This window comes from Methylobacterium sp. Leaf91 (genome assembly GCF_001422815.1).
In the GTDB taxonomy this organism is placed as follows: domain Bacteria; phylum Pseudomonadota; class Alphaproteobacteria; order Rhizobiales; family Beijerinckiaceae; genus Methylobacterium.
In genome coordinates this window covers 63,217-118,166 of record NZ_LMMP01000052.1, presented here as the reverse complement: position 1 = coordinate 118,166, position 54,950 = coordinate 63,217, and the positions used below count along the sequence as shown (strand labels likewise).

General features: G+C 65.6%; 61 protein-coding genes (2 of these 61 only partly in view). 33 read left to right on the top strand and 28 right to left on the bottom strand.

Features of this window, described 5'->3' with window-relative positions; all coding sequences use genetic code 11:
* On the bottom strand, positions 1–389 hold the 5' portion of the coding sequence (locus ASF32_RS23700; RefSeq protein ID WP_056434502.1) for a DUF3320 domain-containing protein. 5,374 nt of this gene lie to the left of the window's left edge; only the first 389 of its 5,763 coding nucleotides appear in the window; the start codon lies at positions 387–389; its stop codon lies off the left edge, out of view.
* A 308-nt stretch (positions 390–697) separates the two neighbouring features.
* Between ASF32_RS23700 and ASF32_RS23695 the strand changes: the two genes are divergently transcribed.
* The 4 genes from ASF32_RS23695 to ASF32_RS23680 all read left to right on the top strand — a co-directional run bounded on the left by ASF32_RS23695 (position 698) and on the right by ASF32_RS23680 (position 4,241).
* On the top strand, positions 698–1,021 hold the full coding sequence (locus ASF32_RS23695) for a hypothetical protein (protein ID WP_056434500.1): 324 nt from the start codon (positions 698–700) through the stop codon (positions 1,019–1,021).
* Positions 1,018–2,535 carry a PepSY-associated TM helix domain-containing protein gene (locus ASF32_RS23690; protein WP_056434498.1) on the top strand — a complete coding sequence of 506 codons (1,518 nt, stop codon included), beginning with the start codon at positions 1,018–1,020 and terminating at the stop codon, positions 2,533–2,535. Before ASF32_RS23695 ends, ASF32_RS23690 begins: the two co-directional genes overlap by 4 nt.
* Positions 2,532–2,870 (top strand): DUF3325 domain-containing protein, encoded by a 339-nt coding sequence (locus ASF32_RS23685; protein WP_056434496.1) that lies wholly within the window; start codon positions 2,532–2,534, stop codon positions 2,868–2,870. The genes ASF32_RS23690 and ASF32_RS23685 overlap by 4 nt, the downstream gene beginning before the upstream one ends.
* 75 nt (positions 2,871–2,945) lie before the next feature.
* On the top strand, positions 2,946–4,241 hold the full coding sequence (locus ASF32_RS23680; RefSeq protein WP_056434494.1) for an ArgE/DapE family deacylase: 1,296 nt from the start codon (positions 2,946–2,948) through the stop codon (positions 4,239–4,241).
* 66 nt (positions 4,242–4,307) lie between these two features.
* Here the strand turns inward: ASF32_RS23680 and ASF32_RS23675 are convergent, their stop codons facing one another.
* Positions 4,308–5,054 carry a glucose 1-dehydrogenase gene (locus tag ASF32_RS23675; protein ID WP_056434492.1) on the bottom strand — a complete coding sequence of 249 codons (747 nt, stop codon included), beginning with the start codon at positions 5,052–5,054 and terminating at the stop codon, positions 4,308–4,310.
* 106 nt (positions 5,055–5,160) lie between these two features.
* Between ASF32_RS23675 and ASF32_RS23670 the strand changes: the two genes are divergently transcribed.
* Both ASF32_RS23670 and typA read left to right on the top strand, forming a co-directional pair.
* On the top strand, positions 5,161–5,514 hold the full coding sequence (locus tag ASF32_RS23670) for a helix-turn-helix domain-containing protein (RefSeq protein WP_056434489.1): 354 nt from the start codon (positions 5,161–5,163) through the stop codon (positions 5,512–5,514).
* A 346-nt stretch (positions 5,515–5,860) separates the two neighbouring features.
* The gene (typA, locus tag ASF32_RS23665) at positions 5,861–7,681 is read left to right on the top strand and encodes a translational GTPase TypA (protein ID WP_056434487.1); all 1,821 of its coding nucleotides are present in this window, start codon (positions 5,861–5,863) and stop codon (positions 7,679–7,681) included.
* A 160-nt stretch (positions 7,682–7,841) separates the two neighbouring features.
* Here the strand turns inward: typA and ASF32_RS23660 are convergent, their stop codons facing one another.
* From ASF32_RS23660 to ASF32_RS23635, 6 genes are all read right to left on the bottom strand, one after another.
* A complete protein-coding gene (locus tag ASF32_RS23660; protein WP_056434485.1) occupies positions 7,842–9,494 on the bottom strand; it encodes an acyl-CoA synthetase in 1,653 nt (550 codons plus the stop codon).
* Positions 9,495–9,644: 150 nt separating this feature from the next.
* Positions 9,645–9,824, bottom strand: coding sequence for a hypothetical protein (locus ASF32_RS23655; protein ID WP_056434484.1), 180 nt, complete (start codon positions 9,822–9,824; stop codon positions 9,645–9,647).
* Between the two features lie 25 nt (positions 9,825–9,849).
* A complete protein-coding gene (locus tag ASF32_RS23650) occupies positions 9,850–10,101 on the bottom strand; it encodes a hypothetical protein (RefSeq protein ID WP_056434482.1) in 252 nt (83 codons plus the stop codon).
* Entirely contained in the window at positions 10,098–10,427 is a 330-nt protein-coding gene (locus ASF32_RS23645; RefSeq protein ID WP_056434480.1) for a hypothetical protein, read from the bottom strand. The genes ASF32_RS23650 and ASF32_RS23645 overlap by 4 nt, the downstream gene beginning before the upstream one ends.
* Positions 10,428–10,576: 149 nt before the next feature.
* A complete protein-coding gene (cysK, locus tag ASF32_RS23640; protein WP_056434478.1) occupies positions 10,577–11,551 on the bottom strand; it encodes a cysteine synthase A in 975 nt (324 codons plus the stop codon).
* Positions 11,552–12,532: 981 nt separating this feature from the next.
* A complete protein-coding gene (locus ASF32_RS23635) occupies positions 12,533–13,027 on the bottom strand; it encodes an META domain-containing protein (RefSeq protein ID WP_056434721.1) in 495 nt (164 codons plus the stop codon).
* Between the two features lie 321 nt (positions 13,028–13,348).
* On the opposite strand from ASF32_RS23635, the gene ASF32_RS23630 reads away from it, so the two are divergent.
* The gene (locus ASF32_RS23630) at positions 13,349–13,669 is read left to right on the top strand and encodes an XRE family transcriptional regulator (protein WP_244478154.1); all 321 of its coding nucleotides are present in this window, start codon (positions 13,349–13,351) and stop codon (positions 13,667–13,669) included.
* Between the two features lie 52 nt (positions 13,670–13,721).
* Here the strand turns inward: ASF32_RS23630 and ASF32_RS23625 are convergent, their stop codons facing one another.
* Positions 13,722–14,957 (bottom strand): FAD-dependent oxidoreductase, encoded by a 1,236-nt coding sequence (locus tag ASF32_RS23625; RefSeq protein ID WP_056434476.1) that lies wholly within the window; start codon positions 14,955–14,957, stop codon positions 13,722–13,724.
* Positions 14,954–15,910, bottom strand: coding sequence for a LysR family transcriptional regulator (locus ASF32_RS23620; protein WP_056434475.1), 957 nt, complete (start codon positions 15,908–15,910; stop codon positions 14,954–14,956). The genes ASF32_RS23625 and ASF32_RS23620 overlap by 4 nt, the downstream gene beginning before the upstream one ends.
* A 198-nt stretch (positions 15,911–16,108) precedes the next feature.
* On the opposite strand from ASF32_RS23620, the gene ASF32_RS23615 reads away from it, so the two are divergent.
* From ASF32_RS23615 to ruvC, 6 genes are all read left to right on the top strand, one after another.
* The gene (locus tag ASF32_RS23615) at positions 16,109–17,170 is read left to right on the top strand and encodes a class 1 fructose-bisphosphatase (protein ID WP_056434473.1); all 1,062 of its coding nucleotides are present in this window, start codon (positions 16,109–16,111) and stop codon (positions 17,168–17,170) included.
* 34 nt (positions 17,171–17,204) lie between these two features.
* Positions 17,205–18,065, top strand: a complete 861-nt coding sequence (locus tag ASF32_RS23610) for a phosphoribulokinase (protein WP_056434471.1) — start codon at positions 17,205–17,207, stop codon at positions 18,063–18,065.
* Positions 18,066–18,126: 61 nt separating this feature from the next.
* Complete coding sequence (gene rpe / locus ASF32_RS23605; RefSeq protein WP_056434468.1) at positions 18,127–18,813, top strand: ribulose-phosphate 3-epimerase; 687 nt, start codon at positions 18,127–18,129, stop codon at positions 18,811–18,813.
* Positions 18,807–19,556 (top strand): HAD-IA family hydrolase, encoded by a 750-nt coding sequence (locus tag ASF32_RS23600; protein ID WP_056434466.1) that lies wholly within the window; start codon positions 18,807–18,809, stop codon positions 19,554–19,556. Before rpe ends, ASF32_RS23600 begins: the two co-directional genes overlap by 7 nt.
* 278 nt (positions 19,557–19,834) lie before the next feature.
* Positions 19,835–20,581, top strand: coding sequence for a YebC/PmpR family DNA-binding transcriptional regulator (locus ASF32_RS23595; protein ID WP_056434464.1), 747 nt, complete (start codon positions 19,835–19,837; stop codon positions 20,579–20,581).
* Positions 20,582–21,248: 667 nt separating this feature from the next.
* Complete coding sequence (gene ruvC / locus ASF32_RS23590) at positions 21,249–21,815, top strand: crossover junction endodeoxyribonuclease RuvC (RefSeq protein ID WP_056434462.1); 567 nt, start codon at positions 21,249–21,251, stop codon at positions 21,813–21,815.
* Between the two features lie 57 nt (positions 21,816–21,872).
* Here the strand turns inward: ruvC and ASF32_RS23585 are convergent, their stop codons facing one another.
* Positions 21,873–22,490, bottom strand: a complete 618-nt coding sequence (locus ASF32_RS23585; RefSeq protein WP_056434460.1) for a YceI family protein — start codon at positions 22,488–22,490, stop codon at positions 21,873–21,875.
* Between the two features lie 78 nt (positions 22,491–22,568).
* On the opposite strand from ASF32_RS23585, the gene ruvA reads away from it, so the two are divergent.
* The 4 genes from ruvA (at position 22,569) to bfr (ending at position 25,509) form a co-directional block, all read left to right on the top strand.
* On the top strand, positions 22,569–23,186 hold the full coding sequence (gene ruvA, locus ASF32_RS23580) for a Holliday junction branch migration protein RuvA (protein ID WP_056434458.1): 618 nt from the start codon (positions 22,569–22,571) through the stop codon (positions 23,184–23,186).
* 172 nt (positions 23,187–23,358) lie between these two features.
* Entirely contained in the window at positions 23,359–24,348 is a 990-nt protein-coding gene (locus ASF32_RS23575) for a hypothetical protein (protein WP_200919242.1), read from the top strand.
* 320 nt (positions 24,349–24,668) lie between these two features.
* Positions 24,669–24,950: a (2Fe-2S)-binding protein gene (locus tag ASF32_RS26755; RefSeq protein ID WP_056434454.1), complete on the top strand. Its 282-nt coding sequence runs from the start codon at positions 24,669–24,671 to the stop codon at positions 24,948–24,950.
* Positions 24,951–25,011: 61 nt separating this feature from the next.
* On the top strand, positions 25,012–25,509 hold the full coding sequence (gene bfr, locus ASF32_RS23565; RefSeq protein ID WP_056434452.1) for a bacterioferritin: 498 nt from the start codon (positions 25,012–25,014) through the stop codon (positions 25,507–25,509).
* Between the two features lie 99 nt (positions 25,510–25,608).
* Here the strand turns inward: bfr and ASF32_RS23560 are convergent, their stop codons facing one another.
* Together ASF32_RS23560 and ASF32_RS26950 are read right to left on the bottom strand one after the other, a co-directional pair.
* Positions 25,609–26,466: a manganese catalase family protein gene (locus ASF32_RS23560; RefSeq protein WP_056434450.1), complete on the bottom strand. Its 858-nt coding sequence runs from the start codon at positions 26,464–26,466 to the stop codon at positions 25,609–25,611.
* A gap of 532 nt (positions 26,467–26,998) precedes the next feature.
* Complete coding sequence (locus tag ASF32_RS26950; protein WP_280136578.1) at positions 26,999–27,124, bottom strand: hypothetical protein; 126 nt, start codon at positions 27,122–27,124, stop codon at positions 26,999–27,001.
* A gap of 43 nt (positions 27,125–27,167) precedes the next feature.
* Between ASF32_RS26950 and ruvB the strand changes: the two genes are divergently transcribed.
* The 8 genes from ruvB (at position 27,168) to tolB (ending at position 35,208) form a co-directional block, all read left to right on the top strand.
* Positions 27,168–28,256 carry a Holliday junction branch migration DNA helicase RuvB gene (gene ruvB, locus ASF32_RS23550; protein ID WP_018041980.1) on the top strand — a complete coding sequence of 363 codons (1,089 nt, stop codon included), beginning with the start codon at positions 27,168–27,170 and terminating at the stop codon, positions 28,254–28,256.
* 183 nt (positions 28,257–28,439) lie between these two features.
* A complete protein-coding gene (locus tag ASF32_RS23545; RefSeq protein ID WP_056434446.1) occupies positions 28,440–29,384 on the top strand; it encodes a metallophosphoesterase in 945 nt (314 codons plus the stop codon).
* Complete coding sequence (locus tag ASF32_RS23540) at positions 29,381–30,355, top strand: metallophosphoesterase (RefSeq protein WP_056434444.1); 975 nt, start codon at positions 29,381–29,383, stop codon at positions 30,353–30,355. Before ASF32_RS23545 ends, ASF32_RS23540 begins: the two co-directional genes overlap by 4 nt.
* Positions 30,352–30,765, top strand: coding sequence for a tol-pal system-associated acyl-CoA thioesterase (gene ybgC, locus ASF32_RS23535; protein ID WP_056434442.1), 414 nt, complete (start codon positions 30,352–30,354; stop codon positions 30,763–30,765). Before ASF32_RS23540 ends, ybgC begins: the two co-directional genes overlap by 4 nt.
* A gap of 248 nt (positions 30,766–31,013) precedes the next feature.
* Positions 31,014–31,730: a protein TolQ gene (gene tolQ / locus ASF32_RS23530; RefSeq protein ID WP_056434439.1), complete on the top strand. Its 717-nt coding sequence runs from the start codon at positions 31,014–31,016 to the stop codon at positions 31,728–31,730.
* Between the two features lie 30 nt (positions 31,731–31,760).
* Positions 31,761–32,204 (top strand): biopolymer transporter ExbD, encoded by a 444-nt coding sequence (locus ASF32_RS23525; RefSeq protein WP_056434437.1) that lies wholly within the window; start codon positions 31,761–31,763, stop codon positions 32,202–32,204.
* A gap of 15 nt (positions 32,205–32,219) precedes the next feature.
* Positions 32,220–33,659, top strand: coding sequence for a cell envelope integrity protein TolA (gene tolA, locus ASF32_RS23520; protein ID WP_056434435.1), 1,440 nt, complete (start codon positions 32,220–32,222; stop codon positions 33,657–33,659).
* 217 nt (positions 33,660–33,876) lie between these two features.
* A complete protein-coding gene (tolB, locus tag ASF32_RS23515) occupies positions 33,877–35,208 on the top strand; it encodes a Tol-Pal system beta propeller repeat protein TolB (protein ID WP_056434433.1) in 1,332 nt (443 codons plus the stop codon).
* Positions 35,209–35,365: 157 nt separating this feature from the next.
* Here the strand turns inward: tolB and ASF32_RS23510 are convergent, their stop codons facing one another.
* Positions 35,366–36,598 carry an MFS transporter gene (locus ASF32_RS23510; protein WP_056434432.1) on the bottom strand — a complete coding sequence of 411 codons (1,233 nt, stop codon included), beginning with the start codon at positions 36,596–36,598 and terminating at the stop codon, positions 35,366–35,368.
* Positions 36,599–36,771: 173 nt separating this feature from the next.
* Here ASF32_RS23510 and ASF32_RS23505 point away from each other — a divergent pair, with 173 nt between their 5' ends.
* Entirely contained in the window at positions 36,772–37,941 is a 1,170-nt protein-coding gene (locus tag ASF32_RS23505; protein WP_244478153.1) for a hypothetical protein, read from the top strand.
* A gap of 13 nt (positions 37,942–37,954) precedes the next feature.
* On the opposite strand, the gene ASF32_RS23500 is transcribed toward ASF32_RS23505, so the two are convergent.
* From ASF32_RS23500 to ASF32_RS23480, 5 genes are all read right to left on the bottom strand, one after another.
* Positions 37,955–38,587, bottom strand: a complete 633-nt coding sequence (locus tag ASF32_RS23500; protein WP_056434427.1) for a redoxin domain-containing protein — start codon at positions 38,585–38,587, stop codon at positions 37,955–37,957.
* A gap of 5 nt (positions 38,588–38,592) precedes the next feature.
* Positions 38,593–40,770, bottom strand: coding sequence for a protein-disulfide reductase DsbD domain-containing protein (locus ASF32_RS23495; RefSeq protein ID WP_056434425.1), 2,178 nt, complete (start codon positions 40,768–40,770; stop codon positions 38,593–38,595).
* Between the two features lie 142 nt (positions 40,771–40,912).
* Positions 40,913–42,187, bottom strand: a complete 1,275-nt coding sequence (locus ASF32_RS23490) for an FAD-binding oxidoreductase (RefSeq protein WP_056434423.1) — start codon at positions 42,185–42,187, stop codon at positions 40,913–40,915.
* A gap of 40 nt (positions 42,188–42,227) precedes the next feature.
* A complete protein-coding gene (locus tag ASF32_RS23485; protein ID WP_056434421.1) occupies positions 42,228–44,069 on the bottom strand; it encodes an aminopeptidase P family protein in 1,842 nt (613 codons plus the stop codon).
* Between the two features lie 43 nt (positions 44,070–44,112).
* On the bottom strand, positions 44,113–45,030 hold the full coding sequence (locus ASF32_RS23480; RefSeq protein WP_056434419.1) for a 50S ribosomal protein L11 methyltransferase: 918 nt from the start codon (positions 45,028–45,030) through the stop codon (positions 44,113–44,115).
* 138 nt (positions 45,031–45,168) lie between these two features.
* Here ASF32_RS23480 and ASF32_RS23475 point away from each other — a divergent pair, with 138 nt between their 5' ends.
* The 4 genes from ASF32_RS23475 (at position 45,169) to ASF32_RS23460 (ending at position 47,853) form a co-directional block, all read left to right on the top strand.
* Positions 45,169–45,357, top strand: a complete 189-nt coding sequence (locus tag ASF32_RS23475) for a hypothetical protein (protein WP_056434417.1) — start codon at positions 45,169–45,171, stop codon at positions 45,355–45,357.
* 113 nt (positions 45,358–45,470) lie between these two features.
* Positions 45,471–46,163 carry a molybdate ABC transporter permease subunit gene (gene modB, locus ASF32_RS23470; protein ID WP_056434414.1) on the top strand — a complete coding sequence of 231 codons (693 nt, stop codon included), beginning with the start codon at positions 45,471–45,473 and terminating at the stop codon, positions 46,161–46,163.
* A gap of 8 nt (positions 46,164–46,171) precedes the next feature.
* The gene (modC, locus tag ASF32_RS23465) at positions 46,172–47,287 is read left to right on the top strand and encodes a molybdenum ABC transporter ATP-binding protein (protein WP_056434412.1); all 1,116 of its coding nucleotides are present in this window, start codon (positions 46,172–46,174) and stop codon (positions 47,285–47,287) included.
* A 158-nt stretch (positions 47,288–47,445) separates the two neighbouring features.
* Positions 47,446–47,853, top strand: coding sequence for a hypothetical protein (locus ASF32_RS23460; RefSeq protein ID WP_056434411.1), 408 nt, complete (start codon positions 47,446–47,448; stop codon positions 47,851–47,853).
* 317 nt (positions 47,854–48,170) lie between these two features.
* On the opposite strand, the gene flaF is transcribed toward ASF32_RS23460, so the two are convergent.
* A complete protein-coding gene (gene flaF / locus ASF32_RS23455; RefSeq protein WP_056434719.1) occupies positions 48,171–48,530 on the bottom strand; it encodes a flagellar biosynthesis regulator FlaF in 360 nt (119 codons plus the stop codon).
* Between the two features lie 300 nt (positions 48,531–48,830).
* Between flaF and ASF32_RS23450 the strand changes: the two genes are divergently transcribed.
* On the top strand, positions 48,831–49,085 hold the full coding sequence (locus ASF32_RS23450) for a hypothetical protein (RefSeq protein ID WP_056434409.1): 255 nt from the start codon (positions 48,831–48,833) through the stop codon (positions 49,083–49,085).
* A 13-nt stretch (positions 49,086–49,098) separates the two neighbouring features.
* Here the strand turns inward: ASF32_RS23450 and ASF32_RS26095 are convergent, their stop codons facing one another.
* The 7 genes from ASF32_RS26095 to ASF32_RS23420 all read right to left on the bottom strand — a co-directional run bounded on the left by ASF32_RS26095 (position 49,099) and on the right by ASF32_RS23420 (position 53,280).
* Entirely contained in the window at positions 49,099–49,254 is a 156-nt protein-coding gene (locus ASF32_RS26095; RefSeq protein WP_200919252.1) for a hypothetical protein, read from the bottom strand.
* A 190-nt stretch (positions 49,255–49,444) separates the two neighbouring features.
* A complete protein-coding gene (locus tag ASF32_RS23445) occupies positions 49,445–49,708 on the bottom strand; it encodes a hypothetical protein (protein WP_244478158.1) in 264 nt (87 codons plus the stop codon).
* Between the two features lie 171 nt (positions 49,709–49,879).
* Positions 49,880–50,404, bottom strand: coding sequence for a metallophosphoesterase family protein (locus ASF32_RS23440; RefSeq protein ID WP_056434407.1), 525 nt, complete (start codon positions 50,402–50,404; stop codon positions 49,880–49,882).
* A 13-nt stretch (positions 50,405–50,417) separates the two neighbouring features.
* On the bottom strand, positions 50,418–51,422 hold the full coding sequence (locus ASF32_RS23435; RefSeq protein WP_056434405.1) for an energy transducer TonB: 1,005 nt from the start codon (positions 51,420–51,422) through the stop codon (positions 50,418–50,420).
* 5 nt (positions 51,423–51,427) lie between these two features.
* A complete protein-coding gene (gene tolR / locus ASF32_RS23430) occupies positions 51,428–51,910 on the bottom strand; it encodes a protein TolR (protein ID WP_056434403.1) in 483 nt (160 codons plus the stop codon).
* A 111-nt stretch (positions 51,911–52,021) separates the two neighbouring features.
* Positions 52,022–52,714: a MotA/TolQ/ExbB proton channel family protein gene (locus ASF32_RS23425; protein ID WP_056434401.1), complete on the bottom strand. Its 693-nt coding sequence runs from the start codon at positions 52,712–52,714 to the stop codon at positions 52,022–52,024.
* Between the two features lie 89 nt (positions 52,715–52,803).
* Positions 52,804–53,280: a hypothetical protein gene (locus tag ASF32_RS23420; protein ID WP_056434399.1), complete on the bottom strand. Its 477-nt coding sequence runs from the start codon at positions 53,278–53,280 to the stop codon at positions 52,804–52,806.
* A 614-nt stretch (positions 53,281–53,894) separates the two neighbouring features.
* On the opposite strand from ASF32_RS23420, the gene ASF32_RS23415 reads away from it, so the two are divergent.
* Positions 53,895–54,332: an Hsp20 family protein gene (locus ASF32_RS23415; RefSeq protein ID WP_056434397.1), complete on the top strand. Its 438-nt coding sequence runs from the start codon at positions 53,895–53,897 to the stop codon at positions 54,330–54,332.
* A 79-nt stretch (positions 54,333–54,411) separates the two neighbouring features.
* Entirely contained in the window at positions 54,412–54,696 is a 285-nt protein-coding gene (locus tag ASF32_RS23410; RefSeq protein WP_056434395.1) for a DUF1150 domain-containing protein, read from the top strand.
* A gap of 16 nt (positions 54,697–54,712) precedes the next feature.
* Here the strand turns inward: ASF32_RS23410 and ASF32_RS23405 are convergent, their stop codons facing one another.
* A protein-coding gene (locus ASF32_RS23405; RefSeq protein ID WP_056434394.1) for an alpha/beta hydrolase crosses the window boundary here: on the bottom strand, positions 54,713–54,950 show its 3' portion. 542 nt of this gene lie beyond the right edge of the window; 238 of the gene's 780 nt are visible here — the last part of the coding sequence; its start codon lies beyond the right edge, outside the window — the gene reads right to left on this strand; it ends in the stop codon at positions 54,713–54,715.

The window sequence follows — 54,950 nt, the reverse complement described above, 5'->3', positions numbered from 1 at the left end:
GGCGGCAGGAGCCGCAGGTCGAACTCCTCTCGGGCTAACTCGCTCTCCTCGCCCGAGCTCATTAGTGTCAGCGTCACCGTACAGGACCGGCTTTCCAGTAGTCCGGCCAGGATCGCTCCATCGATCCGCAGACCCGGTGCATCGATGCGCTGCACGCCCCCTGCGGTTATCCGCTGGATCGTCAGGGTGGTAGGTCGGAACAGCGGCGGCGTCGCGCTGATATGGAGGGTGACATCGGCGAGATCGGTATCACCGCCATTGGTCAGAGTGATGTCCCGGATGAGTGGAACCCCATTCTGCCAAAAGGCGACGCTGGCATGATCGACCACCGTGCAGGCGAGAGCACAACGCGTGCGGACCCTATCGGAAGCCTCGAGCGTATCGGTCATCGCGCCCGGTTCTCCGTCACCGCCAGCGTTCTACAAGCGCGCCGCGCGTGCTCGCAAGCGCCGCCTGCCCGTCGCTCGCGTGTCTGCAGGCTCGTCCAGGCATCGTACTTGGAATCATTCCACAACATAGCGATTGCCCGCGGAAGACGAGGCTTTGTATAGCGTTCGGTGTTCGGCGTTTCAGCAAAGATGCCGACTGTCGTGACGCCGAGGCCATCGGTTCTGCTGGCGCTGCGTTGCTGAGCCCATTTGTCATTCGCTCCTCGACCGGGAGCGCCCGCTTCCTCGCAAACCGGGGCCGACCGCCGATGACGGATATGACCAAGCCGAGTATACCGCCATCGCAGGGTCGCTACCGCCTGATAGTGGCCGGCCGGACCCTCCTTGCGATCTTCGGCGGTTATGCCCTGGCGGCCGTTGCCACGGCCTTCTTGTCCCTGACCTTGCCCCTCGACCGTTCGGAGGCCGTTGCCGCCGCCACCCTGGCGAGCTTCGCGATCATGGCGGGTGCGGTGATCTGGGTCTTCTCCGCCCGCACCCTCGCCCGTGCGGCGATAGGGCTGGCGCTTCCGGCTTTGTGCCTGGGCGCCGGTCTCTGGCTCGCCCTCGGCAACGCGGTGCAGCCTGCATGAAGCAGAGTTTTCGCCAATCGATGGCATGGCTGCACACCTGGGCGGGGCTCGTGACCGGCTGGGTGATGTTCGCCGTCTTCGTCACCGGCACTGCCACCTACTACAAGTCCGACATCTCTCTCTGGATGCGGCCCGAATTACGCGCGCAGGCGGAATACGACGTGGTTCGCGCGACCGAACTCGGAGTCGCGTATCTCAAGGTCCATGCCCCAAAGGCGATGGCTTGGTATGTGGGCGTGCCGCAGCCCGACAAGCCGTATATCGGCGCCTATTGGATGGTCACGCCGGACGGCGAGTTTGGAAAGGCTCTCCTCGATCCGGATACCGGCGCGCCGACAGAGGCCCGGGCGACACAGGGCGGTGACTTCTTCTACCGCTTCCATTTCGAATTGCAGATGCTCCCAGCAATCGGCCGCTGGATCGTCGGCATCTGCGCGATGGTCCTGCTCGTCGCCCTCATCAGCGGCATCGTCACCCATCGCCGGATCTTCGCCGATTTCTTCACCTTCCGGCGTTCGAAATCCGCCCAGCGCGGCTGGCTCGACGCGCACAACGTCACCGGTGTTCTGGCGCTGCCGTTCCACCTGATGATCACCTATACGGGCATCGTCTCGCTCGCGCTCATGTACATGCCGTGGGGAATGGTGAGCGCCTACAAGGGCGACGAGCTACGCTTCTACGTCGAGTCCGGTCAGATGCCGGCCTGGCGAGCCGCCGAGGGCAAGCCGGCCGAGCCGGCGCCGCTCGGTCCTCTCATCCGCCGCGCCCAGGCCGAGGTGAGCGAGCCGCTCGAGATGGTCTCGATCAACAATCCCGGTGATGCCAATGCCACCGTGGTGGCGGTGTTCGAGGAGCCCCATGGGCTCGCCCATCGCCATCCGCAGATCGCCTTCCACGCGGTGACCGGAGAGGTGGTCGAACGGACCGGGCCGCTGAAGCCGGCGGCGCATGCCTATACGAGCTTCGTCGGCCTGCACGAGGCGCATTTCGCCGGGCCGGCCCTGCGCATCCTGTTCTTCCTGTCGGGCCTAATGGGCTGTGCCGCCATCGCCACTGGCCTCGTCCTGTGGACCGTGGCGCGGGCGCCGAAGGCGGTCGTGCGGCCCACTCTCGGTTGGCGCATCGTCCATTCCCTCAATATCGGTACGATTCTCGGCCTTCCCATCGGCATGGCGGCGCTCTTCCTCGCCAACCGTCTGATTCCTGCAGGATGGGCCGCTCGTGAATCCTGGGAGGGTGGCGTGTTTTTCGCAGCCTGGTTCCTCGCCGCCCTGGTCTCCCACGCTCGCCCACATCGCCAGGCATGGGGCGAGATGAGCTATGCCGCCGCGCTGCTGTTCCTGGCCGTTCCTCTGGTCGATTGGGCACAGACGGGATGGCGCACAGAGTTCCTGGGCTTCAACGCCGCCATGGTGGCGCTCGCACTGATTTTCCTCTTCGGCGCGCGAAAGCTCGGGTGCCATGAGGGATCGCAGAGAGCGGCCCGTACCACCGGAGATTTCGCCCGCGTATGACGCCACTTGCCGTCTCCCTCACCTCCCTCTTGAGCTTCTCCGGCCTCGCCTGCCTCTGCCTGAGCATGGACCGGCATGGCCGGACCTTGTTCCACGGGCGCCCCTCCCGGCGGCGCGACACAGCGTTCCGTGTGGCGGGCTGGCTTTTCATCGCCCTGGCTTTCGCGGCCGCCGTCGTCACGGCGAACTGGAATTTCGGTCCGGTGCAATGGCTCGGCTCGCTCACCGGGGCCGCGCTCATCGTCGTGGCGCTGATGTCTTATCGTCCGGCCTGGATCCGTCCGGCAGCCATCGCCGCTCTTCCCCTCGCCATGGCCACCGCGTTCTTCGTCTGAACCGGGGCCGATTTTCCGAGCGTCCGGATAGGCCTATGTGAAGGGTTGCCCGACAGGCTTTCACGAGGAGTATCCATGGCGCTCGACCCCGCTCTCGCGGATCGCATCTCCGCCTCGGTCGAACAGGGATTTGCCGATCAGGTCGCCCATATCCAGGACCTCGTTCGGTTCGGGTCGGTGCGCGGCGCCGAGCACGCGATTCAGGACCATGTCTTCCGGTGCCTGGAGCAACGCGGCTATGCGATGGAGCGAATCCGCATGGATTCTACGGCCATCGCCGCGCATCCTGGCGGAGGCAGGATTACACCGGGACATTCGGATGCGCCTATCGTTGTCGGCATCCACCGGCCTCGTCACGAGACGGGACGCTCCCTGATTCTGCAGGCACATGTGGACGTGGTGCCACCGGGCCCACTCGACCTCTGGAGCCAGCCGCCCTTCGATCCGGTGATACGGGGCGACTGGATGTACGGCCGAGGTGCCGCCGACATGAAGGCCGGGCACGCGGCCAACCTGTTCGCGCTCGATGCGCTCAGGCGGATCGGCCTTCAGCCGGCGGCGACGGTCACGATCCAGTCCGTGGTCGAGGAGGAATCCACCGGCAATGGAGCTCTCATGGCACATCTGCACGGTTACCGCGCCGATGCCGTGCTGATCCCCGAGCCGGAGGACGAGAAGCTCGTGCGGGCCAATACCGGCGTGCTGTGGTTCACGGTCGAGGTGCAGGGCACGCCGGTCCATGTTCGCGAGATGGGTGCTGGCGCCAACGCCATCGATGCCACCTATCGGGTGATCGGTGCCTTGCGCGAACTCGAAGAGAAGTGGAATGGCCGCAAGGCAGGCCGCCGCCATTTCGAAGGCGAGGCCCATCCGATCAACCTCAATGTCGGCCGGATCGAGGGCGGAGACTGGGCGTCTTCCGTCCCAGCCTGGTGCCGGATCGATTGCCGTATCGCCATTTATCCCGGTGTGAAGGCGGCGGACGCGGCGGAAGAGATTGAATCTGCGGTGGCGACTTTCGCCCGATCCGATCCGTTCCTGGCAAAGTCGCCACCGGTGGTGGCTTTCAATGGTTTCTTCGCGGAAGGCTACGAGTTGGACGAAGGCTCGGATGCCGAGGCCGTACTCGCCGCCGCTCACAAGCGGGCCGTGGGCGTCGATCTTCAGAGCTTCATGTCACCGAGCTATCTCGATACCCGCGTCCACGCCCTCTACGACCGGATTCCGGCCCTCTGCTATGGGCCGATCAGCGAGAACATCCACGGTTCCGACGAGCGCGTGAGCCTCGCCTCGGTGAAGCGCATCACCAAAGCCATTGCGTTGTTCGTGGCCGAGTGGTGCGGGACCGAACCGCTCGAGCATGTGAGGTAGGCGTCGACATCGCGCTCATCGATCCCGCGCGTACCCGATTGTAAGCGCGCGGGCGTTATGTCGTGCTTACCGAATGCCGCCGCTGGCGGTGATCACCTCGCCGGTCAGCCAGCGGGCATCGTCTGAGGCGAGGAACGCGACCACCCCGGCGATGTCGTCCGGTTGGCCCGCCCTGCCTAGCGGCGTCTGCGCGATGAAGCCGGCCTCCATGTCGGAACCGACGACTCCGGCCGTATGGGTGCCTTCGGTCACTACGAAGCCGGGGCTGACCACATTGACCCGGATCTTGCGTGGCGCGAGCTCGTTGGCCAGTACGCCCGAGATAGCGTTCAATGCCCCCTTGGTTCCGGCATAAACCCCTGCGGCCGGTGTATGGACATGGGTGATGGCCGAAGAAATATTGACGATGCTTCCGTTCTCTCCAAGATGCTTCACTGCCGCTTGGGTCGTGAGCAATACGCCGAGCACATTCACGTCAAAGAGACGGCGATAATGCTCTTCGGTCACGTCCTCGATCGTCGCGAATTCGTAGATGCCGGAATTATTGACCAGCACGTCGAGGCGGCCGAACTGATTTACCGCCGCCTCGATCAGCACCTGTGCCTCTTCCGCTTTGGAGACATCGGCCTTCACCGCGATAGCTTTGCCTCCAGCTGACGTAATGGCCTCGACGACGGCGTCGGCACCCGCCCTACTCGAGGCGTAATTGACCACGATCGCGGCACCGTGCTGTGCGAGATTTTTGGCGATCGCGGCACCGATGCCCTTCGATGCGCCGGTCACTACGGCGACCTTTCCGTCAAGCTTCGACATATGTGCTATCCTTCGACGGGAACTGGTTCGGACTGGTTCGCCTCAGTTCCATAGTTCGGAAATTCGAAACTAATGGAGCGAAGGTCAAGCCCCAAATGGATGAAATATGAGGCCGCTGTTTCACCCGGCGATCGAGGACGTCCAGCCCCAGGCAATCCTGCACGCCTTGTCGGATCCCCGCCGGGCAGCGATCTTCGCCGCAATCGCAACGGCAGGCTGCGTTGAGGCCTGCTCGGCGCTGTCGGGCGTCGGGGAACGGACGATTCCGAAATCGTCGTTGTCCAGCCATTTCAAGGTACTGCGCGAAGCCGGCTTGATCCGGTGCGAGCGTCACGGCGTCGAGATGCGAAACCATTCGCGCTGCGCGGAGGTGAACGCACGTTTCCCTGGCTTACTCGCCGCGATCATGGTCGCTTATGCGTCGGGTGGAGAGCCCGGCGCCCATGGGGCAGATGCGTAGGCGCCAGTCAGAATGCTAGCTTCGCCTCGATGATCCATGACGGAACGTTCCTTCGACCGCCGTCTCATTCCGATGCGAGACGCCAATCCGCGCGATCGTGCGCCGACCCGGATTCATCCTATTCCCATCCGGATAAGTATCCGGTGGGATAAGTGCCGTTCGACGGGTTCCGGGCGATCTTGCGAGGCAGCGGCGCGAGATGACAGGCAGACACGCAGTCACACCCCTTGCCGGAACGCTCTACACCTTATATTGCGACGCGATAGCTCGATCCCGTGACCCGGCGCTGCCGGCCGCATTCCTGCGGCCCGTCGCGTGACGGGCTCTACTCGCTTCCGGATACCTTATGAAGCTTCGCAACATCGCCATCATCGCCCACGTCGACCACGGCAAGACGACACTCGTCGACAAGCTGCTGTCCCAGTCGGGATCGTTCCGAGACAATCAGCGCGTCGAAGAGCGCGCGATGGACTCGAACGACCTCGAGAAGGAGCGTGGCATCACGATCCTGGCCAAGGCGACTTCGGTCGTCTGGAAGGATACCCGCGTCAACGTCGTCGACACCCCCGGCCACGCCGATTTCGGCGGCGAGGTGGAACGTATCCTCTCGATGGTGGACGGCGTGATCGTGCTCGTCGATGCCGCCGAGGGTCCGATGCCCCAGACCAAGTTCGTGGTCGGTAAGGCGCTCAAGATTGGCTTGAAGCCGATCGTGGCGATCAACAAGGTCGACCGCCCGGACGCTCGCATCACGGAAGTCGTCAACGAGGTGTTCGACCTCTTCGCCGCTCTCGATGCAACCGACGACCAGCTCGATTTCCCGATCCTCTACGGTTCGGGCCGCGCAGGCTGGATGGCGACGTCCCCCGATGGTTCTCAGGAAGACGGTCTGGCGCCGCTCTTCGACCTCGTGCTCACGCATGTACCTCAGGCCAAGGTCGAAGAGGGTCCGTTCCGGATGCTCGGCACCCTGCTCGAAGCCAATCCCTTCCTGGGTCGCATCATCACCGGCCGCATCGCGTCCGGCACTGTGAAGCCGAACCAGGCCATCAAGGTCATGGATCGCACGGGCAAGCTGGTTGAAACCGGCCGCGTCTCGAAGATCCTGGCCTTCCGCGGCCTGGAGCGCGCACCCATCGACATCGGCGAGGCGGGCGACATCGTCTCCATCGCCGGTCTTGTGAAGGGCACCGTGGCCGACACCTTCTGCGACCCGCAGGTCGAGACCCCGATCCAGGCCCAGCCGATTGATCCGCCCACCGTCACCATGTCCTTCATCGTCAACGATTCGCCCCTGGCAGGCACCGAAGGCGACAAGGTCACGAGCCGCATGATCCGCGACCGCCTGTTCAAGGAGGCCGAGGGCAATGTGACGCTCAAGATCGAGGAAGCGGCCGACAAGGATTCGTTCTTCGTCTCCGGCCGCGGCGAGTTGCAGCTTGCCATCCTGATCGAGACCATGCGCCGCGAAGGCTTCGAGATCGCCGTGTCGCGTCCTCGCGTGGTGCTCTCCAAGGACGAGAACGACAATGTCCTCGAGCCGGTCGAGGAGGTCGTGGTCGACGTGGACGAGGAATACTCGGGCGTCGTCGTGCAGAAGATGTCCGAGCGTAAGGCCGAGATGATCGAGATGCGGCCCTCGGGCGGTAGCCGCCTGCGCCTCGTCTTCCATGCGCCGACCCGTGGCCTCATCGGCTACCAGGGCGAGCTCATGACAGACACGCGCGGCACCGCGATCATGAACCGCTTGTTCAAGGCCTACGAGCCCTACAAGGGCGAGATGCCCGGCCGCCGCAACGGCGTGCTGATCTCGAACGACAAGGGCGAGGCCGTGGCCTACGCCATGTGGAACCTGGAGGATCGCGGCCCGATGATGATCGAGCCCGGCGCCAAGGTCTATCAGGGCATGATCATCGGCGAGCACAACCGCGAGAACGACCTCGAGGTGAACGTGCTCAAGGGCAAGAAGCTCACCAACATCCGTACCACTTCGAAGGACGAGGCCGTGCGCCTCACCCCTCCGATCCGCATGACCCTCGAGCGCTCGCTGGCCTGGATCCAGGACGACGAGCTGATGGAAGTCACGCCGAAGTCGATCCGCCTGCGCAAGACCTACCTCGATCCCAACGAGCGCAAGCGCTTCGAGCGTTCGGGCGGCGTCGCGTAAAACGCTACTCATTCGAAGAGAAACGAAAAGGCCGGGCATCGCCCGGCCTTTTCCGTTCATACTGCCAACAAGGCTCGCCTCGATGCCGTTTCGCCTTCCCCGATCGTGAGGTGGGATCGGACGTGGGCTTCAACATGAGAGGCTGGAGTGGATAGAGGCCTCACTCTTCCTTCGCCCGCTCTCGCAAGAGGTACTTTTGCACCTTGCCGGTCGAGGTCTTGGGGAGCTCGCCAAAAACGATCTTGCGGGGCAGCTTGTAGCCAGCGAGTCGTTCGCGACACCAGGCAATCAGCGCATCGGCTTCCACGGTCGCGCCGGCTTTGAGTTCCACGAAGGCCATCGGGGTCTCGCCCCATTTTTCGTCGGGTCGCGCCACTACAGCGGCGGCCGAGACGGCGGGGTGGCGGAACAGAGCATCCTCGACCTCAATGGAGGAAATGTTCTCGCCGCCTGAGATGATGATGTCCTTCGATCGGTCCTTGAGCTGGATGTAGCCGTCAGGATGCTTCACTCCGAGGTCGCCAGAGCGGAACCAGCCACCGGCGAAGGCAGCCTGAGTGGCGGAGGGGTTCTTGAGGTAGCCACGCATCACCACATTGCCGCGAAACATCGCCTCGCCCATGGTTTCACCATCGGAGGGTACGGATTCGCAGGTCTCCGGGTCTCGGATGTCGAAGCCTTCGAGCACAGGGTACCGCACGCCTTGTCGCGCCATCCTGGCCGCTTTCGCCTCGTCATCAAGAGCGTCCCAGTCGCGATGCCAAGCATTCACGACTGCGGGGCCGTACGTCTCGGTAAGGCCATAGAGGTGCGTGACGTCGAAGCCAGCCTTGCCCATGGCAGCGAGCACCGCCTGTGGCGGGGGCGCAGCCGCCGTGAGGAAGGCGACCCGGCGGGGGAGGGGGCGACGCTCGTCCTCGGACGCATTCAGAAGAAGCTGCATCACGACTGGCGCCCCGCACAGATGGGTGACACCGTGCTCCGCCAGTGCCGCGTAGAGTGTGCCCGCCCTGACCTGCCGGAGGCAGACATGGGTGCCAGCGACGACGGACAACGTCCACGGGAAGCACCAGCCATTGCAGTGGAACATGGGCAGCGTCCAGAGATAGACAGGGTGCTGCCCGAGCTGACCGGTTATGACGTTGCCGAGCGAGAGAAGGGCCGCACCGCGGTGGTGATAGACCACGCCTTTAGGGTCGCCCGTCGTGCCGGAGGTGTAGTTCAGCGAGATCGCATCCCACTCGTCCGCCGGCATGGCCCAGTCCTGTGCCGGATCCCCTTTTTCAAGAAACGCCTCGTAGCCAATCTGCCCGAGGATCGTGCCGTCCCCGGTATAGACCGGATCGTCGACATCAATGACCAGTGGGCTCACTCCCGCCCGTTCCAGGGCGGCACTAACGACGCGACTGAACTCACGATCCGCAATCAATACCTTGGCTTCGCCGTGGTCGAGACAGAAGGCGAGACCTGCAGGATCGAGGCGGGTGTTCAAGGTGTTGAGCACGGCGCCATTCATCGGTATCCCGTAATGACACTCGATCATTTCGGGCGTGTTGGCGAGCATGACGGCGACCGTGTCCCCGCGTCCGATACCGTGCGCCGTCAGTGCGGCAGCAAGTCGTCTGCTCCGTGCATACAGTTCGGCATAGGTTCGGCGCAGAGGGCCATGAATGACGGCGATATGTTCGGGAAAGACACGCGCCGAACGGTCCAGGTAGTTCAGCGGCGTCAGCGGCTGATAGTTCGCCGGATTCCGGTCGAGGTCCCGATCATAGATCGAAAGCTCAACCTGTGAGGCTGTAGTGGTCGCCATGGATGTATCTCCCTGTCGCGCATCGTATCAGGAGATCGACATCCGACAATCGACCGTTCGATACGGCGAGCCGAATTGGATCGCCACACCGAACGAAACCTATAGATCGCTCGTGCTATGCTTTGAAAAGCGGAAGGAAGACACCAACTCTCAACCCCCGCCCGGATCAGTCTCGTCGTCGGGTGTCGTGCCGCCCTTTGAACCTTTGCCGGGCGTGGGCCCTTCACCCGGCTTGCCGTCGGTCTTTTCATTGGGATCCATGACGGCGTCGGGGGCCGAATTGGCTGGCTTACCCGTATTCTTTGCGGTGTTACTCTCGGTCTCGCTCATGGCTGCCCACCTTCTCGAGTGATCTTCAATCCTGCCGGCGATCGGATTGCCCGTTAGACGAGCCGCCTACCGGCGCCGGGTTTCGACCCTTCTGACCGCCGGCCTCGTTCCAGTTCTGATTACGCTCGGCATCTGTGACGCCACCGACCCCCTGATCGCGCGCTGCCTCCTGTTCGGGCGTTTGTCGGCCGCCCCCGACGGCGGGTGCACCCTGCGAGCCGACATCGTCGTCGGGCTTGCGCGTCGCTGCATCGGTGGGATTATCCTTCTCGCTCACGCGCCGTCCTCCGAATCTTTGCCGACCGGTGCGGTCGCGCGGTCGAGAGCCTCCGACACGGTGCTCGTCTGGGAAGCATCGCCAATATGGCGCAGGTTCTCTGGTGGCGTCTCGGCCTCGGTGGCCTCGGTGGCGTCCTGGCGCGGTGTGCCGGAAGCGATGCGCGCAGCTTCGGCTTGGCCTGACGGATCACTCTTCAGGTCGTGCTGGGTCCGGGCGGGAGTACCGATGTCGCGGGCATCGTCCTGGCCGAGACCCTGTCCATTGCGATCGCTGTAAGCGTCGAAATCCTTCAGCGAGGGGCGCTCGCGTTGCTCGTTGCTCATGGTTTCCTCCAATGTTGAAGGTTCAACCTGTCGAACGCTCGTGAGGTTGCCTGACGCTTGGAGAGCTCACTCCCTTCGGGGGACGACGCGCAGAAAAAAAGGCGCTCCCGTGAGGGAGCGCCGATGATCGGGATGGGTCCAAGAAGAGGTCAGATCCCTTCGAAGAGCGCGGACGAGATGTAACGTTCAGCGAAGGAGCACGCGACGGTAACAATGCGCTTGCCCTGGAATTCCGGACGTGCCGCCAGCTTCAGCGCTGCAGCGACGTTGCCGCCTGTGGAGATGCCGCCGGGAATACCTTCCAGCTTGGCGAGGAGCCGCGCCGTGTCGAAAGCTTCCTGGTTCGATACGGTGATGACCTCATCGATGACCTCACGGTCGAGATTGCCCGGGATGAAGCCGGCGCCGATTCCCTGGATCTTGTGCGGGCCAGGCTGACCGCCTGAGATCACCGGGGAATCCGTCGGCTCGACGGCGATGACCTTGAGGTTCGGCAGGCGAGGCTTCAGCACGGAGCCGACGCCCGTGATCGTTCCGCCCGTGCCGACACCGGCGACGAAGGCGTCGAGTTGGCCCTGCGTATCGTTCCAGATCTCCTCGGCTGTCGTCTTGCGATGGATCTCGGGATTCGCCGGGTTCGAGAATTGCTGCGGCATGATCGCGCCGGGGATCTCGTTGAGAAGCTCCTCGGCCTTGCTAATCGCTCCCTTCATGCCCTGCGGACCGGGCGTGAGGGCCAGTTCCGCGCCGAGGAAGGCCAGCATCTTGCGGCGCTCCAGGGACATGGTCTCGGGCATGACGAGAATCAGGCGGTAGCCGCGCGCCGCCGCCACGAAGGCCAGGGCGATTCCGGTATTTCCAGAGGTAGGCTCCACCAGCGTGCCGCCGGGCTTCAGCTGGCCGGAGGCTTCGAGGGCGTCGATCATGTTGACGCCGATACGATCCTTAACGCTCGCGATCGGGTTAAAGAACTCGAGCTTCAGCAGGATTTCGGCATCGACGCCGCGCTCCTTGGTGATTCGGTTGAGCCGGACGAGGGGCGTGTTGCCGATCGTCTCCGTGATCGAGCCGTAGATATGGCCGTGGCCGGGTTTGCGGGACTGCGAGGGGCTGGTGTCGGCCATGACGAAATCTCCTGAGCGGCGTTCATGCGTTGTGCAGGCGTCGATCGACCTTGCACACGGTGCGCGCCGGGATATCGCGTCGTCCTAGGCGAAGCAATCGCTCATAGACTTAACGCAAAGACAAATCTTCTCTGTCGTCAAGTGCGAGTGTTGCCAGTAGACATTTTCATTTGCTTGATGCGTTGTCTGTGGGACATTGTTCTCCGGCGCCGCCTTCTATCCCGTCCCGTGAAGTATCTGCTCGGTCGCGCCCCAGCCAAGGCGGCGAAGAGGCGGCGCCTACGAAAATAGGATCATCGCGGAGAGCACGAGAAAAGTCGCACAAAGCGGTGCCGACAATGCGATCCGGAATGCGGCCGGATGCAGGCTCGGCGAGCAAGTGTAGATCATCTCTTCGGAGACGCCATGCCGGACGATACTGCCGGTCGCCCATTCAAGCCGCTTCACCATTTCGCGTCCCCTGCGCTCAGCCGTGATGGGCAGAAAGCGACAGGGGCATTCAACGAGGGGTAAAGCTGAAGCCGCGACCTTGGATCGTCGTCAATGCGATCTTAAAGAGAGGCTGACGATTGCGACGGAGTCGGTACTGGCCCCGGCCCGGCCCGGCCCGGTCTCATTCTCTGCGACGGCTCTTCCAGACCCGAAGACTTCGGAGGTTTAGCCGAGATGCCAAACGACCCGCGCGCCCGGGCCCGTGCCTGTCTGCATGCCGATTCCCGAGAGCATGGGAGGCGCTTCGTCCGGGCGATCCAGTTGCACCGCCGGTGGTCGCAGGGCTCATGGCTCGGCTGTGCGAGGCAGCCGGCATCAGCAGTAGTCGCTGAAGTAGGTCGCAGACTGTCACGACACTGCCAGCCCCGGGGAAATCTCTCATGGCCCGCTCTACGGCCCGTTAGACGAGCCGTAAAAAGTGGGTGTCTTGCCGCCCCGCGTTTTCACGAGGGACGGTATGGTCGGCAATTGCCGGTCAAGCGCAGAGATTTAGAGCGCGCGGTCAAACTTCAGTTCGCCCTTCTGGCTCTTGATCACCAGCTGCGAGCCTACGAGGTCCCATTGGGCAGCGGTTCGCAGGGCGATGAAGAAATCCTGCTCGCTCGCTCCGGTACCCTTGTCGCAAGGCTTCTTCGTCAAGGCGAGGGGGCCGACCGCAAGATGCTGCTCGCGCAGGGGGAAGGCCGTGGCGGCGAAGGTGTTGCACCCGCCGTAGCCGCGTGCGCGATACTGCTTGTCGATGATGAAGCTCGGCCGGTCGGTGCCGTTGAACGGCTTGCCGTTCAGGCTCACGGCAGTCCAAGTCGCGTCGAGGGGAAACATCTTTTCCTGAGCCTTGGCGGCCGGAACATACTGTTTCTTCTCTGGCTTCTCGCGATTGTCCTTGCCGAAACCCGTGACGTTGGATCCCTGCGCCATTGCCTCCGTCATCGGCATCCCTGCCGTCGCGGCAAAAGCCATCACGGCGAACAGCATCGCTCTCATCGTCAGGCCCTCCTTCGTCATCATCAATCGAACTCGCGTCGTCGCGCGCCTCACCCCGGTTTCGAGGCGTGATCATTTGGACCGTGCGCCACACACCAGGGTCGGCGTCGGCCGATGCGTCGCGTGGACAGGGTGCAACCGCCCATCGGATAAGATTCCAGCACAAATATGGTCAAGACTGCGGGCGGCGAGATTTCATGATCATCCCCTCCTAAACGACGTTCCATGCTTGCTGTACGCGAACTATCCCGATGCCAGTCTCGTTAAGCCAGCTTAGAGGCTGCGGCAGGTGGAGCGCCGCCGAGGAAGAGGAGAGTTTCCGTGTCGGGACTGGACGAGAGCGGGCGTGGTGGATCAGGGCTGAATACGATGAGCCCTGCGCAATCGCGGGCCGCCCGCGGGATGCTGGGCTGGTCGGAAGCGGATCTTGCTGGCAGGGTCGGACTCGCAGAGCAGGATGTGAAGGATTTCGAGAGCGGAGCCAACGATCCTGCCTCGGGGCAGATCGAGGCGCTGAGAAGTGCTCTGATGAGCGCCGGCATCGTCTTTCACGAGGGGCGCGAGAACGGCGTCAGCCTACGCGCTAAGGGCGGAGACGAAGGTACGCGGCTCTCCTCGCTGACCACCGAAAACGATCACTGAAGTCCGCAAAGGAAACCTTTGGGGCTCCGGGAATCGGCACTGAGCGAATGCGTTATGCGCCGCCTCGTCCCATGGCGAGAGCCTTCAAATCGAACGTGGGATCGGCGGCCTCATCTGGCGTTGGTGAAAGGCCGCGCGCGATGATCCGGCGGGCGGCCATGTGCTCGGTCGCCGAATCCACCGTCTCGATTCCTGTCAGGTATGCATCGCGATAGCGGAACACCGCGAAGCCTCCGGCGGTCGGGCGCCGTACCGAAACATCGCCTGGCAATGGCAACCCAACCATTTGCAGTTTGTGTCCGCCCTGATCGCTCCAGAACCACGGGACGGCATCGTAGGGCGCCGGGCGTCCGGCGATGCGGGCGGCGACACAACGTGCCTGGTCGATCGCGTTTTGGACGGATTCTACGCGCGCTACGCCATGCGCGGCGAAACGTGTTGGAAACCTGGCGCAATCGCCGATAGCCGAGATCGACGGATCGTCGGTGACGAGGACAGGATCGACGACGATGCCGTCTTCTACACGGAGCCCCGCCTCGGCTGCGAGCTCCTGGTTCGGAAGCACACCGATGCCGATCAGGACCAGATCCGCCGGGCACGCGGTGCCGTCGGACAGGCTGAGGGCCTCGACCCGACCGGTGCGGCCCTCGATGGCCTGGACGCCGCTGCCAAACAAGAAGCGGATACCGGCTTTCTCGTGAGTCTCTCGGAAGAAAGCGGCGACGGGTTCGGACACGGCCCGCGCCATGGGTCGGTCGGCGGCTTCGATGACGGTGACACAAAGACCACGCGCGGCGCAGATACTGGCGAATTCGAGCCCGATGAACCCCGCACCGACGATGGCAATGTTGCGCGCCTCGCCGATGGCCTCCTGGATTCGATCTGCATCCGTGATCGAGCGCAACTGGTAGACGCCCGTAAGTTCGGCTCCCGATACGGGAAGAGGCCGGTTCCGCGAACCTGTGGCGAGGACGAGATGATCGTAGGCAATCTCGCGTCCATCGCCGAGGCGGATTCGGCGCCCTCCACGGTCGATCGAGACCGCCATGGACGAGGTCTCGCAGTCGATGCGGTGCTCCACATAGAACTCGCGTGCACGCAGGAACAGGCCGGCGGCGTCCACCTTGCCAGCCAGATAGGCTTTCGAGAGCGGCGGTCGCTGATAGGGAAGGATCGGCTCGTCGCCAATCATCGTCACCGGTCCGTCGAAGCCCGACTCCCGAAGGGAGGCTGCCGCCTGCAAGCCGGCCTGACCGGCACCGATGATGACGATCCCGCTCTCGTTCACGCCTCGAACTCCGCGGTGACCGGGCTGACGGCTGGCGACAGCGCCAGACGCGGCAGTTTCCGTCCGCCTTCCTTCACCGTGAAATCCCAGAATGCCGCCGCCGCCGGACCCAGCACCTTGTCGGCGCGGCGGACCACGTACCAGTCGCGACGGATCGGCAATCCCTGCACGTCGAGCAGGATCATGCGACCGCTTTCAACCTCGGCCGCTACCGTGTGGGCGGAGATGAGTGCGATACCGAGTCCGGCCATCACCGCCTGCTTGATCGTCTCGTTCGATCCGGAATCGATTCCGAGCTTCGCGCGCTGAATCATGATGCCCGACATGAACTCCTCGAACACCGTGCGGGTGCCGGACCCTTCCTCGCGAACCAGGAAGGATTCCTCGGCCAGATCCGCCCGCGTAAGATTGGTGCGCGTGCTGAAGCGATGGTTTGGCGCAGCGATGATGACGAGCGGATGCGCGCCGAACATCTCGGCCTCGATCGCGAAATCGCGGGGCGGCCGGCCCATGATCGCGAAGTCGATCTCGTAGTTGCGCAGGGCCTCGACCATGGCGCCGCGATTGCCGACAACGAGGTTGATCTCCACCGCTGGAAAGCGCGCGACGAAGCCGGCGATGATCTGAGGCGTAAAGTACTTGGCCGTCGAGACCACCCCCATGGCGACCCGGCCGCCGCTCCCGCCCTTGAGGGTCTGGAGCTTGTCGGCACAGGTCTCGAGCACGGTGTTGATACTGTCGATTGCCCAGAGCATTTCGCGCCCGGCATCCGTGGGTTTCAGGCCCGTCGGCGTGCGGTCGAACAGGAGCAGCCCCGCCTCCTCCTCGAGCTGGCGGATGCGCGCGTAAAGCGCCGCCGAGGTGACGTTGAGTTCCTGGGCCGCGCGGGTCATCGTTCCGAGGCGGGCGACCGCTGCGACGGCCTGGAGTTGCTTGAGCGAGAGGTTGCGCATTCGCCGTTTTTAGTTTTTTTGGAACTGCCCGCAAGTTTTTTCATAATTCCTTCTTTGCACGGGGATTGCCCGTCTGGCGCTCTGGTTGATGGCAGCGCTATCGTGCAAAGGGCGCTATCAGGCCGTGGAAGCTTGATGCCGGGTTAGGCGCTGAATGGCCGGGTTCTCCCGGCAGGTCGATGAAGAGGACGTGAGCCGATGTCGTTGGGGTCTCTGGAGATCGGGTCTCGTCTCGATGCATGCCTCGCTCAGGCCGTTGCGGCCAATCCGGCCTTGACCGATGTGGCGGCCGTGATCGCGGCCTGCGCCGAAGCGGCCGTGGATGTGAGCGAGGTCATCGGTCGCGGCGCCCTGGGCGGTGGCGATCTCGCTGCGCAAGGCGAGCAGAATAGCGACGGCGACGTTCAGAAGGCCCTCGACGTCCTCGCCCACGAGCGTTTCACCGAGGCTCTGCGCGGTGCGCCGGTGGCGGAGGTTGCGTCGGAAGAGGCGGAGGGGATCATGCTCCTGAACGCGGGCGCCCCCCTTGCCGTCGCGATCGATCCCCTGGACGGCTCTTCCAACATCGGCGTCAACATGGCGGTTGGGTCGATCTTCGGCATCCGTCCGGTCGCCGCCACCCCGGATAATCCGGCCGGTTCCTTCACGACACCCGGCACGGCACAGCTCGCCGCCGGCTTCGTCACCTACGGCCCGGCGACGTCCCTTGTCGTTACCCTGGGCTTCGGCACGCAAATCTACACCCTCGATCGGGCAGAGCGCGTATTCCGCCTTACCAGCCCGCGGATCGAAGTCGTGGCGACAGCCAAGGAATACGCAATCAACGCCTCGAATGCCCGTCATTGGGACACGCCGGTCAAGGCCTATATCGAGGATTGTCTGGCCGGCGCTGACGGCCCCCTCGACAAGAACTTCAACATGCGCTGGCTCGGCTCGCTGGTGGCGGACGCCCAGAGGGTTCTCATCCGCGGCGGAGTGTTCCTGTATCCAGGCGACAACCGGAAAGGCTATGCCCAGGGTCGTCTGCGCCTCCTCTATGAGGCAGCTCCCATCGCGATGCTGATGGAACAGGCCGGAGCCTCCGCCACGGACGGTGCCAACCGCATCCTCGACATCAGCGCCACCGGCATTCACGAGCGCGTGCCCTTGGTCTTCGGATCGACCGAGGAAGTCGCCTGCGTCGCGAAGTACTACGGCGGCCGCAATCCCGCTGCCGGCCGTTCACCCCTGTTCGGCCAGCGCGGCCTGATGCGCGGCTGACAGGGCAGAGACTAGAACCGGTCGGGCATCGTTCATGTCGGCGCGTCACCCCATCATCTCGGTGACCGGCTCGTCCGGGGCCGGCACGACGTCCGTACGCAACACGTTCGAGCAGATCTTCCGCCGCGAGGATGTCAGTGCCGTCTATATCGAAGGCGACGCGTTCCACGCCCTCGATCGCAATGCCATGCGCAAGGCGATGGCGGAGGAGCCGACGCTCAGCCATTTCGCGCCACGCGCCAATCTTCTCCCCGAACTGGAGGAGGTGTTCCGCACCTATGGCGAATCGGGCATCGGGCGGACGCGTCATTACGTCCACGACGCCGCCGACGCTCAGGCGTATGGGGCGGAGCCCGGTACGTTTACCCCCTGGGAGGATTTCCAGCCGGGTTCGGACCTGCTGTTCTACGAGGGACTCCACGGTTGCGTGGTCGACGACAATGTCGACATGGCCCGCTACGCCGATCTCAAGATCGGCGTAGTACCGGTGATCAACCTCGAATGGATTCAGAAGCTGCACCGGGACCGCTCGTTCCGCGGTTATTCCACCGAGGCGGTCACCGACGTCATCCTGCGGCGCATGCCCGATTACGTGCAGACGATCTGCCCGCAATTCACCTGGACGGACATCAACTTCCAGCGCGTGCCCACGGTCGACACGTCGAACCCGTTCATCGCCCGCTGGATTCCCACCGCCGACGAATCGATGGTGGTCATCCGCTTCAAGGACCCGAAGGGCATCGATTTTTCCTACCTGATCTCGATGATCCAGGGCTCCTTCATGAGCCGCGCCAATTCCATTGTGATCCCGGGCGGCAAGCTCGATATCGCCATGCAGCTCATCCTCACGCCGATCATCATGCAATTGGTGGAGCGCAAGCGCCGGCTTGCCTGAGACCGCCGAACGTCCGGGCTCATGCTCTTGCCGGACCGACAGAGTGAACGAGATAGTCCGAATGACGACCCGCACGACCGGCCCCATCATCTCCCCGTCGATCCTCTCGGCTGACTTCGCCGCCCTTGGCAAGGAGGTTCGCGCGGTGTCCGAGGCGGGGGCGGACTGGATTCATCTCGACGTGATGGACGGGCATTTCGTGCCCAACATCACCTTCGGGCCCGATGTGGTGAAAGCGCTCCGACCCCACAGCGACAAGGTGTTCGACGTTCATCTGATGATCGCGCCGGCCGACCCGTATCTCGCGGCGTTCGCCGAGGCGGGAGCGGATGCGATTTCGGTCCATGTGGAGGCCGGTCCGCACATTCACCGCTCGCTCCAGACTATTCTGAACCTCGGAAAGCGCGCCGGAATCGCGCTGAATCCGGGCACCCCTGCGAGCGCCATCGAACCCTTGATCGACATGGTCGACCTCGTCCTGGTGATGACGGTGAATCCAGGGTTCGGAGGGCAGAGTTTCATCCCTTCGACGCTCGAGACCATCGCCCGGATCAAGGCGATGAGCGCCGGACGCGACATCGATATCGAGGTGGATGGCGGCATCACGCCCGAGAATGTGGGCCTCGCCGCTGCCGCCGGAGCCAACGCGTTCGTGGCCGGCAGTGCCGTATTCAAGGGCGGGCCCGCCGGCTATGCCGGGCGCATCGCCGCCATCCGGGCGGGCGCCAGCGGCACCGTCGCATGCTGAAGGCGCTGATCTTCGACGTCGACGGGACACTCGCCGAGACCGAGGACCTGCACCGACAGGCATTCAACCGGGCCTTCGCCGAACTGGGGCTCGACTGGAACTGGTCGCCGGAGGCCTATGCCGACCTTCTCACCGTCATGGGCGGGAAGGAGAGGCTCGCGCATTACGTGCGGACCGAGCATGGCGAGCCGGATGCGCAGCGTCGCGTCCAGATGAGCGAGATCCACGACCGCAAGACCAGGATCTATGGCGATCTCGTCACGCAGGGAGCGCTCGCCCTGCGCCCTGGCATTGCGCGCCTGGTCGAGGAGGCGAAACGCGCGGGCCTACGTCTCGCGGTGGCCAGCACCACGAGCAGGCCCAATATCGATACCTTGATCGCCGTGAATTTCCCCGAGGGCAATCCGTTCGACGCCATCGCCTGCGGCGACGAGGCCGAGCGCAAGAAACCCCATCCAGACGTGTTCGTGCTCGCCCTGAAGCGCCTCGGGGTCGAACCGGGCGAGGCCATCGCCTTCGAGGATTCCGCTCCCGGCATCCGCTCTGCCCTGGATGCCGGCCTGCCGGTCATCGCCACGCGCAGCCTCTATACCGGTAGTCACAGCCTTGAGGGCGCGTTCTCGGCAGTCTCAGATCTCGGCGAGCGAGAGGCCCCGCATAGCCATCTCGCCGGATCGGCATGGCCCGGCGACGTCGTCACTCTCGCGGCGTTGAAGGACTGGCACGCCCGGCACGCGGGGTGACCCCTTTCGCGGGCCGCGGAAACAAAGTCGAGCCCGCAACGATGCCGAGGCAGGCGGTAAAGGCAAGGCGCCACCAGGGCCGCACCGCGCCGCCGTTTCCTTCGTCTGCCATCGCTTCTGTCCCCGTTGCGAGGAGAGAAACTCCCCTGCCGCATCAACGCCGGGGGCCTCACCGCGTTGCCTCGATGAGCGGACCCGGCCTATAACCCGGCCAACCCCGCTGCGGTGACGCGCGCGCGCACTTCCGCTCCACCTCTGACACGACCCAAGGTCACGCTATGGCCGGCCATTCCCAGTTCAAGAACATCATGCACCGCAAGGGCCGCGTCGATGCGGTCCGTTCCAAGATCTTCGGCAAGCTCGCCCGCGAGATCACGGTTGCGGCCAAGCTCGGCATGCCCGACCCGGCGATGAATGCGCGCCTGCGCGCCGCCATCATCGCGGCACGGGCCGAGAACGTGCCCAAGGACAATATCGAGCGCGCCATCAAGAAGGCCTCGGGCGCCGACGCCGAAAGCTACGACGAGATCCGCTACGAGGGCTACGGCCCGGGGGGCGCTGCCCTCATCGTCGAGGCGCAGACCGACAACCGCAACCGTACCGCCTCCGACGTGCGCTCGGCCTTCACAAAGTCCGGCGGCAGCTTGGCCGAGACCGGCGCGGTCTCCTTCATGTTCGACCATGTCGGCGTGGTGGAGTTCGATGCCAAGGTGGCGGATGCCGACACGATGCTCGAGGCTGCCATCGAGGCGGGCGCCGACGACGTGCGCTCCTCCGAGGACGGCCACGAGATCATCTGCGCCCAGGATTCCTACGGCGAGGTCTCCAAGGCCCTGGAGGCCCGCTTCGGCGAACCGCGCCGCACGGCCCTGATCTGGAAGGCCCAGAACACCATCGAGGTCGATGACGAGACCGGCGAGAAGCTGATCCGTCTCGTCGAAGTCATCGAAGACCAGGACGACGTCCAGAACGTCTACGTCAATTTCGCTCTCTCCGACGCTCTGGTCGCCAAGCTCGAAGGGTGAGCGGCCCGGAGCCACAAGCGATCGTTCCAGATCCGATAGTCCCCTTCATGATGGCGGATCCGGGATTCACTCTGGTGCCGCGCGTGCTCGGCTGATCCGGCATCCGCTTCGTTCGAGCGGAGCCAGGATCAGGCTGCTTTTACGGTGTCGAGGAAGCGGTTGACCAACGCCAGCGCGTCAGCGTTCCGAGTCCCGCCATAACGGTTGCCGCCAGGATCGGCCCTGCCGGAACGTTCCCGCTGAACTGAGCTCCGAGCCCGGCGATCGGCAGGATTAGCCAGAGGCAGATGCTCAGGAATCAGTCGGAGCTCCGCCGGCAAGTCTCGATATCCGCCATCGGAATTCTGATCTTTCGGATACGCCGGACTCGTGGCACCGGAGCTTACGTGCGCGTCGCCGGTATCCGCGACGAGCTATGCGCTGGAGACGTAGAGACGGGCGACGAGATCCGGTGGGACGACCGTGACCGCGACGCTGTGGGTCCGTCCCCCATGGATAGGATCGTCCCGCCAGTTCGGGCGACGAGGACGGCAATGTCTTGCCCGTGCCATTGCCCATGTCTTGGCACAAGACTTCGTTCACGATATGTCCTTATCGCTCAGATCGGCGCGGCGCTCGCGCCCGGAGCTATCCAACCCATGATTTTGTCACCTCTGGTTTTGAGGGCATGACCGGCTCCGTCCGCATCCTCGGCATCGATCCCGGCCTGCGCCGGACCGGCTGGGGGCTGATCTCCGTCGTCGGGACGAAACTGACCTATGTCGATTGCGGCGTGGTGACGTCGGATGGGGACCTGCCTCTCGCCCTGCGCCTTCGGGAATTGCACGAGGGCATCACCCGCGTCGTGTCGGGTTTCTCGCCCGACGAGGTCGCCGTGGAGGAGACCTTCGTCAACAAGGACGCGCAGGCGACCCTGAAGCTCGGCCATGCCCGCGCTATCGCCCTGCTGGTGCCGGCTCTGGCGGGTCTGCCGGTCTCCGAATACGCCGCCAACCTGGTGAAGAAGACCGTCTGCGGCTCGGGCCATGCCGAGAAGGTGCAGATCCAGGCGATGGTGAAGTTTCTGATGCCCAAGGCCGAGTTCAAGACGGCGGATGCCGCCGATGCCCTCGCCATCGCCGTCACCCATGCCAATCATCGCGGTGCGCATGCGCTGAAGAAGCTCCACGCTCCCGTCGCCGGGGTGAGCGGGCTTGCCGCCGCACGGATCGCGGCGGCTCTGGCGAAGAGGTGAGCATGTCCTCTCCCGGCGCTGGGCGCGGGGAGAGGGGGCTTTACGTCCTGGGCGGGTTTACTGGGCCTTGAACTCGCCCTCTAGGCGCAGGCTCACTTCGTCGCTCACTGCCGGCACGAAGGCCGAGACACCGAAATCCGAACGCTTGATCACGGCCCAGCCATCGAAGCCCACGGTGTAGCGCTTGTCGACGGGGTTGGTGCCGGCTTGGTTGAACGTGGCGTCGAAGGAGACGGGTTTCGTCACACCTTTCAGGGTAAGAGTGCCGGTGATCCGCGCCGTGGTCGGGCTGGTGGGCTCCACCAGGGTCGCCGTGTAGGTGGCGGTGGGGAACTTGGCCGTGTCGAAGAACTCGGGGGCCTGGAGATGCTTGTTCAAGGCATCGTTGAGGCCGTTGATGCTGGCCATGCCGATGGTGACGCTGAGCTGGCTCTTTGCCGGCTCCTTCGGATCGAGAACGGCCTTGGCCGCCACATCGGTGATCTGCCCATAATAGGTCGAGTAGCCGAGATGAATCACCGACCAGGTGATCTTGCCGTGTGCCGGATCGAGCACGTAGGTGCCGGGCTTGACCTGGGTCGGGTCGCGCGACGGACCGGCTTCGGGTGGCGTCTCCTGCGCGTAGGCGCAGGGCGAGGCCAGAAGCAGGAGGGCGAGGAGGCGCGTGCGCATCATGCGGTCACTTTCTCTATGGCTGGTCGGACAGGAGGGCCGGTCCCTGATAAGACCCTGTCTCTGATGACGAGATGATGCATGATCGGCAAGCTGAAGGGTGTGGTGGATTCCTACGGAGAGGATTTCGTGATCCTCGACGTGCAGGGGGTCGGCTACGTGGTGCATTGTTCCGCCCGGACCTTGCAGCGGATGCCGGGCGCGGGCGAGGCCGCTTCCCTCGCCATCGAGACCCATGTCCGCGAGGACATGATCCGGCTCTATGGTTTCCGCTCCGATGCCGAGCGCGAATGGTTTCGCCTGCTTCAGACCGTTCAGGGGGTCGGCTCCAAGGTGGCCCTCGGCCTGCTCTCCGTGCTGGAGCCGGAGGCCCTCGCCACCGCCATCGCCATGGGCGACAAGACCGCCATCGCCCGCGCGCCCGGGGTCGGGCCACGCCTCGCCGCCCGGCTCACCGCCGAATTGAAGGACAAGGCCCCCGCCTTCGCGCCGATCGACCCCGCCGTCCTGGCCCTCTCCGGAGCGGTGGAAGATCGAACCGCGCCTCAGCCCGCCGCCGATGCCATCTCGGCCCTGGTCAATCTCGGTTACGCCCCGGTCCAGGCCTCCGCCGCCATCGCCGCCGCGATGAAGGGAGCCGGTGAGGGCGCCGAAGCCAAGACCCTTATCCGCCTTGGCCTGCGCGAACTCGCCCGGTGAATCGGATGGCCCAAGGCGCAAATCCGCGTCCGGCCCGACGCCTGTTTTAACGGTTTATGCTACATAGTTGCCCATCGTCCCACGGGAGAACCAGCTTTCGTCCTTCCGGTAAACTGTCTAATCCGTTATCGACCGGAGCCCCGACTGGGCGGACCGCGCTCCGGGATTGAATATGACGGGCTTCTGGACATTCCTGGCGACCGCGCTGGTCTCCTGCGCGGTAGTGGCACCGGCGCTGGCCGCCGATCCGGCCGGCGTGCAGCCACCCGTTCCGGATGCGCCTTCGCCGTTCTTTCTCTTTACCGATACCCAGGTGAGCTACCATTACCAGTTCCCCGCCGCCGAGCCGGGTATACGGGTGCGGGACGCCGACGGGTCGTTCCGCTCGCGCGGTATCCCCAAACAAATCTTCAATGTCGCGCATGCCAATGCCTGGGCCTACGGCACCAATCTGTTCTCGCTCGACATCCTGAAATCTGGAGCGCAGGAGCGAGCCGGTACCACCAACGCGCCTGGCGGGTTCCTGCTTCGCGATGAGGGTGCGACGGAAGTCTACGGCCTCTATCGCGGCACACTCAGCCTCAACGCGCTCACCGGGACCAAGGCGTTCGTGGTGCCCGGCCTCGTCAAGGACATCTCCCTGTCCTACGGGTTCGACGCCAATACGAAGGATACTGCCTTCGGCCCCCGCAAGCGCAACGTCGTCGGCGGTCTTAACCTTTCCTTCGACGTGCCGGCCGGTTTTCTCAACGCCTCGGTCCATGCCTACAAGGAGTGGAACCGCAACGGCTTCAATCCCTATCCGAACCGGGACATCAGCTACGACACCGTCCCCGAGATCGAGATCGCCTATAGCTTCCCGCTGGCCTTCACCGGCCTGCCGCTCAGCGTCACCGGCATCAACAACATTGTCCTGCCCAAGGGGCGCGGTGTCCGTAATCCAGCGATCTTCGCCTTCAATCGAGAGACGGGGCTCGAATTCGTCTCCCGCACCAATCTGGTGCTCGACCTCGGCAAGCTCGTCTACGACCAGCCCAACCGCGTCGATGTGTTCATCGGCTTCCAGTACTGGCTGAACAAGTTCGGCAATCTCGAAACGGCGACCCTGAAGGGTACGGAAGAGAAGAGCTTCCTCGCTGGCGTCGCGTTCCACGTCTTCTGAGCGGGTTCGTCCCCGCCAGGATATCGCTGCCGCGAGGACGGTCGCGGTACCGATGACCACGGCTGTGTGACCTACCCGACTTCGACCCGAGAGACTGCGCCCCAGAGACGGTGTTGCACGCCCACGGGGCTGGCTCCTGTCGTCGCAGGCAGGTCTGCGCGCCTTGCGCAAAAATCCCATGCCAGTTAAGTTATTGAGAATGCAGTAGATTTTAAGAGTTCTAAAGAGGCGCTCAAGTCGATGCACGAAACGGGGAATCTGCCTCGCGCACGATTCTTTCGTGGTCGATCGAAGCCTCTCATCCCGTCCAGCGAGCTGTCATGATCGTCTGTTCCTGTAACGTGTTGTCCGACGGCGCCGTCCGCGCCTGCCTCAAGGATGGGCCTGATTGTCCGCGCACGCCGGCACAGGTCCAGGCCTGTCTCGGTTGCAGCCCGAAATGCGGTCGCTGCGCCCGGACGATCCGCTCGATCATGCAGGCGGCCCTGCAGGGTGCTCTGCAAGACGCCGTGGCGGAAGCCGGCCATGCGTGCGGAACGGGTTGCGCCAGCGCTTGTAGTTTGGTTCAATTCCAAACTGCGGAGGAGGGGATCGCCGCCTGAGGGCCTGTGCGAGGCTCCACGCTCCCCTTCATGCTCGAGAAGCTGAACGGGAGTGAGTGTTATGAAGGGTGATGTGAAGGTCGTCGAGTACCTCAATCGAGGTCTCCGCAGCGAGCTGACGGCCGTGAGCCAGTACTGGCTCCATTTCCGGATGCTGAACGACTGGGGCTACATCGACCTCGCCAAGTTCTGGCGTAAGGAATCAATCGAAGAGATGAACCATGCCGACCGGTTCATCGACCGGATCCTGTTCCTCGACGGGTTTCCGAACCTGCAGGAGCTCGATCCGTTGCGGATCGGCCAGAATATCGAAGAGATCATTGCCTCCGATCTCGCGGCCGAGACCGAGGCCCGCGCGCTCTATCTCGAAGCCGCGCAGTATTGCGATTCGATCAACGACCGCGTGTCGAAGATCCTGTTCGAGGAGCTGGCCGCCGACGAGGAGGGCCATATCGATTTCCTCGAGACCCAGCAGACCCTGATCGCTCAGATCGGCCTGCCGCTCTACGCCCAGAAGCATATCGGCGGCCTTGAGGCGATCGCTCCCGAAAAGGACTGACATCACACCAACACCCCAGAATGCAGGCGGCATTCCGGGGGCTTTCGTGGGACGATCAAGGAAAGGCCCGCCCCGGAATGGGGCGGGCCTTTTTTGCATTCAGGACATCTGCTGCGTCTGGGCGCCGCTATCCGGGCGTGCCGGACCAAGAACCGGCTCTTCGCCCATGGGGGCGTTCTTGACCACGTTGAACGTGCCCTTTCCGTCGAGTGACGGGCCGCTGGTCCAGCGACCTTCGGGGAGAGGCGAATCGTCGGCGGTGGAGACGAAGAAGCTGTAGCTGTGCTTCTGGCTCTCCTCGCTCTGCGGGAAGCTGTTGGGGATCGGAAGGTTCGCTTCCATGCCGCCCATATCCTCGATGACGGCGAGCCATTGCTGCTGGTGCATCGTGTCGCGCGCGATGAGGAAGCTCCACATGTCGCGCATGCCCGGATCGTTCGTCGCGGTCATGAGGCGCACGGCGAGGGTTCGTCCCGTCGTCTCGGCGGCGACATTGCAATACATGTCCGCCGCGAGGTTTCCGCTCGCGTAGATGTGGGACATGTCGAAGGGAACGCCGTCGCAATTGGCCGGGAAGGCGGCCATGCCGGTAGAGAGGATGTGGCGGTGGAGCATGCCTTCCACCACGTGACGCGGGTTCTCACCGTTCATCACGGCGCCGACTACCGCATCCTTCACGCCCGCTTCCTGCAGCTTGGTCGGAGCTGTCTCCAAGTTGAGGGCGACGGCGGTGGCGAGCATTTCGATATGCCCGATCTCCTCCGTCGCGGTGTTGAGGAGCATATCGCGATACTTGGTCGTCGGTCCGCGTGCGCCCCAGCCCTGGAAGAAGTACTGCATACAGACGCGGATCTCACCCTCGATCCCGCCGATGGCCTGCTGCAACATCCGCGCATAGACCGGATCGGGAGACTCGACCCGAACGGGATATTGCAGACGCTTGTCGAGATAGAACATGCTGGTCGGCCCTTTCGAGTGAGATGATGCGGCCATCGGCGGATTGACCGCCGATGGATCGCTAATTTAAGAAGTTAGTCCTATAAGCGGCCGTAAGGTCGTTCGGCCGGCCCTGGCCCAGAGGTGAATCCGCCAGCCGCGACGCTGCCCGGAGCGCCAACGGTCTCCGGTCACCAAGTCGCGAGCAGATGTGACGGAGATATCGCCGGTACGGCCACGATCTCCAGAACTGCCATGGTTGTTGTAGACAAGACCATGTTGTCTTGCCGCAATCGCCCATCGTCCTGGCTTGATAAATCTCTCTGAAGCGTAGAGTTCCAGAAAATTGTCGTTGTGTCAGGCATAAGACATAGCAAAAATCGGCGTTAACCTGGATCATGCGCTGTGTTTACATAAGATAGTCGCTCCCGCGGTTCGGGCTCGTCATAGGCGTTGCTGATCCGTGACGCTTGGAGCGAGGTCGTGCTGGACCGAGGCCACTCTGCTTTGTTCTTGCGGGAAGAAGGCAAGAGGGTGCCGATCCGTCACGCATTCAGGTGCGCAGGGTCACCATGAGACCCTCGTGCCACGCATCCGCCTTCGTGGTGCCGGGCGCCTGTCGCCGGCCGGCGACGTAGCGCGCGCGGCGGCGTTGTGCGACATCGGGCGAAACGCCCATCCACCGGAGCAGGCCCTGTGCCGGGCCCCGACCGAGAGCCCGTGTGAGCAAGCTCCCCAGATCGCCGAAATCGCCCACCCTTCATCCGCTGCCGGAATCGCTCCTGACGCCGGAGCGGCGGCCGGACGATGTGGAGCAGTCGATCCGTCCGCTGAGCCTTCCCGAATTCATCGGGCAGCGCGCGGCGCGGGCAAACATGCAGATTTTCATCGAATCCGCGAAAAAGACCGGCTCGGCCCTCGATCACGTCCTGTTCGTGGGGCCGCCGGGCCTGGGCAAGACCACTCTGGCGCAGATCGTGGCCCGCGAACTCGGGGTGAATTTCCGCTCCACCTCCGGCCCGGTCATCGCCAAGGCGGGAGACCTCGCGGCGCAGCTCACCAATCTCGAGGAACGCGACGTCCTGTTCATCGACGAGATCCACCGTCTCAATCCGGCGGTGGAGGAAATCCTCTATCCGGCGATGGAGGATTACCAGCTCGACCTCATCATCGGAGAGGGGCCGGCCGCCCGTTCGGTGAAGATCGAACTCCCGAAATTCACGCTGGTGGGCGCAACCACCCGCGCCGGCCTGCTCACCACGCCGCTTCGCGACCGGTTCGGCATCCCGATCCGCCTCGAATTCTACGATGTCGACGAGCTCGAACTCATCGTCTCGCGCGGCGCGCGGGTGCTCGGCATCGGCATGTCGGCGGAGGGCGCGAACGAGATCGCCAAACGGGCGCGGGGCACGCCGCGCATCGCCGGGCGCCTCCTGCGCCGGGTGCGCGACTTCGCCATCGTGGCCGACGCTCCCACCGTCACGCGGGCCATCGCCGACCGGGCGCTCCAGCTTCTCGACGTGGACCCGGCCGGCCTCGACGTGATGGACCGCAAATACCTGACCATGATCGCCACCTCCTTCGGCGGCGGCCCGGTGGGAATCGAGACCATCGCGGCGGCGCTTTCCGAGCCGCGCGACGCCATCGAAGACATCATCGAACCCTTCCTCATCCAGAAGGGCTTCGTCCAGCGCACCCCGCGTGGGCGCATGCTGACCCCGCACGCCTACAAGCATATGGGTTTTGCCGTGCCCCGGCGCGATCCGGCCTCGCAGTTCGGGCTGTTCGGGTCGGAGGATCCCGATGGCTGAGGCAGCCGATGGCGTCTGCGTTCTGTTCCCTGCAAAGACAGTGCGATGACGGATGGGCAGCGTGTTTGAAGTGAGACGATGTGTGCACATCCCCTCTCCCCGTGGGCGGGAAGACGGGGGCTAACGTCGGTTCGAACAGCAAGTCCTCCGCGATAGAACCGGCCGAAAGGCGACTTCCACCCCATGAGTTCCGACCCCGCATCCTCCCCGGTCCGGATCACCCGCCGCACCGTCGTGCTCGGCCTCGGCGCAATGGCGCTCGCGGGCAGCGGTACGGCCGCCTACGGAATCGGTATCGAGCCGATGCGTCTCGCCATCACGCACTACCGGATCACCCCGATGGCGCCGTGGCCGGCGGGACTGTCCCTGCGGATCGTCGCCGTCTCCGACGTCCATGCCTGCGATCCGTTCATGACCCCCGCGCATATTCGGCGGATCGTCGAGGCGGCCAACGGCCTCGGCGGTGACGTGATCGTGCTGCTCGGCGACTACGTGAGTGGCATGGACCGGCTCGCCGGGATCGTGGACTCCGCCGATTGGGCGCCCGTCCTCGGGGCGTTGAAGGCGCCCCTCGGCACCTTTGCCATCCTGGGCAATCACGATTGGTGGGCGGATCGCGCCGCCTGCGAGCGAGGGCACGGCCCGACTTTCGCGGGGGAGGCCCTGACCCGTGCCGGCATCCGCGTTCTCGAGAACGAGGCGCTGCCGCTTCGGAAGGGGGGAAACGAGGTCTGGCTCGCCGGGCTCGGCGATCAACTGAGCTTCGAGCGCACATGGTGGCGCTTCGGTATCCCCCGGAAGGGCAGCGACGACCTGCCGGCCACCCTCGCCGCCATCCCCGATGGCGCGCCCTCCATCCTCCTCGCCCACGAGCCGGACATCTTCCCGCGGGTGCCCGCCCATGTGGCCCTCACCCTCTCGGGCCACACCCATGGCGGACAGGTCCGGTTCCTTGGCTACGCCCCCGTCGTCCCCTCCCGCTATGGGCGTCGCTATGCCTATGGCCATGTGCGCGAGCAGACCGACCTCGTGGTTTCTGGTGGCCTAGGCATGAGCGGCCTGCCGGTGCGCTTCGGGGTTCCGCCAGAGATCGTGGTGGTCGACCTGTCCTCGGAGCCCATGGCATGAACCCGGTTGACGATCGGATCGGCGAAGAGGCTCTGCCCTCCAAGACACAAGCGGTGAGGATCACGCGCCGGACGGTTCTCGCCGGCCTCGGCGGCATGGCCCTCGCAGGAAGTGCGACGGCGGCCTACGGCGTCGGCATCGAGCCCATGCGCCTGTCGGTGACGCGCTACGCCATCACGCCGAAGGGCCACTGGCCCGCCGGGCTGAAGCTCCGCATCGTGGCGCTGGCCGACATCCATGCCTGCGAGCCGTGGATGAGTGCCGCCCGCATCGCCGGCATCGTCGAGACCGCCAATGCGCTCGGCGGCGACCTGACGGTGCTCCTCGGCGACTACGTCACCGGGCAGAACTTCGTCACTCGCACCGTCGAGGCCGCCGAATGGGCGCCCGAACTCGGCCGCCTCAGGGCACCGCTGGGCACCTTCGCCATCCTCGGCAATCACGATTGGTGGGAGGATCGTACGGCACAGGCACGTGGCGCCGGCCCGACCATCGCCGGTGAGGCGCTGACGCGCACGGGCATCCGCGTCCTCGACAACGAGGCGATCCGCTTGGAAAAGGACGGGCGCGGGTTCTGGCTCACGGGTTTGGGCGACCAGCTCGCCCTCCTTCCGGGCGCCAAGCGCCACGGCCATGCCCGTATCGGGGTCGACGATCTCGACAGGACGCTCGCCGCCGTGCCGCAGGGCGCACCGACGATCCTGCTGGCGCATGAGCCGGACATCTTCCCGCAAGTGCCGGCTCATGTGGCGCTGACCCTGTCCGGCCATACCCATGGCGGGCAGGTGCGGTTGTTCGGCTATTCTCCCGTGGTTCCGTCGCGCTACGCCAACCGTTACGCCTACGGCCATGTCCGCGAGCAGGCGGATCTCGTCGTCTCCGGCGGCCTCGGCAACAGCATCGCGCCGGTTCGCTTCGGCGTTCCCCCCGAGATCGTCGTGGTCGACCTATCCTCGGAAGCCATCGCATGACCTCTCATCGCATCGACATCCGCGTCTATTACGAGGACACCGATTTCTCCGGTTTCGTCTATCACGCCAATTACCTGCGCTACATGGAGCGCGGCCGCACCGAGCTGCTTCGGGCCCTCGCCATGGAGCAGGTCGATCTGCAGCGCGATGCCGGGTTGATCTTCGTCGTTCGGCGCATGGTGCTCGACTTCCTGAAGCCGGCGCGGATGGACGACATGCTCGCCATCATGACCACCGTCGTCGAGCTGCGCGGCGCTTCGATGCCGATGATCCAGGAAGTGCGGCGCGGCGACGAGGTCCTGCTGAAGGCCGAGGTCACCGTGGCGGCGGTGCGGGATGGCCGCGCCGTGCGCCTTCCGGACAGCCTCCGCCGGGCCATGTCTCAGCGTTTCGAGAGCCCGTCGCTTTAGGCTCTCGCGGGCCGGCCTGGCTTTCCGTCGGTTAAGCGATGTGCCCAGGACAGCGAGACGTCCGGCGAGAGAGAATCCGACGCTTCCTCATGGTTCATTAACCTTGACGGACGAGGAAGGTGCGGCGTGCATTTTGCGATGCACCCCATACTTTCGACAGATTCACCAGCGATCTGGGGAACATTCCGCCCGGGTCAGGTGGAGCGCGGGAGTCGACCGCCCGGTCGACCCGGGACGAGGACGAACGCATGAATCCCGCCGAAGCCATGCAGGCGCTGCCGCCGCCGGACATGAGCCTGTTCAACCTGTTCTGGCACGCCCATCTCGTGGTGAAGCTGGTGATGGTGGGCCTGCTCGGCTGCTCCGTCTGGTGCTGGGCCATCATCGTCGACAAGACCCTGCTGTTCCGCCGCACCAAGACCGAGATGGACGCGTTCGAGGAGGCGTTCTGGTCCGGCCGTTCGCTGGAGGAACTCTACCGCTCGTTCAACGACCGGCCCGCCACCAATCTCGGCGCCCTGTTCGTGGCCGCCATGCGCGAATGGAAGCGCTCGTTCGAGGGCTCCGGCCGGCAGATCCAGAGCCTGTCCCAGCGCATCGACAAAGTGCTCGACGTCACCATCCAGCGCGAGGTCGAGCGTCTCGAGTCGCGCCTGCTCTTCCTCGCCTCCATCGGTTCGGCCGGTCCCTATGTCGGGCTGTTCGGCACGGTCTGGGGCATCATGACCTCCTTCACGGCCATCGCGGCTTCGAAGAACACGTCCCTGGCCGTGGTCGCACCCGGTATCGCCGAGGCCCTGTTCGCCACCGCCATCGGCCTGTTTGCCGCCATTCCCGCGGTGCTCGCCTACAACAAGCTGCAGTCGAACGTGTCCAAGGCCCAGTCGCGGCTCGAGGGCTTCGCCGACGAGTTCTCCGCCATCCTCTCGCGTCAGATCGACGAGCGCCTGTCGCTCGCCGCCTGATCCCGACCGACAACAGAGCGAGGCACGATCATGGGCATGGCCCACGGAGCGGCGCAGGGTGGAAGCAGGCGGCGTCGTGCGCGCCGCGGCGGCGCCATCAACGAGATCAACATGACGCCGTTCATCGACGTCGTGCTCGTGCTGCTGATCGTCTTCATGGTGGCCGCGCCGATGATGACGGTGGGCGTTCCCCTCGACCTGCCGCAATCCAAGGCGAGCCCTCTCAACTCTGATTCGACGCCGGTGACCCTGTCGATCCGCCAGACCGGCCAGGTCTTCATGGGCGAGGCCGAACTCACCGACGACACCATCGTGCCGAAGCTGGTAGAGACCTCAAAATCCGGCTTCGAGGAGCGGGTCTTCGTGCGCGGCGACAAGCGGGTCGATTATGGCCGCGTGGCCCAGGTGATGGCGATCGTGACCGGCGGCGGCTTCAAGAAGGTCGCCCTCGTCACCGAGCCGGACCAGAAGTAACGGGCGCGGCGGATCGTGAAGCTTCCCTCCAAATTCCGGGAACCGGGCGTCTGGGTGTCGAGCGGCGTGCATGTCGCCGTGCTCACCGTGGCGCTGATGTCCGTCGCCGCTCCCGCCCTGCCCGACGCCCAGGAGGGTGTGCCGGTGGAGGTGATGACCGAGCAGCAATTCTCGGAACTGACCAAGGGCGAGAAGAACGCCGACAAGCCGATGCCCGACGCCAAGCCCCGCGCCGACAAGGTCGCGGAGAAGGTCGAGGAGCGCGAGCCCGAGAATGCCAAGGTCGATGCGCCCGCGCCGCCGAAACGCCCGGCCGATATGAAGGTCGCCAGCGCCGAGGAGATGCCCCTGCGCATGCCCGACCACGAATCCGAGAAGGAAGCGGCAGAGGCCGCCGCCAAGGCCGAAGCGGCGAAGCTCGCCAAGGAAGCCGCCAAAGCCGAGGCCGCGAAAGCGGCGGAAGCCAAGGCTGCGGCGGAAGCCAAGGCGGAGGCTAAGGCCGCCGCCAAGGCCGAGGCTGCCAAGGCCGAGGCTGCCAAGGCGGAAGCGGCCAAGGCTGAAGCCAAGGCCGAGGCGGTGAAGGCCGCCAAGGTCGAGGCCGAGAAGCGCGAGAAACTCGCCGAGCTCATCGAGCGCCAGGAGGCCGAGGCCATCGCCAAGGCGGAAGCCGCCAAGGCCGAGAAAGCCAAGGCCCTGGCGGAAGCCAAGGCCCAGGCCGAAGCCAAAGCTCTGGCCGAGGCGAAGGCGCGGGCCGATGCGAAGGCCAAGGCCGAAGCGCTCGCCAAGGCGGAGAAGGCCGAAGCCGAGGCGGAAGCCAAGGCCGAAGCGAAGGCGAAGGCCGAGGCCGAACGTCAGCAGGCGGCCGCGGAGGCCAAGGCCGCGGCGGATGCCAAGGCTCAGGCCGAGGCGAAGGCCAGGGCCGATGCCGCCGCCAAGGCCAAGGCGAAAGCCATGGCGGATGCCCGCGCCAAGGCCGATGCGGAGGCCAAGGCGAAAAAGCAGGCCGAGCTCGCCGACAAGTTCAATTCCGGCGACATCAAGCAGCTGCTCGCCTCGCGGGCGCCCTCGCAATCCACCGGCGCTACCGGCCACGAGGTCCAGCGCACGGCCTCGCTGGGAGCCGCCAGCGGCACCTCGCAGCGCCTCTCGCCCTCCATGCGCGATTCGCTGATCGGAATGCTGACCCAGCAGATCGAGCGCTGCTACTCGGCGCCCCCCGGCGCGTCGCAGGGCGTGGTGCTGCCGATGCTCGATATCCGCCTCTCGGCCAACGGTTCGCTGAGCACCGAGCCGCGGATCATGCGCGGTGGCGCCAACGCCGTGGACCGCTCCCTCGCCGAGGCCGCGCTTCGTGCCGTGAAGCGCTGTGCGCCCTACAAGATCCCGCCCCAGTTCGCGCCGTATTATGACGACTGGAAGGCGATCAACGCGGAATTCGAGTTCTCGCGGGTGTGATACAGGTCGGTGATCCTTCCTTCGGATTCGTCCAATCTCTCTCCCTCAACCTGAGGTGCCGAAGCGTGAGCGAAGGCCTCGAAGGAGGCATCCAGGGCCCTCGTGCTGTCTGGAAATCTCCTTCGAGGCCCGCTGACGCGGACACCTCAGGGTGAGGTCGAGGATAGGAAGAACCGACGCTCCCAGAATCCCTGTTCAAGGTTTTCGGAATCTCTTCATGACCGACATTCTCCACCGGCGGCTCGCCTCGCCCCTGGCGTCGCTCCTCGCGGTGCTGGCCCTCGTGCTCGCCTTCGCCGTGCCCGCACAGGCGCAGCTGAACCTGCGGATCGGCGGCGGCTCGTTCCAGCCGATGCCCATCGCGGTGGCCGATTTCTCCGGCGATCCGAGCCTCGGCCTGCTGGTATCGAGCGTGGTCACGAACAATCTGAGGCGGTCCGGCTATTTCGTGCCCCTGGAGAAGGGGAAGTTCCCTGAGAACCCCGGCTTCGATGCGGTGCCGGGTTTCGACAAGTGGCGTGCCGCCGGAGCCCAGGCTCTCATCACCGGCCGGGTCGGGCGTGATCCTTCGGGCAAGCTCAAGGTCGAGTTCCGGCTTTGGGACGTGACCTCGGGCCAGCAGCTCACCGGCCAGCAATACGGCGCGGATGTCGCCAATGCGCGCCGCACCGGCCACCTCATCTCCGACGTGGTCTATACCAAGATCACCGGACTCGGCGGCTGGTTCGACAGCCGCATCGCCTTCGTCGATGAATCCGGATCGAAGGAGAACCGCCGCAAGCGCCTGATGGTGATGGACCAGGACGGCGCCAATGTCCGCGCCCTCACCAACGGCGAATCTGCCGTGGTGGCGCCGCGCTACTCGCCCTCGACGCAGGACATCGCGTTCATGACCCAGTCCACCGGCCAGCAGCCGCGTGTCCAGGTGATCAACCTCGAGACCGGCGCGCGCCAGGCCATCGGCCGGATGGATTCGATGAGCACCAGCCCGCGCTTCGCGCCGGACGGTCACCACCTCGTCATGAGCGTACAGCAGGGCGGCAACGCCGACATCGTCAAGATGGATCTCGGCTCGAAGGCGCAGACGCCGATCACCAACGGCAACGCCATCGACACCTCGCCGACCTATTCGCCGGATGGGCGGCAGATCGTCTTCGAATCGGATCGCGGCGGCTCGCAGCAGATCTACGTGATGGGCGCCGACGGGTCGAACCCGACCCGTATCTCCTTCGGCGAGGGCTCGGCCTCGCAACCGGCCTGGTCGCCCAAGGGAGACCTCATCGCCTTCACCCGCCAGCGCAAGGGCGGTTTCGCCATCTGCGTGATGAAGCCGGACGGTTCGGGCGAGCGCGTGCTCACGGAAGGCTTCCACAACGAAGGACCGACCTTCGCGCCCAATGGCCAGTACGTCCTGTTCTTCCGCGATCCCGGCGGCCAGGGCGGCGGCAAGCTCTACATGGTCGACATCACCGGCAAGGTGGAACAGCCCGTCCCGACGCCGTCCTACGCCTCCGACCCCACCTGGTCGCCGCTGCTGGCGGGGAAGTAGGGGGAGCGGCTGGCGACGATCTCGACCGGCATTCCCGCCAAGCCAAGTGCTTCCGTCGAAAGGCATTATCCCTTGCCGAGCCCTTGCGTGACGGGAAAGGGATAATGCCACCACAGGACGTGGTGGGGATGCGTACCCCGGGGCTACGGCGTCCCGATCACTCCGCCGGCAGCAATCGGTCCCGCGCCTTGAGCGCCGGGAACAAGCGGCCCCACAGCACCGCCACGAGGATCGTCGCGAGCCCGCCCGCCACGACGGCGGGGACCGCGCCGACGAGGGCGGCGAGCGTGCCGGATTCGAACTCGCCGAGTTCGTTGGAGGCGCCGATGAACACCGTGTTCACCGCCGAGACCCGTCCGCGCATGGAATCGGGCGTCTCACCCTGGACGAAGGTCTGCCGCACGTAGACGCTGATCATGTCGGCCGCCCCCGTGACGAACAGGCAGGCCATCGAGAGCGGCAGGGATGTGGACAGTCCGAACGCCGTGATGGCGAGGCCGAAGACGGCCACCGCCTGCAGCATCCGCTTACCGGCATGGCGTTCGAGGGGGCGATAGGCGAGGAGGATGGCGGTGACCACCGCACCGGCCGCTGGCATGCTTCGCAATGCGCCGAGCCCAAGGGGGCCGACATGAAGGATCTCGGCGGCGAAGATCGGCAGCAGGGCGGTGGCGCCGCCCAGCAACACGGCCACGAGATCGAGGCTGATCGCGCCGAGCACCACCGGCTGCGAGCGGATGTAGGACAGGCCGGCCGAGAGGGTGGCCCAGGTCACGGGTGGACGCTCCGTCACGGCAGCGGGGCGAAAGCGGATCGCGACGACGAGGGCGCTCGCCAGGGCGAAGCTCGCCGCCGCCGCCCCGAACACCGCCGCAGGGCCCAGCATGTAGAGGAACCCACCGGCGGCCGGGCCGAGGATCGACGCGCTCTGCCAGAGCGAGGCGTTCCAGGCGATGGCCGATCCGAACAGGGGGCGCGGCACCAGGGTCGGCAGAAGCGCCTGGAGCGCCGGGTTGGCGAAGGCGCGCGACGTGCCGATGACCACGACGAGGGCATAGATGGGCCAGATCGAACCGGTGCCGGACAGGGCAATGGCAACGAGGCCGAGATCGGCCGCGGCCAGGGTCGCATAGGCGATCGCCGTCACCAGACGCCGGTCGTAGGTATCGGCCACGTGCCCGGTGATCAGGGCGGAGAGCATCGCCGGAAGGAAGCTCGCGAGCCCCACGAGGCCGAGGGCGAGAGCCGAGCGGGTCAGGTCGTAGACGAACCATCCGACCGCCACGGCCTGCATCTGGTAGGCGAGGCCGGTGAGGAACCGCGCGGCGCCGTACAGCCGGAAATCGCCGTTGCGGAAGACCGACCAGCGGGGCGCGGCGGATGCTGTCATGAGGGATGGGCCAAGGGCGTGAAGGGAGAGCCGCACCGCATCGTCTCTACAACGCCGAGGGTGCGACAGTGATGCCGCAGCTATGCCGCATGCGAAGTGCGGCCTTGTCGAATTGCTAATCTATCGGCCGAATAATTGCTGGTCGGGACGGAGCGTCATCGGGTTGTGCCAGCATGAACCAAACTAGCCTTGGGCTGAACCCGGAAGGCCAAGCTCAGCTTCCGGCTGACGTTCAAAATATCGTGGCTTCGTCTTCACGCGGCTCGATCCGTGCGTTCCAGAGGAGCGATATTCCGCAGGTCTGTCACCTGTTCTCGCAGACGTTCCGCCTCGGCAAGACTTATCAGGCGGCCAAGCTCGCGGCCTGCCTGGAAGCGACCTATTTCGATTCGCCCGGCTATACCGAGGGCACCGGCTCCATCGTCCATCTGGATCGGAACGGGGCCGTGAACGGTTTCATGGGCGTCATCTCCATGACCATGGTCGTCGGGGAGCGGACCCTGCGCGCCGGCATTCTCAGCGCCTACATGGCCGCCGATCCCGACAACAACCCCGGCATCGGCGTCAGCCTCATCCGGGGCGTCACCGCCCGCGATTTCGACCTCCTCTTCACCGACACCGCCAACCGCACGTCCCTCGATATCGCCCGTGCCACCCGCTTCGTGATCCTGCCGGCGCAGAGCCTGGAATGGGTGAAGATCCACCGGCCCGCAGGGACGGCGGCGTATTTCCTGGGTAAGCGCCTGCCCCGGCTCGCGCGCTGGATCATCCCGATCGCCCGCGTGGCGGATAGCGTGCTCCGGCGATTCCTGCCCTTCGGCTCCCCGCGCCCCGACGGTATCGTCTCGCGCCCCATCACCGCCGCCGATTTCGCAGAGGCCGCGCGTCCCTTCCTCGCTCACTACGATCTCAAGCCGGACCCGGCCGAACTCGGCTGGTTCGTCGAACAGGCCGGTCTCCAGACCAAGTATGGCCCCCTCCAAATCCGCGAGGTGGTGGATCGGATCGGCCGCCGGATCGGGTTGTATCTCCTCTACGGCCGCCGCGACGGCGTCGCCTATGCGCTCCAGATCTTGGCACTGCCCAACCGCGAGGAACTCGTCGTCGGCCAGATGTTCGTTGATGCGGCTGAATTCGGGGCCGTAGCCGTGCGCGGGGCGACCTCACCCGACCTGATGAAGGGGCTCTTCCGCCAGAAGGGCCTTCTTTATCACCACGTCATGGGAACGATCGCCTGGACGCGCGATCCGGAGGTGGCGGCGACACTTCGCGGCGGTAACGTGTTTCTCGGCGGTATCGCAGGCGAGACCTGGGCTCGGATCGTCACCGAAGATTTCTCGTAACGGGGCGGCGTCCCTACGAGGCGTACTTCACCGTGCAGCCATAGGGCTTTGCAGTCCTCACGCTCACCGGCTTGCCGGCGGCGATCTCGGTGAGGGCAAGGTCCACGTAGTTCTTCGCGGTCTTGAGATCGTCGAGATTGGCGGAGGGCTTATCGTCGATGCCGCCCTGGAAGAGCAGGGTGCCGTCTCCCGAGACGATGAACATGTGCGGCGTCGTCCGGGCAGCGTAAGCCCGACCGATCGTGCCGGATGGGTCGAGGATGACAGCGGTGGGGGAGGCGCCGCGGGTCTGTGTCAGACGGTTCGCTGCCTGCCCGTCCACCGCGCCCTGCTCGCCGGGAGCAGACGAGATGACCGACAGCCAGACGATCCCGGCCTCGGTCCACTTCTTCTGCAGGGCCTGCATCGCCTGGCCACCGTAATGCTTCATCACGAAGGGGCAATCGTGGTTGGTCCATTCGAGGACGACGGTCTTGCCCTTGTAATCCTCGAGCCGGACGGTCCGGCCATCGGCATCCGTGCCGGTGAAGAGGGGAGCGGGTTTACCCACCTGTGGGCCTGCCGCCATCGCTGCGTGCATGCACAGTGGACCGGCCAGCGCGGCGGCGATGGCGGCTCCGAGAAACATCCGGCGGGGCAGGGCCATGGCTCTCACCTTTTCGTGGTTTCCAGGGCGGCGCGCTGGTTGGCGGTATTCTCAGGGATCTTGGAGAGTTCGTCGAGGACGATTCCCGATGTCAGGATCTGCGGCAGCACGATGGGCTCGCCCGTCCCGGTGTAAAGCAGGTAGAGCGGCACGCCGCTGCGGCCATGCTTTTCCAACAGGGCGGTGATCTCGGGGTTCTGGTTGGTCCAGTCGCCCTTGAGATAGGTCACGTCACGCGCCTTGAACGCGGCCTCCACGCTCTGCGTGCGGAGCGCCGTGCGTTCGTTGACCTGACAGGTGATGCACCAGGCGGCCGTCATGTTGACGAAGACCGGCTTGCCTTCGGCCACGAGGGAATCGAGGCGGGCCTGGGTGAACGGGGTGATGCCCTCGGCCGTCGCATTCCTCATATCCGCCGAGGCCCGGTCCTGATCGAGGCCGAAGGTCAGCGCGAGGGTCGCCGCCAGGGCCGCAACGGAGGTCAGGCGGGCGAGCCCGGCGCCGATCCCGCCCGCGTGGCGGGCCCGCTCCCAGGCCCAGGCAGCGAGGCCTACGAGAACGAGGCCGGTCAGCGCGGCCAGAAGGCCGGCCGAACCGACCTGCTGGGACAGCACCCAGACGAGCCAAGCCACGGTGGCGTAGATCGGGAAGGCGAGCGCCCCTTTCAGCGTCTCCATCCAGGCGCCCGGACGTGGAAGGCGCCGTACAGCCGCCGGCCATGTGGTGAGGACGAGGAAGGGCAAAGCGAGGCCGAGGCCGAGGCTCGCAAACACCGTGAGGCTCACCAGCGGTGCCTGCGTGAGTGCGAACCCTACCGCAGAGCCCATGAAGGGGGCAGTGCAGGGGGTGGCCACCACCGTTGCCAGGATGCCGGTGAAGAACGAACCTTCGAGCCCCGCCCGCCGGGTCAGCCCATCGCCGAGCCCGGCGATTCCGCCGCCCAGATGGACCACACCGGAGAGGCTGAGGCCCATCGCGAAGAGCAGGTAGGCGAGGCCCGCCACCACGAGGGGTGATTGCAGCTGGAAGCCCCAGCCGATCCCGGCGCCCGCGCCCTTGAGGGCGATGAGCAGCCCCGCCAGGGAGAGAAAGGCGGCGAGGACGCCGGCGGTATAGGCGAGACCGTGCAGGCGCACGCGGGAGGCCGGCTCGCCCGAATGCTTGACGAGGCTCAGCACCTTGATCGACAGCACGGGAAAGACGCAGGGCATCAGGTTGAGGAGGAGCCCGCCGAGGAAGGCGAGGCCGGCCGCACTCCACAGGGTCAGGCTTTCCTCGGGCGACGCCTGTCGCGCCGTGGGCGCTGTCTCCCCCGGAATTGCCCCACCGGGAGACGCCGCCGGCGCGTCGCCGATGGCATAGGAGCGCTGGACCGTGCCATCGGCGGTTTGCTCGTCGAAGGTGAAGACGCCGGGAAGCTCCGTCGGCGCGGGCTCGCCGGGTGTCGCCCGCGCAAGGCTCAAACGGAACCCCTTGTCGTCGATGGTCAGGGTCTGCGGAGCGGCGTTCTCGATCGCCGTCTCGGAATAGGGGAAGAAGGCCGGCTGGCGGATCGCGTCGGGTTTCAGGCCGGGCGCGTCGGCTGTGAGGACCAGCCTGTCGCCCTCGCTCGTGAGTTTCACCGGCCAGGGCGAGGGAACGGGGAGGGCCGCGCGGGCATCCTCGAACAGCAGGATGTTGGTGGCCGAACTGCCGGTGCTGGTTCCTGGAGCGGCCACCGGGACGCTCAGCTTCAGGTCGGCGGACCCCGGAATGCATTCGCGCTCGCAGACGAGGTAGGTGAGCTTGGCCGTGAGTGTCACGGCCTTGCCGGGCGGCAGCACCGCCGGCGGGGTCACCTCGGCCAGCAGCACCGTCTCACCATCGAAACCGAAATTCACCAGGTGAGCCACTGGAATGCGGCTCGGCGTCGGCCACTGGATCGCGCCCGCCGTGAAGCCCTGCGGCAGCGACCAGGCGACTTCCGGCGAAAGACCGGAATCGCCCGGATTGCGCCAGTAGACGTGCCAGTGCGGGCGCATCACCATGCGGATACCGATGGTGAAGGGTTCCCCGGCCCGGATCGCGCCCGGCTCGGCCACGAGGTTCGCCTTGACGAGGTCGGCCGGCGGCTTGAGGCCTTGCGCCGAGGCGCCAGCCGCACCGATCAGCGCGAGGAGCAGGAGGGCGAGGAGCCGGATCATCGAAACCTTGAGGCGGAGGGGGCACCGAACATGGCACCCTGACGCCTAGATATGGCCGTTTGGTGCCGGGGTAAAACCGGCGGCGCGCGATTGCCCGCGACGGAATCGCCGCAATGGTGCGCTTCACGTGAGTCGGCGAGGTTCACAGGAAGCGTCGGGGGTCGAAGGGCGCGAGGGGGATTTCCGGTGTCGCGCCGCCTACGAGCTGGGCAACGAGGCGTCCGGTCCGCGCCGAACCGACAAGACCCACATGGCCATGGCCGAAGGCGTAGACGACATCCGTGGTCTTGCGCGCCGTGCCGATACAGGGCCGCCCATCCGGCATACTTGGGCGGTGGCCGAGCCAGACCTTCAGGCGGTCGGCCGGTATCGGGTTCGGCAATTCGGGAAACATCGAGATCAGGTGGTCGCGCAGGATCTCCGCGCGCTTCCAGTTGGGGGCCGCCGCCAGCCCGGCGAACTCCACCTGACCAGCCGCGCGCAGGCCGCCATTCATGAAGTTCACGATCATCTTGGCATCCGATGCCATGACCGGCGTGCGCGGCCCCGCCTCGGCACCGGTCACCATGACGTGGTAGCCGCGCTCGCTCTCCAATGGCAGCGGATCGCCGAGGGACGCGGCGAGAGGCTTAGACCGGGCGCCCGCCGCGACGACGGCGCGGTCGCAGGGTATCTCGCCCTGTTCCGTCGTGACGGCGGCGAGGCGCCCGCGTTCAAGCCGGAACCCGGTCGCGCGGGTGGCGATCCGGGCGGCCCCGCGCGCCTGTGCCAGATCGGACAGGGCGGCGACGTATCCGCCGGGATCGCGGCAATGGCCGGCCTCCTCGACCACGAGGCCGAACGTGTAGCGCCGATGCAAGGTCGGCTCCCTCTGCCGCAACTCATCGGCCGAGAGTTCGAGCCACGTGACGCCGACCCTGCGCCTGATCTCCCAGGACCGCGCCTCGCGCTCGAAGGCCGCCCGGTCGGGATAGACATGCAGCACGCCGCGCCGCTCGACGAGTTGCGGGACCCCCGCCTCCTCGGCGAGCGTCGCGTGGAGCTTGGGCGCATCGACGAGGAGTGTCCGCAGGGCGCGTGCGGTCCGCTCGATCCGGGGCGTGGTGGAGGCGGCGAGCAGAAACCGCGTGAGCCAGGGCATCACCTTCGGCAGGTAGGCCCACCGGATCGAGAGCGGCCCGAGCGGATCGAGGAGGAAGGACGGCACCCGCTTCCACATGCCGGGCTCGGCCGGTGGGATGACCGAATGCGACGAGAGCCAGCCGGCATTGCCATAGCTCGACGCCTGCTCGCCGCCAGGAGAACCGGGATCGACTACGGTGACTCGGTGGCCCGCCCGCAGGCATTCGATGGCGCTCACCGTCCCGACCGCGCCTGAGCCGATGACGACCACGTGAAGACCCGTCTGGGCGGTCATCGGTTCTGTTCCCGTGCGGATATGTCGATGAGCCTCGTCATCAAGCGCGGCGCCCGTTCGCCTGCAAAGGCCGCGTCGCCGCTTCGAGCCACACCCGCGTCTCGTCGTCGAGATCGGCGTTCAGGGCGTCCCGCACCCGCGCGTGATACGAATCGATCCAGGCGATCTCGGCCTCGTCCAGCAGCGAGAGGTCGATGAGGCTGGCATCGTAGGGGGCGAGCGTCAGGGTCTCGAAGCCGAGCATCGGCCGGTCCCCGCCGGGGATCGCCCGTTCTTCCACGAGGACGAGGTTCTCGATGCGGATGCCGTAGGCGCCGGCCCGGTAGTAGCCGGGCTCGTTGGAGAGGATCATGCCGGGCGAGAGGGCGGTGGTGCCGGTCTTGGCGATGCGCTGCGGGCCTTCATGGACGGAGAGGAATGCACCGACGCCGTGGCCGGTGCCGTGATCGAAATCGAGCCCCGCCTCCCAGAGCGGCGCGCGGGCGAAGGAATCGATCTGGGCGCCCGTGGTGCCCTTCGGGAACATTGCCCGCGCGATGGCGATATGGCCCTTGAGCACGCGCGTGAAGCGGTCGCGCATCTCGTCCGTCGGCGTTCCAATCGCGACTGTGCGGGTGATGTCGGTGGTACCGTCGGCATATTGCGCGCCCGAATCCACGAGGAACAGTTCGCCCTCGCCGACCGTACGGTCTGTGTCGCGGGTCACGCGGTAATGCACGATGGCGCCGTTGGGGCCGCTGCCCGAGATGGTCGGGAATGAGATGTCCCGCAACAGGCCGGTCTCGCCGCGAAAATCCTCCAGAGCCTCCACAGCGGCGATCTCGGTGAGGTGGCCGCCCAGCGCCTGCCGCGAGAGCCAGGCGAGAAAGCGGGTCACCGCGATCCCGTCGCGCTGATGGGCCGCGCGTGATCCGGCGATCTCGCCCGCATTCTTCACCGCCTTCATCAGCGTGATCGGGTCCGGGCCGGGATCGACCCGGCCCCCGGCCTGTTCCACCAGTGTCGCCAGCGCCGACGCGCCGGTGGCGGAATCGAGCCTGATCCTGGACTCTCCGGCAGCGAGAGCGGCGAGGGCGACGTCGAAATCTGTCCGCCCGGCGATGTCCGCGGCGGACGAGAGCGCGTCCCGCAAGGCGGGATCGATGGCGGACGAGGTCAGGTAGAGGGCGGCGCGTCCCGTCCGGGGGACGACGGCATAGCCCAGCGCCAGGGGCGTATGCGCCACGTCGCCGCCGCGCAGGTTGAAGGCCCAGGCGAGATTATGCGGATCGGAGATCACCAGGGCGTCGCAGCCGCCGCGTCCCAACGCTTCGCGGATGCGGCTCAGCTTGGCCTCGACGGATTCCCCGGCGAGTTCGAGGGGATGCGCCACCACCGCGCCCGCGGGAGAGGCCGGCCTGCCGGTCCAGACTGCATCGACGAGGTTCTCAGGGACCGGCGTGATGCGGGCCCCAGCCTTGGTCGCCGCCTTCTCCAATTTGGCGACGCCCTCGGCGGTGTGAAGCCATGGATCGTAGCCAAGTACAGAACCCTGCCTCAGATGCCGGCCGATCCAGGCTTCGAGACTGGTTTCGGCGAGCTGAACCGGGGTGAGGATCGTGGTGTCCACCTGGGCGGGGGCCTGCAGCGTGTAGCGCCCGTCCACCACCAGGGCCGCTTCGCCGGCAAGGATCACGGCAGTGCCGGCCGAGCCGGTGAAGCCCGTGAGCCAGGCGAGGCGTTCGGCATTCGCGGGCACGTATTCCGACTGATGCTCGTCGGCGCGGGGCACCACGAACCCATCGATCCCCGCCCGCCGCATCGCCTCCCTCAGGGCGGCGATGCGCGTCGCGCCCTCCCGGTGGCTCGGATCGTCGAAGGTCTGGAAGCGGGCGCGGCTCATGATGCCGAGAGTTACGCGCCGCCGGACGAGGCGGCAACCGCCCTCAGAGCGGGCGCGGTGCCGCTCCGCCGCGCTTGAGCACGAGCGTCGCCCAGCCTTCGATCAGGCCATGCCGGGCGAGATGGAAGCCGCGATGGCGATAGGTCGAGAGAACGCCGGGGACGTCGCGCTCGATCAGTCCAGAAAGGATGAGCACGCCGTGATCCGCCACCGTCGCGGTGAGGGTCGGTGCGAGGCGCTTCAGGGGCCGGGCGAGGATGTTGGCGAAGACCACGTCGAAGCGCCGGCTCCGGTTCGCGCTCGCATGGCGCACGCCGGGTCCGACATAGAGCCGGACGAGGCCACCGAGACCGTTCAAACGGGCATTGCCCTTGGCGGTGGAGACCGCCTCGGGGTCGAGGTCGCCGGCATGGACCGGCTGGTGCAGGGCCTTGGCCGCCGCGAAGGCGAGGATGCCGGTGCCCGTGCCCACATCGAGCACATGCGCCGGTCGGCCTTTCTTCATGACATCGACCAGGGCCTTGAGGCAGCCCAGCGTCGTGCCGTGATGCCCGGTGCCGAACGCGAGAGCCGCCTCGATCTCTATGGCGAGGTCGTTCGGACGTATCGTGTGGCGGTCATGCGAGCCATGGACGAGAAACCGCCCGGCGCGGACCGGATTCAGCCCCTCCAGGGAGGCTCGAACCCAATCCTGCTGGTCGATCGTCTCGAAGATGGCGGCGTCGGCCTGTTCGCCCACGAGGGGGCGGATCAGGTCGCGGACCATCTCCTCGTCCGGCGCATCGGCGAAATAGGCCTCCAGCCGCCAGGTCTTGCCATCCTCCGCCTCGAAAGCGGCGACGGCCGTCTCCGTCGGGTCGAACATCTCGCCCAGGATATCGGTCATGGCCCGCGCCGACCTCTCGTCGGTGAGGAGGCGCAGCACGTGGGTCGGACGGTTGGGGTGAAGGCCTTCGAGCATGAAAGGGGCTCTAGCATCCGTGAGGATTCCCCGCCACCGTCGCGGAACCGTGCGCTGCCATCGGCGTTTTCCTGCGCTTCTCCTGTCGTCCCCGTGGCGTTCGAGGGTGCGGTGTTGAGTACGAACCAGAAGAAAAACATGACCCGGGCCCCCGTGGCCATCGTCGGCAAGAGGACCGCCAGGCGTCTCCGTCGCAACGGAACGTCGGGTCTCCTGGATTCCGAGCCGAATTTCGAGCCTGTCCCGGGCTCGATGCTGGTGCTTCTCAGCCGGCTGCATCGTGCCGAGCGTCAGGCAGCGAGTGAGGACGACGTATCGAAGCCCTGATCCTGGACAGGATTCCGTGCTATCGACGCCTCCGGCGGATGAGGGAGCGCGCGTCGTCATGATCCAGTGCAGAGGCACCCGGTCCCCCGAGAGCCGGCGCTGATCCGTCGCCGGTGATCGCTCTGACACCCGACGAATGGACAGCCATCGGCCTCAGCCTGCGGGTCGCTGCCGTGGCCACGCTGGCGAGTTTGATCCCCGGTCTCTTCGTCGCCATGCTGCTGGCGCGTGGGCGTTTTCACGGCCGCGCCCTGCTCGATGGCCTCGTCCACCTTCCCCTGATCCTGCCGCCTGTAGTGACGGGATATCTTTTGCTCCTGTCGTTCGGGCGGCGCGGCACCTTCGGTGCGGCGCTCGCCGAGGTCGGGATCGTGTTCTCGTTCCGCTGGACCGGAGCAGCCCTGGCCTGCGCGATCATGGGGTTCCCCCTCATGGTTCGGGCCATGCGCTTGTCCATCGAAGCGGTGGACCGACGCCTCGAACAGGCGGCCGCCACGCTCGGAGCACGGCCGAGCGCGGTTTTCCTCACCGTCACCCTTCCGCTCGCCATGCCGGGGATTCTCGCCGGGGCGGTGCTGGCTTTCGCCAAGGCGATGGGCGAGTTCGGTGCCACCATCACCTTCGTCTCGAACATCCCCGGCGAGACCCAGACACTGCCATCCGCGATCTACAGTCTGACACAGGTGCCGGGCGGGGAGGCAGGTGCTTTGCGCCTCACCCTGATCTCGGTGGCCCTGTCGATGACGGCTCTTCTCGTGTCCGAGCTACTGGCCCGCCGCCTCGCCCGCCGCCTTGGAACCGGGTGAGGCCCTCTATGTCCACGACGCTCGATATCGACGTCTTGCTGAACCGGGGTGCCTTCAGCCTCGAAGTCGCCTTTGCCGCCGGCCCTGGCCTGACCGCCTTGTTCGGTCGCTCGGGCTCGGGCAAGACCACGGTGATCGATCTCATCGCCGGGTTGGCACGACCGGATCGGGGTCGCATCGCGGTGACCGGTGAGACGTTGCTCGATACGGAGCGCGGGATCGCCGTGCCGGTTCATCGCCGGCGTATCGGCGTGGTGTTCCAGCAGGCGCGACTGATGCCGCATCTCTCGGTACGCCGGAACCTCGGCTATGGCCGAGCCTTCGCCCGCGGCCGCAGCGACGGCATCGCCTTCGAGGGCGTCGTCGACCTGCTGGGGCTTGGCCATCTGCTCGAACGGCGACCGGCGGGTCTCTCGGGTGGTGAAGCGCAAAGAGTAGCGATCGGCCGGGCCCTGCTCAGCCGGCCCCGGCTCCTGCTCATGGACGAGCCCCTCGCTGCCCTCGATGAGGGCCGCAAGGCTGAGATCCTTCCCTACATCGAGCGACTGCGCGACGAGGCCGGCTTGCCCATCGTCTATGTCAGCCACGCGGTCTCGGAGGTGGCGCGACTGGCGCGCACCGTCGTCGTGCTCGAAGCGGGTCGCGTCGCTGCCGTTGGAGCGGCTGATACCGTCCTCCGGCAGGCCGATCTTCTCGCTACGCAGGAGGCCGAAGCCGGTGCGATCCTCGACATGATCGTGGAGGAGACGGATTCCGAGACCGGCCTGACCCGTCTGAGCGGACGCGTCGGTCGCCTGTGGGTTCCCCGCTTGCTACGAAGCATCGGCACAGCCGTCCGCATCCGCGTGCCGGCGCGGGACGTTCTCCTCGCGACGCAAGCCCCTGTCGGCTTGAGCGCGCGCAATATTCTGGAAGGGCATGTCGTCTCGATCCATGCCTTCGGGGAAGCGGCCGCCATGGTTCAGATCGATTGCCACGGCGTACTGCTCGCCGCCCGCCTGACCCGCGCCTCGGTGCGCGATCTCGCCCTTGCGCCCGGCCGCGCCGTCTATGCCGTGGTGAAAAGCATCGCTTTCGATCCCCAGGGGGTGGGGACGGCCGGGCCCGCGCCGGTGGAGATCTGATGGCGGGCTGGTAGGATCGTTAAAATTTCATGCTTTCTCTGAACGACTTCTTTGCCGTTCTGTTGAACAGCGGTGAGTAACCGGCCCATCTTAAGAAGCGATTCATCCTCGCCATCGTTTTTGGTTGCATGACACGACCACCTTCGAAAGGGCGTGCAATGACGATCCTGAGTATTTCTTCGGTGTCGACGGCTCCCGTCGCTCCAAATAATCCATCCGTGAATTCACCGACGCCGGTGCCCAAGGCTGCGCCCGTGACGCGCGTCGCCACGCCTCTGGACTCGCCTGTGAAGTTCGATGTTCGCCGGGACGAAACACCCGCCGCCGATGAACCGGCGTCCAAGTCGGATATTGGGCTGCCCACCGCGGATGAGCGTCGGGTCACCGTGGATCAGGACACCAAGAGCATCGTGTATCAGGTAGTGGACCCCGATTCCGGCGACGTGGTCGTGCAACTGCCCGAGGCCACTCTCCTGAGAGCGCGCGCCTATGCGGAAGCGACGGCGAATCGGGCCAGCGCCTTCCGGGCGACGGAAGACGAGCAGCCCGTGGATCGGACCGCCTGATCAGGGCCGACGCATCGCCCCATTCATCGATAGGAAACACGTAAGGCTGGAGCGAAGGCTCCGGCCTTTTGGTACTTACGCAGGACGCCCAACTCAGGCTCGCTGAGCCTGCGAACGATCGAAAAGGCTCCGCTTCGGCCGAGACAAACCCGGTCTCCCAAATGGATGCATTCAGGCGGTGTGAGCGTCACAAGGCGCGGCGGGCTCGCCGCCCGAGCCCGCACTTATCCGGGCTCCGCTGACCTCGTAGCGAGGCACGTTCCGCTGCGACGCCAGTGATGGGCGTTCGCTTCGCGTCGTGAGTGCCCAGCGAGGTGTCAGGTCCGTAGGCCGGCCGCGATCTGGTGGTTGATGTTGATGAGTGCCGTCAGTTTTTCAGCCTTGGGTTCGATCATCGTGTCGATCATGCGTTTGAACACGAAGGTCGAGAGTTCGGCGATGCTCGTCTTGATCGAATCCGGCAACGGATTCTCCGGCGCGGTCGCGGAGCCGGCGATGATGGTCCAGACTTTCTGGTTGAAGTTCAAGGCATCGTTCAAAGCCGGGCGCTGATTGTCCCAATCCGCCTGAATTGCCTGGAGCCTACCTGCCGCCTTGATAAGGACAGCTGCCTCGGCGCCGCGAGGCGTCAACGCGGTCTGCGCGACCCGCGCATAGGCACTGGCTCCATAGGACATGATCGCTCCTTCTCCCGACGCGGCCATGCCGATTCGTGCCGCTCGAATCAGACCGTAGTCGAGGTAAGGTTAAAAGACGGTAAGGCGGCGGGATCGCCCCAATCATGCCGGGAAGCTGGGGGAGGACGGAGCGACGGGGGAGCGACCCTGATCAATCCGGCGGGATCAACCTATACCGATGGCGTGCATTGCAACACATAGTCACCGAGATCCGGCTTTTTGCAACGCATCCGTCAGGTTTTGCGAGCATCCTGGAGATGGGCCGAGTCGGGCCCCCGATGGGTACGCCCCTTCACTGACATGATGAATTTTCTGCTCGGTACGCTCGCCGGAGGTCTCATCGCCGGAATCGTGACCATCGTCGCCGTGCGTCATCCGGAGGTACAGACCAAGCTCGGTCTTCATCCGGTCTCGTCGGCGCTTCTGCTCCCCGCTGCACCGCCGCGGATCGTGCCTCCCTGCAGTCTGGTCCCGGCTCGTCCCCAGGGCGACCAGAGCGTCGGCAACGCGGACATGCTGTTCTCCAGGCGACGGTTCTGGTTCGTCGCCCCGTAGCCGCGGCGCTCGATCAGAGGCTGCTGAGCAGGAACATCACCATCGTCGTGGCGACCGTCGTCGAGAGGAAGCCGCACAAGGCTGCGGCGAAGGACGGACCGGTTGCAGCCGTATGCGTAGCCTGGGACGAAAGCAGGGAGAGATCGCTATGCTGGGCGGATGCGTTCATGGGTTTGGCCTCCCGACGGACAAGTCCTCCGTCGTTCCTTGATCTGTGATGTGAACGGAAAAGCGTGGCTGTGCGTGGCCGCACCGGGTCGGCACGTGCGGAAAATATCCGCATATGGGAAAGTGTTGTCAGATACTGATATTCAGTACCGCGTGGCCGGGAAGGAGTATCGGCATCCCGGCCGCAGAGTTCAGTCGCAGCGATTGACAGATTTTGCTGCGCGCAAAGCCCGCGTTTCGCTGCGTAGGTCGATGGCGACGATGCCGGCACCGCAATCCTCGAACGCGTCCTTGGCCTCTTCGTAGCGATCGCCCACTTCATCGAGCGTGTCGCAGACCCGGTCGCGATTACCGAGCCGCGCTTCTTCACGGGCCTGGTAGCGAAGGGCTGCGGCTTCCTGGACCTTCCGTTCACCCTGGAGGCATGACGGCGCCGCCAGTATCGGAGTGATCATGCACAGCACGAAGCCAAATGCGGCGATGGGCGTTGCAGGAGCGAAGCGCATGGGGAAATCCAATTGTGCGTCTCGTTGAAGGCGGATGTCCGTCTTTCGAGTTCAGTGCCAGAGCAAGGTTAGCGCCAAAGACACGTCCCTATCGTCCAGTCTGCGTCACAAACGGCGAACTCACGGCGAAGGTTCCGCAAGTTTCTTGCGCCTGCGAGAAACCAGAATTTCGTCGAGTCGCACCGGGGCGCAGGCATGAACGTCGACCCCGACATCGTACTGGCGCGGGGCCGGCGCGAGCTTGCCGTGCGAATGGCCGTGTAGGTTGAGTGCGCCCCGCCCAATGCCGTTCCAGGTTCGGAACGCATAATGGCAGAGCACGAGCTGGCGTCCGTCCACGTCGATCTCTGCATAATGGCCCACCGAGGCCCAGGCTTGCAGCGCCAGCGTGCCGGGCCCGTCATTGTTGCCGATGATGAGGTGCTTCACGCCGTTGAGTGAGCCGACGATCTCGGCGATGCGCGTGTCGGAGGGGCCGAGCGCGACGTCGCCGAGATGCCAGACCGTGTCGTCGGGTGCGATCCTCTCGTTCCAGTTGGCGATCAACCCGGCATCATGGGCCGCGAGGTCCGAATAAGGGCGGCGGTCGATATTCAGCGCACGCCGGTCGCCGAAATGCGTATCGCTGGTGAACCAGACTGCCACCGCCCCTCCCGGCTCAGCCGCCTGGCCGGAAGCGCATGGGGACGGTGACGGCGAGGCTGCTCACGGTGACGCCAGGAGGAGCCGCCGGCAGCGATCCGCGCACGGCGGCAAGCGCCGCCCCGTCGATGACGCTGATGCCGCTGCTGCTGGCGAGCCCGGCACTGAGCACCTGACCCGACCGCGAGACGGTGAAGCGCACCACGGCGGTACCGCCCGCCGTCCCCGCCGCCGCGTTACGGTTCATGCGCCCATTGATGGCCGAGGCGAGGGCTCCCTGCCATTGACGCAGGGCGCTGGGATCGTTGCCGGAGGCGGATGAGCCCGTGCTCGCCTGCCTCGCGGACGAGGCCGAGCTGCTCGGACCGCCCTCCTGAGCGGCGCGTCGGCTGGTCTCACGCGCAGCCCTCAGCTTGGCCTCCTTGGCCGCCTTCAGCTTTGCTTCGCGAATGGCCTCGCGCTTGGCTTCCAGTTCCTCCTGACGCTTCGCCTCGATCTTGGGATCGGGCTTCGGCTTCGGTTTGACGATCTCGACGGGCTTGGGCGGCTTCACCGGCTCGGGCGGCTTGGCCACGACGGGCGGCGGGGGAGCGAGGGGCTCGGCCACTTCGGCGGTGGAAGTCACGACCTGCTCCTCCGGCGGTACCTCCGTGATCGTGTCGGGCGTGACGATGGGCTGAGTCTCTTCGGGTGGGACTTCCGCAGTCTCGGGCGGCGTCACCTCCGCCATCTCCGGCGGCTGCACCTCTTCGAGGACGTCCGGCGTCTCGACGGGGGATTCTTCCGCCGGGGGAGGCACCGCCTCCGTCATGGCGGGGGCGGACGGGGCTTCGGCCTCGGTCGATTGCGGCGCTAGATCGATGGTGATCGTGTTCTCGCCGGGTGGCGCCTTGGGTGGCTGGCCGAACAGCATCATGCCCGCCAGAACCGTCAGGTGCAGGACGAAGGCCACGAGGAAGGCCGCAGCGAGGCCCGTGGGACCTCGCTGTCCGGGCTCACGTGTCGAGACGAGGGCGTTCATCGGGTCTACCGCGTCGCTCCGCTCGCCGCAGGGGCCGCCGGAAGCGCTCCGCCCGGGGATTGCGCGATGAGGGACACCTTGGTGAAGCCGGCCTGGCCGACGAGGCCCATCACTTCCATGATCTTGCCGTAGGGCACGTCCTTGTCTCCGCGCACCAGCATGACCTGGGACGGGTCTTCCGCCGCCAGCGCCTTCAGGCGCGGCATGATCGTCTCCGCTGTCAGCTCGTCCTTGGCCAGGAACGGCTTGCCTTCCTTGTCGATGGAAATCTCCAGGGGCTTCTTAGCCTGTGCGACCTTGGCGGCGGTGGTCTTGGGCAATTGCACCGGCACGCCCGTCGTCATCAGCGGTGCCGCCACCATGAAGATGATCAGCAGCACCAGCATCACGTCCACCATCGGGGTGACGTTGATCTCAGACATCGGCGCGGAATCGAGGTCATCCTCGTCATCGCCGCCGCCGCTGGCGCGGACCGAACCCATACCCATCGTTTAGCCCTCCGGGGCTTCGGCGGCCGGCTCGATGGCCCGCCGCATGTCGTCATCGTGCCGTCGCGTCCGCGCCGGCCATGGAATGTTCGTTGCTTGGGAGTCGCCGCGCTACTCGGCGGCCGCGGCGTGCGGCACGCTCTTGCGGTCCCGCGCGAGGCGGTTGCCGAGGGTCCCGATGCTGGCGACGAAGGCGGATTGCACCCGGCCGAGATCGTTCGTGAGCTTGTTGTAGGCCATCACCGCCGGGATCGCGACGATGAGGCCGATCGCCGTGGCGAAGAGGGCCTCGGCGATGCCGGGGGCCACCACGGCGAGCGAGGTGTCCTGGCTCTGGGCGATGGACGAGAACGAGTTCATGATGCCCCAGACCGTGCCGAAGAGACCGATGAAGGGGGCGGTGGAACCGGAGGTCGCCAGGAGCGGCAGGCCCGTCTGAAGGCGTTTGACCCGCAGCGTCAGGGCGGCCCGCATGGCGCGTTCGATGCGTTCGCGCCGCTCGGCGCGGGTCTCGGTGGCGTCCTGGTCGCGCCAGGCTTCGAGCCCGGCCTGCACGATGCCGGCATCGATACCCGATCCCGTCGTCTCGAGGGAGCCGCCCGAGCGCACCAGCGTGTCGAAGGCCTTGGCCTGACGCTTGGCGGCAGCGAAACGCACCAGCTTCTCGAACACCACCGTCCAACAGGCGATCGAGGCGATCACCAGTAGAATCATGACACTTTTGACGATCGGGTCTGCTTGAAGGAACAGGCCGATGAAGGAAAAGTCGTGGGCGACAGCGGCCGGCGCGGAAGTCGGATCCATGGCGGGCTCCTCGGGGTTCGTTGGGTGGTGGCGATCGCCGAGGGGCGACCGGATCGGCAATCAGAAGGTCGGCGTGTCAGCCCGTGGGATCAGCGCGTGAAGCTCGCGCTCGTCTTGCTCTCGGTCTCGATCCGGTCGAGGCATGTCTCGCGGCTGGCCTCGCCGCCTTCGCAGGCGAGCACGTCGTTCAGGAGGACGCGGCCGATCTTCGGGCAGGAAAGGGCCGGGAAATCGAACAGCCGCACCATGGTCTTTCGGTCTTGGATGGGGCCGAGTTCGACGGCGAGGCGCTTCTGCGCGACGCCTTCCGTATCGAACGCGAAGAGGTCGAGCTTGAGGGATTTCAGCGCGGGGCCGCGGCTGTTGTCCACGAGGAGATAGGTGCGGCACGCCTCGCCCGCCGGCTCAAGACGGTTGAGCTCGAGCTTCAGAGGGCTGGGTTTCGCATCCTGGGCGACGGCGGGCGCGCCCCATCCCACCGAAAGGGCAGCGGCGATCAGCGCGGCGCCAATGGCACGGCCGGCCGGGAAGGATGGGAATTCGGTCACGCAGTGCGCCTCGTTCATAACGGTCCGATTCTCCTCGGTTACGGCAGTCCCAAGTCGCATGCCCAAGTTGCCTGCCCAGGTTGCCTGCGTCGATGCGCCTTCGCGAACGGCAATCGCAGAGACCCCCAGGGGGATCGTCTTCGGCGGTTCCTCTGGCATTGAGCGCGACGCTCGCGGTGCGGTGCCGCTCCAACCTGACGCATGACGCCCGGCGCTCGCACCGCCGCATCGTTCGACGTGGCGCGGAGTATCCGAGTTGTTCCTGTAAGATCAAGCTTTGCGCTGAAAATCAGAGCAGTTCCAAACTGTTACTGCGACGCTCGGCGCAGCGAAGGGATTGCCTAATGCTCCCATGTCAATTGCTTGATCATCCCAGGTTTCCCTTTTTGGCGACATCCACAGCCTCTTCCTGTCCGCTCCGCTGATCTTCGGGCTCGACATTTCCGTGCGGTCAGGGAGGCGAGTCGACGCGAGGACCGGTCTGACGGCGGTGCCCTTGATGCCGCTTTTCCACATCTCCATATCGCGGAGACCGGCAGACGACCGCCGGGAGGAGTGCTGCTTCAGGCGGGCTCCGACAGATCGAAGTGCCTCATCTATCGACCCCGGGGCTTCGCCAAGGACTAGATCACGTGACCACACGGCCTTCACCGTTCGGACATCCGTTTCTTCTCGGCTTCGACGAAATCGAACAGGCCCTCGACCGCGTGTCGAAGGCGGCCAATGATGGGTATCCGCCCTACAATATCGAGCGGGTGGCCCGTTCCGACGATCAACCGGAGCGGCTGCGGATCACTCTCGCGGTGGCCGGGTTCACCCGGGACCAGCTCGACGTGATGCTGGAGGAGAACCAACTCGTGGTGCGAGGGCGGCAAGTCGACGACAAGGCGCGGCAATTCCTGCACCGAGGCATCGCCGCGCGTCAGTTCCAGCGTGCGTTTCTTCTCGCCGACGGCATGGAGGTGATGGGCGCGGACCTTTCGAACGGGCTCCTGTCCATCGATCTGACCCGCCCCGAGCCGGAGCGGATCGTCCGCAAGATCGCCATCGCGTCGCGCGACGAGGTCTGAGGGCACACTGAGTTTTCACCCGGGTTACGGGCCGAACGCGGCGCCGATCCTATACGCTCTGCCTCGAAAGGAGGGCATCATGACCGATTTCAATGCGAACCCGATCACCCAGGCCGATCTCGACCCGGCCGAATTCAATGCTGCCGATCTCGCCGCCCTCGGCGAAGGCCACATTGCCTATGTGCGCCCGATCCGTTCCGATGAGGTGAAGCGGCTGTTCCCGCAGGCTCCCGAACTGTCGCCGGGCCTCGACCTGTTCGCCCTGCTCTCGGCCAGCGGAGCTCCGATCCTCCTCGCCGATTCGCGGGATGCGATCGTCGCCAACGCCATGGCCAACGACCTTTTCGCCGTCAGCCTCCACTGAGGCGCAAAGGGGGCGCTCAGGCGATCTCGGCCACCGCTGCCGTCAGCCGGGCTAGATCCTGCGGACGAGACAGCCGGTGGTCACCATCGGCGATGAGGGTGAGGATTGTGCCGGCGGCTGGCAGCCGGCCCACCGTCGCGATCGCGTGTTCGTAAGGCACATCCTGGTCCTTCATGCCCTGCAGGATGTGGATGGGGCAGCCCGGATCGATCGGCGCATCGAGCAGCAGGTGCCGGCGTCCGTCCTCGATCAGC

Coding starts and splice junctions, on each gene's coding strand:
- ASF32_RS23695 (WP_056434500.1), top strand. CDS start 698: ATGACGGATATGACCAAGCCGAGTATACCGCCATCGCAGGGTCGCTAC.
- ASF32_RS23690 (WP_056434498.1), top strand. CDS start 1,018: ATGAAGCAGAGTTTTCGCCAATCGATGGCATGGCTGCACACCTGGGCG.
- ASF32_RS23685 (WP_056434496.1), top strand. CDS start 2,532: ATGACGCCACTTGCCGTCTCCCTCACCTCCCTCTTGAGCTTCTCCGGC.
- ASF32_RS23680 (WP_056434494.1), top strand. CDS start 2,946: ATGGCGCTCGACCCCGCTCTCGCGGATCGCATCTCCGCCTCGGTCGAA.
- ASF32_RS23675 (WP_056434492.1), bottom strand. CDS start 5,054: ATGTCGAAGCTTGACGGAAAGGTCGCCGTAGTGACCGGCGCATCGAAG.
- ASF32_RS23670 (WP_056434489.1), top strand. CDS start 5,161: ATGAGGCCGCTGTTTCACCCGGCGATCGAGGACGTCCAGCCCCAGGCA.
- typA (WP_056434487.1), top strand. CDS start 5,861: ATGAAGCTTCGCAACATCGCCATCATCGCCCACGTCGACCACGGCAAG.
- ASF32_RS23660 (WP_056434485.1), bottom strand. CDS start 9,494: ATGGCGACCACTACAGCCTCACAGGTTGAGCTTTCGATCTATGATCGG.
- ASF32_RS23655 (WP_056434484.1), bottom strand. CDS start 9,824: ATGAGCGAGACCGAGAGTAACACCGCAAAGAATACGGGTAAGCCAGCC.
- ASF32_RS23645 (WP_056434480.1), bottom strand. CDS start 10,427: ATGAGCAACGAGCAACGCGAGCGCCCCTCGCTGAAGGATTTCGACGCT.
- cysK (WP_056434478.1), bottom strand. CDS start 11,551: ATGGCCGACACCAGCCCCTCGCAGTCCCGCAAACCCGGCCACGGCCAT.
- ASF32_RS23635 (WP_056434721.1), bottom strand. CDS start 13,027: ATGAGAGCGATGCTGTTCGCCGTGATGGCTTTTGCCGCGACGGCAGGG.
- ASF32_RS23620 (WP_056434475.1), bottom strand. CDS start 15,910: ATGCGCAACCTCTCGCTCAAGCAACTCCAGGCCGTCGCAGCGGTCGCC.
- ASF32_RS23615 (WP_056434473.1), top strand. CDS start 16,109: ATGTCGTTGGGGTCTCTGGAGATCGGGTCTCGTCTCGATGCATGCCTC.
- ASF32_RS23610 (WP_056434471.1), top strand. CDS start 17,205: ATGTCGGCGCGTCACCCCATCATCTCGGTGACCGGCTCGTCCGGGGCC.
- rpe (WP_056434468.1), top strand. CDS start 18,127: ATGACGACCCGCACGACCGGCCCCATCATCTCCCCGTCGATCCTCTCG.
- ASF32_RS23600 (WP_056434466.1), top strand. CDS start 18,807: ATGCTGAAGGCGCTGATCTTCGACGTCGACGGGACACTCGCCGAGACC.
- ASF32_RS23595 (WP_056434464.1), top strand. CDS start 19,835: ATGGCCGGCCATTCCCAGTTCAAGAACATCATGCACCGCAAGGGCCGC.
- ruvC (WP_056434462.1), top strand. CDS start 21,249: ATGACCGGCTCCGTCCGCATCCTCGGCATCGATCCCGGCCTGCGCCGG.
- ASF32_RS23585 (WP_056434460.1), bottom strand. CDS start 22,490: ATGATGCGCACGCGCCTCCTCGCCCTCCTGCTTCTGGCCTCGCCCTGC.
- ruvA (WP_056434458.1), top strand. CDS start 22,569: ATGATCGGCAAGCTGAAGGGTGTGGTGGATTCCTACGGAGAGGATTTC.
- ASF32_RS23575 (WP_200919242.1), top strand. CDS start 23,359: ATGACGGGCTTCTGGACATTCCTGGCGACCGCGCTGGTCTCCTGCGCG.
- ASF32_RS26755 (WP_056434454.1), top strand. CDS start 24,669: ATGATCGTCTGTTCCTGTAACGTGTTGTCCGACGGCGCCGTCCGCGCC.
- bfr (WP_056434452.1), top strand. CDS start 25,012: ATGAAGGGTGATGTGAAGGTCGTCGAGTACCTCAATCGAGGTCTCCGC.
- ASF32_RS23560 (WP_056434450.1), bottom strand. CDS start 26,466: ATGTTCTATCTCGACAAGCGTCTGCAATATCCCGTTCGGGTCGAGTCT.
- ASF32_RS26950 (WP_280136578.1), bottom strand. CDS start 27,124: ATGGGCGTTTCGCCCGATGTCGCACAACGCCGCCGCGCGCGCTACGTC.
- ASF32_RS23545 (WP_056434446.1), top strand. CDS start 28,440: ATGAGTTCCGACCCCGCATCCTCCCCGGTCCGGATCACCCGCCGCACC.
- ASF32_RS23540 (WP_056434444.1), top strand. CDS start 29,381: ATGAACCCGGTTGACGATCGGATCGGCGAAGAGGCTCTGCCCTCCAAG.
- ybgC (WP_056434442.1), top strand. CDS start 30,352: ATGACCTCTCATCGCATCGACATCCGCGTCTATTACGAGGACACCGAT.
- tolQ (WP_056434439.1), top strand. CDS start 31,014: ATGAATCCCGCCGAAGCCATGCAGGCGCTGCCGCCGCCGGACATGAGC.
- ASF32_RS23525 (WP_056434437.1), top strand. CDS start 31,761: ATGGGCATGGCCCACGGAGCGGCGCAGGGTGGAAGCAGGCGGCGTCGT.
- tolB (WP_056434433.1), top strand. CDS start 33,877: ATGACCGACATTCTCCACCGGCGGCTCGCCTCGCCCCTGGCGTCGCTC.
- ASF32_RS23510 (WP_056434432.1), bottom strand. CDS start 36,598: ATGACAGCATCCGCCGCGCCCCGCTGGTCGGTCTTCCGCAACGGCGAT.
- ASF32_RS23505 (WP_244478153.1), top strand. CDS start 36,772: ATGAACCAAACTAGCCTTGGGCTGAACCCGGAAGGCCAAGCTCAGCTT.
- ASF32_RS23500 (WP_056434427.1), bottom strand. CDS start 38,587: ATGGCCCTGCCCCGCCGGATGTTTCTCGGAGCCGCCATCGCCGCCGCG.
- ASF32_RS23495 (WP_056434425.1), bottom strand. CDS start 40,770: ATGATCCGGCTCCTCGCCCTCCTGCTCCTCGCGCTGATCGGTGCGGCT.
- ASF32_RS23490 (WP_056434423.1), bottom strand. CDS start 42,187: ATGACCGCCCAGACGGGTCTTCACGTGGTCGTCATCGGCTCAGGCGCG.
- ASF32_RS23485 (WP_056434421.1), bottom strand. CDS start 44,069: ATGAGCCGCGCCCGCTTCCAGACCTTCGACGATCCGAGCCACCGGGAG.
- ASF32_RS23480 (WP_056434419.1), bottom strand. CDS start 45,030: ATGCTCGAAGGCCTTCACCCCAACCGTCCGACCCACGTGCTGCGCCTC.
- ASF32_RS23475 (WP_056434417.1), top strand. CDS start 45,169: ATGACCCGGGCCCCCGTGGCCATCGTCGGCAAGAGGACCGCCAGGCGT.
- modC (WP_056434412.1), top strand. CDS start 46,172: ATGTCCACGACGCTCGATATCGACGTCTTGCTGAACCGGGGTGCCTTC.
- ASF32_RS23460 (WP_056434411.1), top strand. CDS start 47,446: ATGACGATCCTGAGTATTTCTTCGGTGTCGACGGCTCCCGTCGCTCCA.
- flaF (WP_056434719.1), bottom strand. CDS start 48,530: ATGTCCTATGGAGCCAGTGCCTATGCGCGGGTCGCGCAGACCGCGTTG.
- ASF32_RS23450 (WP_056434409.1), top strand. CDS start 48,831: ATGATGAATTTTCTGCTCGGTACGCTCGCCGGAGGTCTCATCGCCGGA.
- ASF32_RS26095 (WP_200919252.1), bottom strand. CDS start 49,254: ATGAACGCATCCGCCCAGCATAGCGATCTCTCCCTGCTTTCGTCCCAG.
- ASF32_RS23445 (WP_244478158.1), bottom strand. CDS start 49,708: ATGATCACTCCGATACTGGCGGCGCCGTCATGCCTCCAGGGTGAACGG.
- ASF32_RS23435 (WP_056434405.1), bottom strand. CDS start 51,422: ATGAACGCCCTCGTCTCGACACGTGAGCCCGGACAGCGAGGTCCCACG.
- tolR (WP_056434403.1), bottom strand. CDS start 51,910: ATGGGTATGGGTTCGGTCCGCGCCAGCGGCGGCGGCGATGACGAGGAT.
- ASF32_RS23425 (WP_056434401.1), bottom strand. CDS start 52,714: ATGGATCCGACTTCCGCGCCGGCCGCTGTCGCCCACGACTTTTCCTTC.
- ASF32_RS23420 (WP_056434399.1), bottom strand. CDS start 53,280: ATGAACGAGGCGCACTGCGTGACCGAATTCCCATCCTTCCCGGCCGGC.
- ASF32_RS23410 (WP_056434395.1), top strand. CDS start 54,412: ATGACCGATTTCAATGCGAACCCGATCACCCAGGCCGATCTCGACCCG.